This is a genomic window from Antrihabitans stalactiti, from assembly GCF_012932915.1.
Classification (GTDB): domain Bacteria; phylum Actinomycetota; class Actinomycetes; order Mycobacteriales; family Mycobacteriaceae; genus Antrihabitans; species Antrihabitans stalactiti.
The window spans coordinates 966,249-1,023,583 of record NZ_VCQU01000001.1 but is presented as its reverse complement, the minus strand read 5'-3'; the positions used below and the strand labels follow the sequence as shown (position 1 = coordinate 1,023,583).

Annotated in this window: 57 protein-coding genes (2 of these 57 cut by a window edge); 43 read left to right on the top strand and 14 right to left on the bottom strand. The window is 64.1% G+C overall.

The features are described from left to right. The 3 genes from recG to rsmD form a co-directional block, all read left to right on the top strand. Positions 1–1,328 carry the 3' portion of an ATP-dependent DNA helicase RecG gene (recG, locus tag FGL95_RS04920; RefSeq protein ID WP_169585028.1) on the top strand. It extends 904 nt beyond the left edge of the window, so 1,328 of the gene's 2,232 nt are visible here — the last part of the coding sequence; the start codon falls outside the window, past its left edge; it ends in the stop codon at positions 1,326–1,328. A gap of 88 nt (positions 1,329–1,416) precedes the next feature. Next, on the top strand, positions 1,417–4,824 hold the full coding sequence (locus tag FGL95_RS04915) for a pyruvate carboxylase (RefSeq protein WP_169585027.1): 3,408 nt from the start codon (positions 1,417–1,419) through the stop codon (positions 4,822–4,824). Between the two features lie 24 nt (positions 4,825–4,848). Further along, positions 4,849–5,421: a 16S rRNA (guanine(966)-N(2))-methyltransferase RsmD gene (gene rsmD, locus FGL95_RS04910; RefSeq protein WP_169585026.1), complete on the top strand. Its 573-nt coding sequence runs from the start codon at positions 4,849–4,851 to the stop codon at positions 5,419–5,421. On the opposite strand, the gene FGL95_RS04905 is transcribed toward rsmD, so the two are convergent. Next, positions 5,422–6,438 (bottom strand): DUF6670 family protein, encoded by a 1,017-nt coding sequence (locus tag FGL95_RS04905; RefSeq protein WP_169585025.1) that lies wholly within the window; start codon positions 6,436–6,438, stop codon positions 5,422–5,424. 100 nt (positions 6,439–6,538) lie between these two features. Here FGL95_RS04905 and FGL95_RS04900 point away from each other — a divergent pair, with 100 nt between their 5' ends. The 10 genes from FGL95_RS04900 (at position 6,539) to FGL95_RS04855 (ending at position 14,148) form a co-directional block, all read left to right on the top strand. Next, positions 6,539–7,144 carry a TetR/AcrR family transcriptional regulator gene (locus FGL95_RS04900; protein WP_338079710.1) on the top strand — a complete coding sequence of 202 codons (606 nt, stop codon included), beginning with the start codon at positions 6,539–6,541 and terminating at the stop codon, positions 7,142–7,144. Positions 7,145–7,189: 45 nt separating this feature from the next. Then, positions 7,190–7,678 (top strand): pantetheine-phosphate adenylyltransferase, encoded by a 489-nt coding sequence (coaD, locus tag FGL95_RS04895; RefSeq protein WP_169585024.1) that lies wholly within the window; start codon positions 7,190–7,192, stop codon positions 7,676–7,678. A 105-nt stretch (positions 7,679–7,783) separates the two neighbouring features. Beyond that, positions 7,784–8,554, top strand: a complete 771-nt coding sequence (locus FGL95_RS04890) for a DivIVA domain-containing protein (protein ID WP_169585252.1) — start codon at positions 7,784–7,786, stop codon at positions 8,552–8,554. 140 nt (positions 8,555–8,694) lie between these two features. Then, positions 8,695–9,303 (top strand): YceD family protein, encoded by a 609-nt coding sequence (locus FGL95_RS04885; RefSeq protein WP_206071433.1) that lies wholly within the window; start codon positions 8,695–8,697, stop codon positions 9,301–9,303. Positions 9,304–9,305: 2 nt separating this feature from the next. Then, positions 9,306–9,488 carry a 50S ribosomal protein L32 gene (gene rpmF, locus FGL95_RS04880; RefSeq protein ID WP_169585023.1) on the top strand — a complete coding sequence of 61 codons (183 nt, stop codon included), beginning with the start codon at positions 9,306–9,308 and terminating at the stop codon, positions 9,486–9,488. Positions 9,489–9,508: 20 nt separating this feature from the next. Further along, positions 9,509–10,237 carry a ribonuclease III gene (gene rnc, locus FGL95_RS04875; protein ID WP_169585022.1) on the top strand — a complete coding sequence of 243 codons (729 nt, stop codon included), beginning with the start codon at positions 9,509–9,511 and terminating at the stop codon, positions 10,235–10,237. A 21-nt stretch (positions 10,238–10,258) separates the two neighbouring features. Further along, positions 10,259–11,122 (top strand): bifunctional DNA-formamidopyrimidine glycosylase/DNA-(apurinic or apyrimidinic site) lyase, encoded by an 864-nt coding sequence (gene mutM, locus FGL95_RS04870; protein ID WP_169585021.1) that lies wholly within the window; start codon positions 10,259–10,261, stop codon positions 11,120–11,122. 34 nt (positions 11,123–11,156) lie between these two features. Beyond that, positions 11,157–11,741 carry a dihydrofolate reductase family protein gene (locus FGL95_RS04865; protein ID WP_169585020.1) on the top strand — a complete coding sequence of 195 codons (585 nt, stop codon included), beginning with the start codon at positions 11,157–11,159 and terminating at the stop codon, positions 11,739–11,741. Between the two features lie 68 nt (positions 11,742–11,809). Beyond that, a complete protein-coding gene (locus tag FGL95_RS04860; protein WP_169585019.1) occupies positions 11,810–12,817 on the top strand; it encodes an alpha/beta hydrolase in 1,008 nt (335 codons plus the stop codon). A gap of 32 nt (positions 12,818–12,849) precedes the next feature. Then, positions 12,850–14,148 carry a glycosyltransferase gene (locus FGL95_RS04855; RefSeq protein WP_169585018.1) on the top strand — a complete coding sequence of 433 codons (1,299 nt, stop codon included), beginning with the start codon at positions 12,850–12,852 and terminating at the stop codon, positions 14,146–14,148. 32 nt (positions 14,149–14,180) lie between these two features. On the opposite strand, the gene FGL95_RS04850 is transcribed toward FGL95_RS04855, so the two are convergent. Genes FGL95_RS04850 through kdpF form a run of 4 tightly spaced genes read right to left on the bottom strand, consistent with a single transcriptional unit; the run spans position 14,181 to position 18,820 of the window. Then, positions 14,181–14,999: a potassium-transporting ATPase subunit C gene (locus FGL95_RS04850; RefSeq protein ID WP_169585017.1), complete on the bottom strand. Its 819-nt coding sequence runs from the start codon at positions 14,997–14,999 to the stop codon at positions 14,181–14,183. Position 15,000: 1 nt separating this feature from the next. Next, entirely contained in the window at positions 15,001–17,061 is a 2,061-nt protein-coding gene (kdpB, locus tag FGL95_RS04845; protein WP_169585016.1) for a potassium-transporting ATPase subunit KdpB, read from the bottom strand. Continuing rightward, complete coding sequence (kdpA, locus tag FGL95_RS04840) at positions 17,061–18,731, bottom strand: potassium-transporting ATPase subunit KdpA (protein WP_169585015.1); 1,671 nt, start codon at positions 18,729–18,731, stop codon at positions 17,061–17,063. Before kdpA ends, kdpB begins: the two co-directional genes overlap by 1 nt. Further along, positions 18,731–18,820 carry a K(+)-transporting ATPase subunit F gene (gene kdpF, locus FGL95_RS32855; protein ID WP_169585014.1) on the bottom strand — a complete coding sequence of 30 codons (90 nt, stop codon included), beginning with the start codon at positions 18,818–18,820 and terminating at the stop codon, positions 18,731–18,733. The genes kdpA and kdpF overlap by 1 nt, the downstream gene beginning before the upstream one ends. A 233-nt stretch (positions 18,821–19,053) precedes the next feature. Between kdpF and FGL95_RS04825 the strand changes: the two genes are divergently transcribed. From FGL95_RS04825 to idi, 3 genes are all read left to right on the top strand, one after another. Continuing rightward, a complete protein-coding gene (locus tag FGL95_RS04825; protein WP_169585013.1) occupies positions 19,054–21,576 on the top strand; it encodes a sensor histidine kinase in 2,523 nt (840 codons plus the stop codon). Continuing rightward, positions 21,573–22,253 (top strand): response regulator, encoded by a 681-nt coding sequence (locus tag FGL95_RS04820; RefSeq protein ID WP_169585012.1) that lies wholly within the window; start codon positions 21,573–21,575, stop codon positions 22,251–22,253. Before FGL95_RS04825 ends, FGL95_RS04820 begins: the two co-directional genes overlap by 4 nt. 70 nt (positions 22,254–22,323) lie before the next feature. Beyond that, entirely contained in the window at positions 22,324–22,872 is a 549-nt protein-coding gene (gene idi / locus FGL95_RS04815) for an isopentenyl-diphosphate Delta-isomerase (RefSeq protein ID WP_169585011.1), read from the top strand. On the opposite strand, the gene FGL95_RS04810 is transcribed toward idi, so the two are convergent. Then, positions 22,861–23,583 (bottom strand): dienelactone hydrolase family protein, encoded by a 723-nt coding sequence (locus FGL95_RS04810; RefSeq protein ID WP_169585010.1) that lies wholly within the window; start codon positions 23,581–23,583, stop codon positions 22,861–22,863. The genes idi and FGL95_RS04810 overlap by 12 nt on opposite strands. Before the next feature lie 50 nt (positions 23,584–23,633). Between FGL95_RS04810 and FGL95_RS04805 the strand changes: the two genes are divergently transcribed. The 5 genes from FGL95_RS04805 to FGL95_RS04785 are packed head-to-tail and all read left to right on the top strand — an operon-like array spanning position 23,634 to position 26,871. Next, a complete protein-coding gene (locus tag FGL95_RS04805) occupies positions 23,634–24,080 on the top strand; it encodes an OsmC family protein (protein WP_169585009.1) in 447 nt (148 codons plus the stop codon). A 7-nt stretch (positions 24,081–24,087) separates the two neighbouring features. Continuing rightward, a complete protein-coding gene (locus FGL95_RS04800; RefSeq protein WP_169585008.1) occupies positions 24,088–24,378 on the top strand; it encodes an acylphosphatase in 291 nt (96 codons plus the stop codon). Position 24,379: 1 nt separating this feature from the next. Further along, positions 24,380–25,228 (top strand): hypothetical protein, encoded by an 849-nt coding sequence (locus FGL95_RS33115; protein ID WP_240962656.1) that lies wholly within the window; start codon positions 24,380–24,382, stop codon positions 25,226–25,228. Continuing rightward, on the top strand, positions 25,229–26,395 hold the full coding sequence (locus tag FGL95_RS04790; protein WP_169585007.1) for a glutathionylspermidine synthase family protein: 1,167 nt from the start codon (positions 25,229–25,231) through the stop codon (positions 26,393–26,395). It abuts the gene before it with no gap. Positions 26,396–26,415: 20 nt separating this feature from the next. Continuing rightward, positions 26,416–26,871: a DUF350 domain-containing protein gene (locus FGL95_RS04785; protein ID WP_169585006.1), complete on the top strand. Its 456-nt coding sequence runs from the start codon at positions 26,416–26,418 to the stop codon at positions 26,869–26,871. A 3-nt stretch (positions 26,872–26,874) separates the two neighbouring features. Here the strand turns inward: FGL95_RS04785 and FGL95_RS04780 are convergent, their stop codons facing one another. The 3 genes from FGL95_RS04780 to FGL95_RS04770 form a co-directional block, all read right to left on the bottom strand. Beyond that, positions 26,875–27,345, bottom strand: coding sequence for a DUF4440 domain-containing protein (locus FGL95_RS04780; protein ID WP_169585005.1), 471 nt, complete (start codon positions 27,343–27,345; stop codon positions 26,875–26,877). A 106-nt stretch (positions 27,346–27,451) separates the two neighbouring features. After that, entirely contained in the window at positions 27,452–27,967 is a 516-nt protein-coding gene (locus FGL95_RS04775) for a DUF3558 domain-containing protein (protein ID WP_169585004.1), read from the bottom strand. Further along, positions 27,964–28,497 (bottom strand): DUF3558 family protein, encoded by a 534-nt coding sequence (locus tag FGL95_RS04770; RefSeq protein ID WP_169585003.1) that lies wholly within the window; start codon positions 28,495–28,497, stop codon positions 27,964–27,966. The genes FGL95_RS04775 and FGL95_RS04770 overlap by 4 nt, the downstream gene beginning before the upstream one ends. A gap of 81 nt (positions 28,498–28,578) precedes the next feature. Between FGL95_RS04770 and FGL95_RS04765 the strand changes: the two genes are divergently transcribed. Both FGL95_RS04765 and FGL95_RS04760 read left to right on the top strand, forming a co-directional pair. After that, the gene (locus tag FGL95_RS04765; protein WP_169585002.1) at positions 28,579–28,803 is read left to right on the top strand and encodes a hypothetical protein; all 225 of its coding nucleotides are present in this window, start codon (positions 28,579–28,581) and stop codon (positions 28,801–28,803) included. 36 nt (positions 28,804–28,839) lie between these two features. Then, complete coding sequence (locus tag FGL95_RS04760) at positions 28,840–29,967, top strand: SPFH domain-containing protein (protein ID WP_169585001.1); 1,128 nt, start codon at positions 28,840–28,842, stop codon at positions 29,965–29,967. Between the two features lie 4 nt (positions 29,968–29,971). On the opposite strand, the gene FGL95_RS04755 is transcribed toward FGL95_RS04760, so the two are convergent. Next, complete coding sequence (locus FGL95_RS04755; RefSeq protein ID WP_169585000.1) at positions 29,972–31,000, bottom strand: polyprenyl synthetase family protein; 1,029 nt, start codon at positions 30,998–31,000, stop codon at positions 29,972–29,974. Positions 31,001–31,373: 373 nt separating this feature from the next. Between FGL95_RS04755 and smc the strand changes: the two genes are divergently transcribed. Then, positions 31,374–34,991, top strand: coding sequence for a chromosome segregation protein SMC (smc, locus tag FGL95_RS04750; RefSeq protein ID WP_169584999.1), 3,618 nt, complete (start codon positions 31,374–31,376; stop codon positions 34,989–34,991). A gap of 78 nt (positions 34,992–35,069) precedes the next feature. After that, positions 35,070–35,750 carry a hypothetical protein gene (locus tag FGL95_RS31970; protein WP_206071431.1) on the top strand — a complete coding sequence of 227 codons (681 nt, stop codon included), beginning with the start codon at positions 35,070–35,072 and terminating at the stop codon, positions 35,748–35,750. Positions 35,751–35,753: 3 nt separating this feature from the next. Here FGL95_RS31970 and FGL95_RS04740 read toward each other — a convergent pair whose 3' ends face one another. Then, entirely contained in the window at positions 35,754–36,140 is a 387-nt protein-coding gene (locus tag FGL95_RS04740) for a DUF2237 family protein (protein WP_169585248.1), read from the bottom strand. A gap of 75 nt (positions 36,141–36,215) precedes the next feature. Between FGL95_RS04740 and ftsY the strand changes: the two genes are divergently transcribed. From ftsY to FGL95_RS04690, 10 genes are all read left to right on the top strand, one after another. Further along, positions 36,216–37,547, top strand: a complete 1,332-nt coding sequence (gene ftsY / locus FGL95_RS04735; RefSeq protein WP_169584998.1) for a signal recognition particle-docking protein FtsY — start codon at positions 36,216–36,218, stop codon at positions 37,545–37,547. Positions 37,548–37,618: 71 nt separating this feature from the next. Further along, on the top strand, positions 37,619–38,236 hold the full coding sequence (locus FGL95_RS04730; RefSeq protein ID WP_169584997.1) for a hypothetical protein: 618 nt from the start codon (positions 37,619–37,621) through the stop codon (positions 38,234–38,236). A gap of 247 nt (positions 38,237–38,483) precedes the next feature. Beyond that, on the top strand, positions 38,484–39,683 hold the full coding sequence (locus FGL95_RS04725) for a CoA transferase (RefSeq protein WP_169584996.1): 1,200 nt from the start codon (positions 38,484–38,486) through the stop codon (positions 39,681–39,683). Next, entirely contained in the window at positions 39,680–40,588 is a 909-nt protein-coding gene (locus FGL95_RS04720) for a hydroxymethylglutaryl-CoA lyase (protein WP_206071430.1), read from the top strand. Before FGL95_RS04725 ends, FGL95_RS04720 begins: the two co-directional genes overlap by 4 nt. Positions 40,589–40,791: 203 nt before the next feature. Beyond that, entirely contained in the window at positions 40,792–42,141 is a 1,350-nt protein-coding gene (locus FGL95_RS04715) for an ammonium transporter (RefSeq protein ID WP_338079708.1), read from the top strand. Positions 42,142–42,146: 5 nt separating this feature from the next. Further along, the gene (locus FGL95_RS04710) at positions 42,147–42,485 is read left to right on the top strand and encodes a P-II family nitrogen regulator (RefSeq protein ID WP_169585245.1); all 339 of its coding nucleotides are present in this window, start codon (positions 42,147–42,149) and stop codon (positions 42,483–42,485) included. A gap of 85 nt (positions 42,486–42,570) precedes the next feature. Further along, complete coding sequence (locus FGL95_RS04705; protein ID WP_169584995.1) at positions 42,571–45,060, top strand: [protein-PII] uridylyltransferase; 2,490 nt, start codon at positions 42,571–42,573, stop codon at positions 45,058–45,060. Between the two features lie 59 nt (positions 45,061–45,119). After that, positions 45,120–46,673, top strand: coding sequence for a signal recognition particle protein (gene ffh, locus FGL95_RS04700; protein ID WP_169584994.1), 1,554 nt, complete (start codon positions 45,120–45,122; stop codon positions 46,671–46,673). 7 nt (positions 46,674–46,680) lie between these two features. Next, positions 46,681–47,766: an amidohydrolase family protein gene (locus FGL95_RS04695; RefSeq protein WP_169584993.1), complete on the top strand. Its 1,086-nt coding sequence runs from the start codon at positions 46,681–46,683 to the stop codon at positions 47,764–47,766. 37 nt (positions 47,767–47,803) lie between these two features. Then, a complete protein-coding gene (locus FGL95_RS04690; protein WP_338079707.1) occupies positions 47,804–48,784 on the top strand; it encodes an LLM class F420-dependent oxidoreductase in 981 nt (326 codons plus the stop codon). A gap of 56 nt (positions 48,785–48,840) precedes the next feature. Here FGL95_RS04690 and FGL95_RS04685 read toward each other — a convergent pair whose 3' ends face one another. Further along, positions 48,841–49,509 carry a response regulator gene (locus FGL95_RS04685; protein ID WP_169584991.1) on the bottom strand — a complete coding sequence of 223 codons (669 nt, stop codon included), beginning with the start codon at positions 49,507–49,509 and terminating at the stop codon, positions 48,841–48,843. Beyond that, positions 49,502–51,130 carry a sensor histidine kinase gene (locus tag FGL95_RS04680; protein ID WP_169584990.1) on the bottom strand — a complete coding sequence of 543 codons (1,629 nt, stop codon included), beginning with the start codon at positions 51,128–51,130 and terminating at the stop codon, positions 49,502–49,504. The genes FGL95_RS04685 and FGL95_RS04680 overlap by 8 nt, the downstream gene beginning before the upstream one ends. Before the next feature lie 67 nt (positions 51,131–51,197). Between FGL95_RS04680 and FGL95_RS04675 the strand changes: the two genes are divergently transcribed. The 8 genes from FGL95_RS04675 (at position 51,198) to trmD (ending at position 56,673) form a co-directional block, all read left to right on the top strand. After that, positions 51,198–52,187 (top strand): Bug family tripartite tricarboxylate transporter substrate binding protein, encoded by a 990-nt coding sequence (locus tag FGL95_RS04675; protein ID WP_206071429.1) that lies wholly within the window; start codon positions 51,198–51,200, stop codon positions 52,185–52,187. Next, positions 52,184–52,690: a tripartite tricarboxylate transporter TctB family protein gene (locus tag FGL95_RS04670; protein WP_169584989.1), complete on the top strand. Its 507-nt coding sequence runs from the start codon at positions 52,184–52,186 to the stop codon at positions 52,688–52,690. Before FGL95_RS04675 ends, FGL95_RS04670 begins: the two co-directional genes overlap by 4 nt. A gap of 1 nt (position 52,691) precedes the next feature. After that, entirely contained in the window at positions 52,692–54,221 is a 1,530-nt protein-coding gene (locus tag FGL95_RS04665; protein WP_169584988.1) for a tripartite tricarboxylate transporter permease, read from the top strand. Continuing rightward, positions 54,218–54,607: a universal stress protein gene (locus FGL95_RS04660; RefSeq protein ID WP_169584987.1), complete on the top strand. Its 390-nt coding sequence runs from the start codon at positions 54,218–54,220 to the stop codon at positions 54,605–54,607. The genes FGL95_RS04665 and FGL95_RS04660 overlap by 4 nt, the downstream gene beginning before the upstream one ends. 168 nt (positions 54,608–54,775) lie before the next feature. Further along, the gene (gene rpsP, locus FGL95_RS04655) at positions 54,776–55,228 is read left to right on the top strand and encodes a 30S ribosomal protein S16 (RefSeq protein WP_169584986.1); all 453 of its coding nucleotides are present in this window, start codon (positions 54,776–54,778) and stop codon (positions 55,226–55,228) included. Next, complete coding sequence (locus FGL95_RS04650) at positions 55,225–55,467, top strand: RNA-binding protein (protein ID WP_169584985.1); 243 nt, start codon at positions 55,225–55,227, stop codon at positions 55,465–55,467. The genes rpsP and FGL95_RS04650 overlap by 4 nt, the downstream gene beginning before the upstream one ends. A gap of 7 nt (positions 55,468–55,474) precedes the next feature. Continuing rightward, positions 55,475–56,002: a ribosome maturation factor RimM gene (rimM, locus tag FGL95_RS04645; RefSeq protein ID WP_169584984.1), complete on the top strand. Its 528-nt coding sequence runs from the start codon at positions 55,475–55,477 to the stop codon at positions 56,000–56,002. Beyond that, positions 55,999–56,673, top strand: a complete 675-nt coding sequence (trmD, locus tag FGL95_RS04640) for a tRNA (guanosine(37)-N1)-methyltransferase TrmD (protein WP_169584983.1) — start codon at positions 55,999–56,001, stop codon at positions 56,671–56,673. Before rimM ends, trmD begins: the two co-directional genes overlap by 4 nt. A gap of 47 nt (positions 56,674–56,720) precedes the next feature. Here trmD and FGL95_RS04635 read toward each other — a convergent pair whose 3' ends face one another. Continuing rightward, a protein-coding gene (locus FGL95_RS04635) for a TetR/AcrR family transcriptional regulator (protein WP_169584982.1) crosses the window boundary here: on the bottom strand, positions 56,721–57,335 show its 3' portion. Its footprint extends 9 nt past the window's final position; the window shows 615 of its 624 coding nt (coding positions 10–624); its start codon lies beyond the right edge, outside the window; its stop codon occupies positions 56,721–56,723.

Here is a 57,335-nt window from a genome sequence, read left to right as displayed (position 1 = left end):
AGATCTCGGCGGATCTGTCGCAGCCGCACCCGATGAGCCGGCTGCTGCAAGGTGAGGTCGGGTCCGGAAAGACTGTAGTCGCACTGCGTGCGATGCTGCAGGTCGTCGATGCCGGGCAACAGTGCGCCCTGCTCGCGCCTACGGAAGTTCTTGCTGCGCAGCACTATCGGTCGCTACGCGCCATGCTAGGTCCGCTCGGAGCCGGCGGGGAACTCGGCGCCGCCGACGAGTCGACGCGCATCGTGTTGCTGACCGGATCGATGCCGACCGCCGCGAAACGTGCCGCATTGCTCGCCGCCGTCACGGGTGATGCGGGCATCGTCATCGGCACGCATGCGCTCATTCAGGACAACGTGGAGTTCTTCGATCTCGGCATGGTGGTGGTCGACGAGCAACACCGCTTCGGTGTCGAGCAGCGCGACGCCCTTCGCTCCAAGGCGAAGAGCGGCTTCAGTCCGCACCTGCTGGTGATGACCGCGACGCCGATCCCGCGGACCATCGCAATGACGACCCTCGGCGATCTGGAGACGTCGACGCTGCGCGAACTGCCGCGGGGGCGATCGCCGATCGTCACCTCGGTGGTTCCTGCGAAAGACAAGCCCGCCTGGGTGGACCGGGCATGGGCGCGCATCAACGAAGAGGTCGCCGCAGGGCGACAGGCATACGTGGTCTGTTCCCGGATCGGGGACGAAAAGACCGGAGACAAAGAACCGCCGACGACGCACAGCGCGCTCGACATGTACGAGGAACTGAAGCACGGCGCGTTGCGCGGCGTCCGGGTCGGTCTGCTGCACGGTCGGTTGCCGACCGACGAGAAGGACGCCGTGATGCGCGGCTTCAACGACGGCGCCCTGGACGTCATCGTCTGCACGACGGTCGTCGAAGTGGGTGTCGATGTGCCGAATGCGACGGTCATGGTGATCGTCGATGCCGACCGGTTCGGCGTGAGTCAGCTACATCAGCTACGGGGTCGGATCGGGCGTGGCGGGCACAAAGGTCTGTGCATCTTGCTGAGTGAGGCGAATCCGGTGGGTCCGGCGTTCGAGCGGCTGCGCGCAGTCGCGGCGACCAACGACGGCTTCGAACTCGCGGTGCTCGATCTGCGGCAGCGCCGAGAAGGCGACATCTTGGGTGCGGCACAGTCCGGCACCGTGACCACCTTGCGATTGTTGTCATTGCTGGACGACCTCGAAGTCATCTCGGCAGCGCAAGAATTCGCACGCGAGGTGGTCGCCGACGACCCGGGGTTGGAACGTCATCCCGGACTGGCGGCGATGATGCGGTCCGCGCTGGATGAGCAGCGCTTGGAGTACTTGGAGAAGTCGTGAACCCCACTGGTCGGCCTCACTGCGATTGCTGTCGATTTGTGAGCGGACAGGTCGCAAGCAGAGATTTCTGAGCCGGTAGGTTAAGGCGATGTTCTCCAAAGTTTTGGTAGCCAATCGCGGCGAAATTGCTATCCGTGCGTTTCGCGCCTCGTACGAACTCGGTGCGGGTACGGTCGCTGTCTTTCCGTACGAGGATCGAAACTCGCTGCACAGGCTGAAGGCCGACGAGAGCTACCAGATCGGCGAGACGGGTCACCCGGTGCGGGCGTACCTGTCGATCTCGGAGATCGTCTCTGCGGCAAAGAGTTCCGGGGCAGACGCGGTGTACCCCGGATACGGTTTTCTTTCCGAGAACCCGGACCTCGCCGCAGCATGTGCGGCCGAAGGCATCACCTTCGTCGGGCCGTCGGCGGAGATTCTCGAGCTGACCGGCAACAAGGCGCGCGCCATTGCCGCAGCGAAGGCAGCCGGCCTTCCGGTGCTCGCGTCGTCGGAGCCGTCTGCAGATGTCGACGAGCTGCTTGCCGCTGCCGAGGACATGACGTTCCCGTTGTTCGTCAAAGCGGTCGCCGGTGGTGGCGGTCGCGGCATGCGGCGCGTGGCCGAACGTGAACAACTGAAGGAGTCGATCGAGGCTGCGGCGCGCGAAGCCGAATCGGCTTTCGGTGATCCCACCGTCTTCCTCGAGCAGGCGGTCATCGATCCGCGCCACATCGAAGTGCAGATCCTGGCAGACCAGCAGGGCAACGTGATTCACCTCTACGAGCGCGACTGCTCGGTGCAGCGCCGCCACCAGAAGGTCATCGAGTTGGCGCCTGCTCCGAATCTGCCGTCCGAGGTGCGGGCAAAGATCTGCGCCGATGCGGTCGCTTTCGCTAAGCAGATCGGCTACACCTGCGCAGGGACTGTCGAGTTCCTGCTCGACAAGCGCGGCAACCACGTCTTCATCGAGATGAATCCACGAATCCAGGTGGAGCACACAGTGACCGAGGAGGTCACCGATGTCGATCTCGTTCAGTCGCAGCTTCGCATCGCGTCGGGGGAGTCGCTCGCCGACCTGGGGCTGACCCAGGACGCGATCGTTTTGCGCGGCGCGGCTTTGCAGTGCCGCATCACGACCGAGGATCCCGCGAACGGGTTCCGGCCCGACACCGGCCGCATCACCGCGTACCGGTCGCCCGGTGGTGCCGGAATCCGGCTCGACGGCGGCGCGAACTTGGGCGCCGATGTCGCGGCGTACTTCGACTCGATGCTGGTCAAACTGACCTGTCGTGGCCGGGACTTCCCGACAGCTGTTGCCAGGGCGCGGCGCGCGTTGGCGGAGTTCCGCATCCGCGGAGTATCGACGAACATCCCGTTCCTACAGGCGGTTCTCGACGACGAGGACTTCGGGGCCGGAAACGTCACCACGTCGTTCATCGAGGAGCGGCCACAGCTGCTGACCCAACGTGGTTCGGCAGACCGTGGCACGAAGATTCTGAACTACCTTGCAGACGTCACGGTCAACAAGCCGCACGGCACTCGGCCGTCGAAGGTCTATCCGAAAGACAAGCTGCCCGCCATCGACCTCACGGTCGCCCCGCCGAACGGTTCGCGGCAGCGGTTGCTCGAGTTGGGCCCGGAAGGCTTCGCGAAGGCACTGCGCGAGCAGAAGGCTCTCGGTGTCACCGACACGACGTTCCGTGACGCACACCAGTCGTTGCTGGCGACCCGGGTCCGGACGACAGGCCTGCTCGGCGTCGCCGGGCACGTCGCGCATCTGACGCCGGAGTTGCTGTCCATCGAGGCATGGGGCGGCGCGACCTACGATGTGGCCCTTCGGTTCCTGCACGAAGACCCATGGGAGCGTCTCGCAGCCCTGCGTGAAGCGGTGCCGAACATCTGCCTGCAGATGTTGCTCCGCGGCCGCAACACGGTCGGCTACACGCCGTATCCAGAAAAGGTCACGCGCGCATTCGTTTCCGAGGCGACCGATACCGGTATCGACATCTTCAGGATCTTCGACGCGCTGAACAACGTCGACCAGATGCGCCCGGCGATCGACGCGGTTCGCGAAACCGGTACTGCCATAGCCGAAGTGGCGATGAGCTACACCGGTGACCTTGCCAATCCGGCGGAGAATCTGTACACGCTGGACTACTACCTGAAGCTGGCCGAGCAGATCGTCGACGCGGGCGCGCACGTGCTCGCGATCAAGGACATGGCCGGACTACTGCGGGCGCCTGCGGCAACCACGCTGGTCACGGCGTTGCGTAGTAACTTCGACCTCCCGGTGCACGTGCACACGCACGACACTCCGGGTGGTCAGCTCGCCACGTACTTCGCTGCGTGGCAGGCGGGAGCGGACGCGGTCGACGGTGCGAGCGCGGCGATGGCGGGCACGACGAGCCAGCCCGCGCTGTCGGCGATCGTGGCCGCCGCTGCGCATACCGAACGCGACACCGGGCTGAATCTGCAAGCCGTCTGCGACTTGGAGCCGTACTGGGAGGCGCTGCGGAAGGTGTACGCGCCCTTCGAATCCGGGCTTCCCGCGCCGACCGGTCGGGTGTACACCCACGAGATTCCGGGTGGTCAGCTGTCCAACCTTCGCCAGCAGGCGATCGCGCTCGGGCTCGGCGACCGGTTCGAGGAGGTCGAGGCGAAGTACGCCGCAGCTGACCGGCTGCTGGGTCGGTTGGTGAAGGTGACGCCGTCGTCGAAGGTCGTCGGTGATCTTGCGCTCGCGCTCGTGGGAACCGGTGTCGACGTCGACGATTTCGCGGCCAACCCCGGCGCCTACGACATCCCGGATTCGGTGATCGGCTTCTTGCGCGGCGAGCTGGGCACGCCTGCGGGCGGCTGGCCGGAACCGTTCCGCACGCGGGCACTGGAAGGGCGCTCGGAGGCAAAGCCGGTGACACCGTTGACCGCTGCGGACGACGCAGGGTTGGCCGGTACGTCGAAGGAGCGGCAGGCCACGCTCAATCGTCTTCTGTTCCCGGGTCCCACAAAGGAATTCGAGGCGCACCGCGAGAAGTACGGCGACACGTCGGGACTCTCGGCCAATCAGTTCTTCTACGGACTGCGTCGTGGCGAGGAACACCGGGTCGAGCTCTCGCAGGGTGTCGAGCTGCTGATCGGGCTGGAGGCGATCTCCGAGCCCGACGAGCGGGGCATGCGGACCGTCATGTGCATCATCAACGGCCAGTTGCGTCCGGTGTCGGTGCGCGACCGGTCGATCGAGTCCGAGGTTCCTGCTGCGGAGAAGGCGGACAAGACCAACCCGGCGCATATTCCTGCGCCGTTCGCCGGCGTCGTCACGCTTTCGATTGCGGTGGGTGACAAGATCAAGGCGGGCGATGCGGTCGCAACCATCGAAGCTATGAAGATGGAGGCTGCGATCACTGCGCCGCGCAGTGGAACGGTCAGTCGGGTCGCGATTTCCAAGGTCCAGCAGGTCGAGGGTGGCGATCTCCTCGCGGTGGTGACTGTCGGTGAGGAAACCAGCCCAGAATAATTCAGCCCGGAGTAGGCGCCCGTCTTGACTCGCATCATCGCCGGCAGTGCGGGAGGCAGAAAGTTGCGTGTGCCTCCCGCTGGTACCCGGCCTACATCGGACCGAGTGCGAGAGGCGCTGTTCAACACCCTGGCCAGCCGCATCGATTTCGCGGGGACACGGGTCCTCGATCTGTACGCGGGTTCGGGAGCGGTCGGGCTCGAGGCACTCTCACGCGGCGCGGTCCATGCGTTGCTCGTCGAATCCGACGGTCGTGCGGCGGCGATCATCAAGAGCAACATCGCCGATATCGGGGTCGAGGGCGCGCGAGTCGTGACCGCAACGGTTGCGTCGGTCCTGCGTCACCCGCCCGAGCAGCCGTACGATCTGGTGTTCGCCGACCCGCCTTACGACGTGCCGGCTGATGTAGTCGAGAACGATCTGTCCGCACTGGACGCGAACGGCTGGCTCGCCGACGAAGGGATCGCCGTCATCGAACGCTCGATCCGATCGCCCGAAACGCGCTGGCCTGAAGGGTTTCTCGCGTTGCCGGCCCGAAAGTACGGCGAAACGAGAATCGACCTCGCCTACCGGGAGGGCGTCGAACCGGTCGGCTGATCAGTGGTTGCCGATGTATTCGATGTAGCCGGTGCCTGCGACGGGTTCGCCACGGAATCTGCCGGTGTACTGGTAGCTGCCGACGTAGCCGCCGGCCATGCCATAGACGTAATCGTCATTGGTGGTTCCGTGAATCTCGATGAGTTCGTTGCCGTCCTCGTCGTCGACGCTCCAACTGAATTGCGTCGCCAGGTGCATGGACAGACCGTTCGGCGTGCGGCGAACCGTGGGTTCGAGGCGGTGCACGTCGAACTGGAAATCGTTCTCGTATGTGCTGCCGTGATCGGTGAGCGAGCGCACGTAAACGGCTTGCTGCACGGGAAGGCCGAGCGGGCCGCGCACCTCGACCAGCAGAACCTGAGTCGAGTCGTCGATGTTGATGATCTGGTAGGTGAAGAACGTGAAGGGTAGCGGGATGTCGACGCCACGGGCGTATTCGAGGGTATTGAGACCGGATATGTCCGAGCGTTCGCCGCGGTAGGTGACCGTGCCTTCGTACTGGCACAGCAGTGACCAGTGGTCGTAGAGTCCGCCGCGCAGTTTGGCGAAGTGGGCGACTTTGTCGGTGGCGCGTACGGCGAGGTCGAGATCGAACTCGGGGTTTCGGTACGTGACGGTGAAGTCCGGGTAGATACCTTCGAGTCGGAAGTCGTCGCCGAACCGGACCACGCTCGAGTCCGGAGCCAACTCAAGATCGCGGTCGACCTGATAGCCGCGGAACTGACCGGGAAACTGCACCCCGGCACCGATGAGCAGGTTTGCGGTGTCGGACGCGGTCGTTTCCACGAGGTGGTCGTTGCGCCACAGCTTGATGCTCGGTTGGCCGACGACGGCGATCACGTCGATGAAGTTCAGCGGCGCAGGCAGGTTCGGAAGCATCAGCCCGTAGTGCACGGTGACGTAGCGCCCGCGCGGGGGATGGAACGGGGTTGCGGGATCGAACGGGGTGCCGCGTAGCGCGTATGAACCGGACGCTCCGCGTTGGGCGGTCCGGAGAACGACATTCTTCACATTCATTGTGCTTTTCCTTCCGCACACGCCGATGTATACGTAACGCAGGGTATCAGGAAGAATTGACTTTGGAGTCATATCCTCGATCTAGCTAGGAGGTGCTTTGGTGGCACGCAGGTCAGGCAGTCGGGGTATGCCGCGCAGCGAGCGAGAAGCGCAGATCCTGGACGCCGCTGCCGTCGAATTCGGCACGCTGGGCTACGCCGCAGTTCTTGTCGCAGACGTGGCAGCTCGCGCCGGTGTTTCGAAACCGCTTGTATACCAGTATTTTTCATCAAAAGAGGGTCTGTACGGCGCTTGCGTGGAACGCGCAGGGGCGGCGTTGTCCGCCGGAATCCGCGAAGCGATGAGATCGGCAGGACCTGACTTCCGTACCGCTGCGGCGGCAGTCCTCGATGCGATCTTCGTCGCACTGGAATCGCGTCCACACGATTGGAACGTGCTCTACGACCGCAGCGCGCCACCGGACACCGAGGCCGCCCGGATCGCCCGCCGGTACCGAAGTTTCGTCGCGGAGCAGGCCGCAGCCGGCGTCGGTTCGGCATTCGCCGGTGGCGATTTGTCCGACCCTCGAGATCTGTCCGTGTTGACGCGCGTCTGGATGAACAGTGTTTCCGCAATCGTGTCGTGGTGGCTCGACAACCCAGACCAGACGGCCGCAGACATGAGCACTCGTGCGCAACGCATTCTCGGCGTCCTTACGCGCGGCTGAGCGCGACGAATCGGGGGAGTGTTCACCCTGATAGCGTCTGAAGCCATGACAGGCGCCGTGTGCCCAGGATCGTTCGACCCCGTGACCAACGGTCACTTGGATGTCATCTCCCGGGCTTCCGCGCAGTTCGACGACATCCTCGTCACGGTCATGATCAACAAGTCGAAAAAGGGCTTGTTCAGCATCGACGAGCGCATCGAGATGCTTCGGGATTCGACGAAGCAGCTCGGAAACGTCCGCGTCGAGTCGTGGCACGGCCTGCTGGTCGATTTCGCCAAGGCGCAGGGCATGACGGCCATCGTCAAGGGTCTGCGCGGAGCGAACGACTTCGACTACGAGCTCCAGATGGCACAGATGAACCAGAAGCTGTCGGGCATCGACACCTTGTTCCTCGCCACGAATCCCACCTACAGCTACCTGTCGAGTTCGCTTGTCAAAGAGGTGGCTACGTTCGGGGGAGACGTGTCGGGCATGCTGCCGGATGCAGTTCACGAGCGATTGATGGCGCGCATTGCGGAACGCGCACAAGGCTGAGCGGATAACACTTGCCTAACCACGGCGTGTACAACGGCGTGGTGAACCGCGCGGCGGGCAAACTGGATTCCGATCGTGTGTGCAATCGAGGAATTGGGGTCTGCTGTGTACCGGGTATTCGAGGCACTCGACGAGTTGGTTGCGATCGTCGAAGAGGCGCGCGGTATTCCACCGACTCGTAGTTGTGTGGTCCCGCGAGGCGATGTCCTAGACCTGCTCGACGACGTTCGTGAGGCGCTGCCTGGCGAGCTCGACGACGCGCAGGACGTGCTGGATCATCGCGACAAGCTGGTCACCGATGCGCGAAACGCGGCGGACAAGACGGTCAACGGCGCAAATGCCGAGGCCCTCCACACCGTCGAATCGGCACGAGACGACGCCGACCGCATTTTGGCCGACGCAAAAGCGCAGGCAGACCGCATGGTTGCCGAGGCGCGCTCGCACGCCGAGCAGTTGGTCGCGGATGCGCACGCGCAGGCGGACCAGACGGTCATGAGCGGCAAGCGTGAGTACGAGTCGCTCACCTCGCGGGCTCGCGGCGAGGCGGATCGCATGATCGAAGCAGGCAAGGCGTCCTACGATCTCGCCGTCGCCGAGGGTAAGGCCGAGCAGGACCGCCTCATCTCACAGGCAGAGGTCGTGCAGGCGGCCCACGCCGAATCGGCTCGCGTCATCGATTCGGCACATGCCGAGTCGGACCGCCTTCGTGCCGAGAGCGATCTGTACGTCGACACGAAGCTCGCCGAGTTCGAAGAGTTCCTGAGCGGGACGATTCGTTCCGTCGGTCGTGGCCGTCAGCAGCTGCGCACCGGCACCGGCGTCCCCGACTACGCGTCCGAATACAAGCCGGGCCGTCGCTCGGCGGAACGCCGCTAACAGCCCCCTCGTGAGTCTTTTTGGAGTCCAGGGACTCCAAAAAGACTCACGACGGTTGGTCGTCGTTTTGGCGCCTCACCGGCCTTCGCGTATCGTGGAGTGGTTGTCCAAACCGCCCGAGCGTCGAAAGTATGTGTGTCATGCCAGCCCATGTCAGCCGATCGAACCGTCGAATGACGGATGCGGGGTTTGTGCTCGATACCCGCACGCTCGGTCGTCGGGCCGGTTCGATGCGCGAGATTTCCCGCACGATCGTTGCCGAGTCGCGGATCGGGCTCGACCTGATCGCCATTGAGCAGGGGACCGACGTCGAGTTGGATCTTCGGCTCGAAGCGGTTTCCGAAGGCGTTCTCGTTACTGGATCGGTCCGGGCGGACGTCGTCGGCGAGTGCTCGCGTTGTCTCGAGCCGTTCGACGACAGGATCGACCTGCGGCTGACGGAGCTGTTCGCTTACCCGGACAGCACGACCGAACAGACGACCGAGGAAGACGAGATCTACCGGGTTGTCGACGATCACATCGATCTGGAACCTGTCGTGATCGACGTCGTCGGACTCGAGTTGCCGTTGCAGCCGTTGTGCAGTCCCGATTGCCTGGGGTTGTGCGCCGAATGTGGTGTTCGCCTGGCGATTGCCGGTTCCGGCCACAGCCATGAGATACTGGACCCTCGCTGGGCTGGGCTCGCCGAGAAGATCAGTGCAGAACCCGCCGATACCGAACTTGTTGATCAAGAAGTCAAGGAGAATTAGTCGTGGCCGTTCCGAAGCGGAGAATGTCGCGTTCCAACACGAGGTCGCGGCGTAGCCAGTGGAAGACCACTGCTCCCACGCTCATCACGTGCCCGAACCGTGGTTGTGGTGAGAAGACGCTGCCCCACACCGCGTGCCCGAATTGCGGCACCTACAAGGGCCGACAGGTTACGTCGGTCGTCTAGTTCTTCGACGCGGGCAGCTTGTGACGAGCAACAACGACGGATACCAGGCAGGCGAGGACGACCTTGAAGGTCTCCTCGCCGCTTTGGGCGTACACCTCGACGACGACCTTCTTCGTCTGGCATTGACGCACCGTTCGTATGCGTACGAAAACGGCGGTCTGCCGACGAACGAGCGACTCGAGTTTCTCGGCGACTCCGTCCTAGGGCTGAGCGTGACCGAGCGGCTGTACCTCGCTCATCCGGAGAAGTCCGAGGGTGAGCTGGCGAAGCTACGCGCCAGCGTCGTCAACATGAACGCGCTGGCCGAAGTCGCGCGCAACCTCGGCCCCGGTGGTCTCGGTGTGCACCTGTTGCTCGGCAAGGGCGAAGAGCAAACGGGTGGTCGCGACAAGGCGAGCATCCTTGCCGACGGCATGGAATCGTTGCTCGGCGCGGTCCACCTGCAGCACGGCATCGACATCGCACGCAAGGTCGTACTCGACCTCTTCAACGAACTGCTCGAGCGCGCTCCCAAGATGGGCGCCGGTCTCGACTGGAAAACCAGCCTGCAGGAACTCACCGCAGAGCTGGGCAGTGGCGCACCGTCGTACGAAATCACGTCGACGGGTCCCGATCACGACAAAGAGTTCACCGCGACGGTCGTCGTCGCCGGGAAGTCGCTCGGCGTCGGAGTCGGTCGCTCGAAGAAGGAAGCCGAACAGAAGGCAGCCAGTTCCGCGTGGGCGGCACTGTCGCCGGACGCGCAGTAGCGCTGATCCGACCGCTTCGACATGCCTGAACTACCTGAGGTCGAAGTCGTTCGACGCGGCCTGGACGCGCACGTCGTCGGTGCCACATTCGAATCGATCGAGGTCCTGCATCCGCGGGCAATCCGGCGGCACGTGCCCGGACCCTCCGATCTGATCGCCCGCCTGGCTGGCCGCCGAATCGACAGCGCCAATCGTCGCGGCAAGTTTCTCTGGCTGACCCTCGGGGGATCCGACGATTCGCTCGTCGTGCACCTGGGGATGAGCGGTCAGATGCTTGTGCAGTCGCCCGATGTCGAGCGCGAAAAGCACGCTCGCGTGGTTGCGGTGCTGGACAACGGCTTTCAGCTTCGATTCGTCGACCAACGGACCTTCGGCGGCTGGGCGGTCGCCCCACTTGTGGAGGTCGACGGTTCGATCGTTCCGGAGCCGGTCAGCCATATCGCGCGCGATCCGCTCGACCCGCTGTTCGACGTCGAGTCACGTGTCGACGTGCTGCGCGCCAAGCGAACCGAGATCAAACGGGCGCTGCTCGATCAGACTGTCGTGTCCGGCGTCGGCAACATATACGCCGACGAAGCCTTGTGGCGGGCCAAGATTCACGGCGCTCGCACAACCGACGCGCTCACGCGACCCCGGCTGCGCGGCTTGCTCGGCGACGTCGGGAACGTCATGCGCGAAGCCCTTGCCCAAGGCGGAACATCGTTCGACTCGTTGTACGTCAACGTCAACGGCCAGTCGGGCTACTTCTCCCGCTCACTCGCGGCGTACGGTCGTCAAGACGAGCCGTGTCTGCGGTGCGGAGCGCCGATGCGGCGCGAGAAATTCATGAATCGCTCGTCGTTCTCATGCCCGCGATGCCAACCTCGCCCGCGTGGGGCCGGTTAGCGGCTAACGTCGTGTTCGGTTGAAGGAGGTTTCGATGCGCAAGCTCACGTATTACGTTGCATCCACGATCGACGGGTTCATCGCAGCCGAAGACGGCTCTGTCGATTTCTTTCCAGTCGGCGGCGATCACGGTCCCGCTATCACTGCGCAGTACCCGGAGACCTTGCCTTCGAAAGTGCGTGAGGCACTGGGCATAGACAACGAGAACAACACGTTCGACACCGTCCTGATGGGACGCAAGACGCACGATTTCGGCGTCCGTACCGGTACGACGAGCCCGTACTCGCACCTGCGCCAGTACGTCGTGTCGACGACGATGACCGAAAGCCCTGACCCAGGCTTGGAACTGATCGGTTCCGATGTGTTGGGGAAGGTCCGTGCGCTCAAGGCTGAAACGCGCGGGCTCGGCATCTGGCTGTGCGGCGGCGGCGAACTTGCGAGCCACCTGTTGCCTGAGATCGATCAAATCATGCTCAAGCTCTACCCGATCGTGTTGGGCGCGGGCCGGCCGTTGTTCGGGCACGGTCCGGCGTTTCCCGACCCGCTGCGGTTCCGCGTGACGTCCAGTCGCGTATTCACCGACGGAGTCGCCTTCATCAAGTACAGCAAGCACTACTGATTCCTGCGGAGTCAGCGGAGCGTCGATCGGTTTGCGAACCGTCAGACGTTGTGGGAATGTTGCGCGCAATGAGACCGGATAACCTTGTGCGCCTTACCGTGCTCATCGCAGCCGTCATCCTGGCTTTCTCCGTTTCGCCGATCGCGAGTGGCGACCCCGAATCCGCGTCTGCGACCGGGCGATTGGATCACATCGACAAGGTCAGCGACACGCGATGGGAAGTCGACGTCTACTCGCCGTCGATGGACAAGGTCATTCCGCTCCAGGTGCTGCGCCCCGCCGATACTTCCCAGCCGCGTCCGACGCTGTATTTGCTGAACGGAGCAGGCGCCGGCGAGGACGGGGCGAACTGGCTGCGCCAGACCGACATTGCGAGCTTCTTTGCAGACAAGAATGTCAACGTTGTCATACCGACCGGCGGTTACCTGAGCTATTACACCGACTGGCGACACGACGATCCCGTGCTCGGTCGTAACAAATGGCAGACGTTCATGACCAAAGAACTTCCCTCCGTCGTCGATTCGGCGTTGGGTACGAACGGCGTAAGCGCGATCGGTGGTCTATCGATGTCGGGGGGCTCGGTACTCGATTTCGCGGTCCAGGCACCCGGTCTCTACACGGCGGTCGCGTCCTTCAGCGGCTGTGCGAAGACGAGCGATCCCATCGGCCAGAACGTCGTCCGTGCCATCGTCGAAGGGGTCGGGCGCGGCAACACCGTGAACATGTGGGGGCCGGTCGGCGATCCCGAATGGATCCGTCATGATCCGTACATCAACGCCGACCGACTGCGCGGAGTCGCGATATTTGTGTACAGCGGGAGCGGCGTGCCTGGTCCCTACGAGGCGCTCGATGCGAAGAAGCCACCCGACGCGCCACCGCTGCCCGACCAGATCGTTGTGGGCGGGGGCATCGAAGCTGCCTCCAACTTCTGCAGCCACCTTTTCGCCGACCGTCTCGCCGCACTCGGGATTCCAGCGACCTTCGATTTCCGCCCCGCAGGCACGCATTCCTGGCTGTACTGGCAGGACGCTTTGCGTTCGTCGTGGACGGTTCTCGGGCCCGCACTCGGCGAGTGAACCGGATCGGTCGTCCGCACGTACCCTTTGCCATGGCCAATTTCGTCCTGTGCAGCTCGCCCGTGTACGGGCACGTTGCTCCGATGATCACGATCGGCGCCGAACTCGTTCGTCGTGGCCATCGGGTCCGTCTGCTCACCGGCTCGCGTTTCTACGACGCGATCGCCGGGGCGGGTATCGAGCCCGTTGCCTTGCCTGAAGAAAGCGATTACGACGACCGCGACGTGGACGGCGCTTTTCCAGGACGTGCAAAGAAGAAGGGCATCGCGAAGCTGAAATTCGATGTCGACAACATCTTTGCCGGCGGATTGACCGGGCAGGCACACGTTTTGCTCGAACTCCTGGCGGACGGCGATGTCGACGCGGTTCTCGCCGAGACCGCGTTCGGCGGGGCATTCGCGATGCTGCGCGACCCGGCCGCGGCACGTCCACCGGTGATCTTCTGCGGTGTGCTGCCGTTGATTTTGTCGAGTGACGATGTGCCGCCGTTCGGTCCGGGGTTGCTGCCGTCCACCACGGTCCTCGGCCGAGTCCGCGACCGCGCGTTGCGTTTCCTGGTCCAGAAGGTCGTCTTCGGTTCGAGTCAGAAGATCTTCGAACGAAAGCTGCGCGACCTCGGCGTCGACCTCCCCGTGTTCTTCATGGACGGTCCGAAGCTGGGTGACGGCTTCCTGCAACTCACCGCGCCCAGTTTCGAGTACCCGCGGACCGATCTGCCCGAGGGCTTCGAATTCGTCGGGCCGATTCTGCCCACTGCCGATTCCGCCGAGTTCACCCCGCCGGAGTGGTGGCACGAACTCGATTCAGGCAAGCCAGTCGTTCATGTCACGCAAGGAACGATCGACAATTTCGACCTCAACCGCGTCGTCGTACCGACGATTCGAGCGCTTGCCGACGAAGACGTCCTGGTTGTCGTGGCGACGGGCGGCAGGCCTATTACGGACCTACCCGGCGACCTCCCGGCGAATGCCCTTGTCACGGAATTCGTTCCGTACTCGCTGCTGCTGCCGAAGGTCGATGTCATGGTAACCAATGGCGGCTATGGCGGCGCGCAGTTCGCGCTCGCCCACGGCGTCCCGTTGATCGTCGCGGGCGACAGCGAAGACAAGCCGGAGGTTGCGCAGCGGGTGGCATGGTCGGGAACCGGCATCAACATGAAGACCGGTCGGCCGAAGCCCGCTGCCATCAGAGCGGCAGTCCAGGAGATCCTGGGAACGCCTGCCTATCGCGAGCGGGCCCGCGAGATCCAAGCCGAGATTGCCGGCCTGTCGGCAGTGCAGACCATCGCTGATCGGATGGAAGCAGCGAGAGTCATAGCCCCACCCTCGTGAGTCTTTTTGGAGTCCAGGGACTCCAAAAAGACTCACGAGGGGGTGTAGGGGTAGTCCCGGTCGAGCTCGATGTTCAACAGCAGCACATTGACGGTCGGCTCGCCGATGAAGCCAAAGGCGCGACCTTGCGTGTTGTGGCGGATAGCGTCGCGGACCTGGTCGACCGAGATCCCGCGCGCAGCGGCGACGCGCTTGGCCTGCAGCTCGGCGTATGCGGGCGAAATGTGTGGGTCGAGCCCGCTGCCGCTCGCCGTGACCGCGTCTGCCGGGACCATCGGGTCCGCCGGAGCGTTGCCACGGATCGGCACGATCCGACCGGCGGAGTAGTCCTCGCCGTCGACTGCGCATTCCACCTTCACACCGTCGTAGGTATCGATGAACGGCGTGGCGGGGCACGGCTCGTTCACGCTGACCACCTTCGTCGGAGTTACCGACAGCACCGCCCCGACCCCATCAGCGGTGCAGAACGGACGGGAACCGTCGACGCTCTCTAGCTTTCCGATGGCGAGACCGCGCGCACACACCGTGTTCAGCAGGCTCAGGTTCTCCGGTCCGAGGTTGCTGGCGCTGGTCGACGTCGGGTCGTAGCCGTCGCCAGCGGCGGACGGACGGCTCTGAAAGTACTGCTTGCGCGGCGTGCCCGAACTGTCGGTGAACGACTGCCCGATCAGCGTGCTGCCGACGGTCTTCCCGTTCACCTCCACTATCGATCCTTCGGCCTTGTCGTGCAGGCCGGGCAGCTGCGCGACCGCGAAAACTGCGAGCGGGTAGGCGATTCCGGTGATGACGGTCAGCACGAGCAGAGCGCGAAATGCAGCCAAGTGCTGGCGAATCCAGATAGAGGTACGCATGTCAGGACATCCCAGGTAGGAATTGAATGATCAAGTCGACGAGCTTGATTCCGACGAACGGTGCGATGATGCCGCCGAGTCCGTAGACCGACAGATTGCGACTGAGCAATTTCGACGCGCTGGCGGGCCGGTATTTCACACCACGTAGCGACAACGGAATCAGCGCGACGATGATGATCGCGTTGAAGATCACCGCCGACAGAATTGCCGATTGCGGACTGTGCAGCCGCATGATGTTGAGCAGGTCGAGGCCGGGGAACAACGCCACGAACATCGCGGGAATGATCGCGAAGTACTTGGCGATGTCGTTGGCGATCGAAAACGTCGTCAGCGCACCCCGGGTGATGAGCAGTTGCTTGCCGATCTCGACGATCTCGATCAGCTTGGTCGGGTCGGAATCGAGGTCGACCATGTTGCCGGCCTCCTTCGCTGCCGACGTCCCGGTGTTCATGGCGACGCCGACGTCGGCCTGCGCGAGCGCGGGTGCGTCGTTGGTGCCGTCACCAGTCATCGCGACGAGCTTGCCGCCTGCCTGCTCCTTCTTGATCAATGCCAGTTTGTCCTCCGGCGTCGCCTCGGCGAGGAAGTCGTCGACCCCTGCTTCATCGGCAATTGCTTTGGCAGTCAAGGGGTTGTCGCCGGTGATCATGACCGTGCGAATGCCCATGCGACGCATCTCGTCGAAGCGTTCGCGCATGCCTGCCTTGACGACGTCCTTGAGGTGGATGACGCCGAGGACCGACGCCTTCCCGCCGAGCACCTGACCGACGACGAGCGGGGTACCGCCGGACGCAGAGACGCCGTCGACTATCTGGCCGAGCTGCGGGGGAACGATGCCACCCTCGGCACGGACCCAATCTGCGACCGCGGTGGCAGCGCCTTTCCGGAGTCGGTGCCCGCTGCCGAGGTCGACGCCTGACATCCTCGTTTGCGCGCTGAATTCGACCCACTTCGCGTGGGACAGCTCGCCTGGCGTGCGCTCGCGGAGGCCGAACTCGCGCTTGGCGAACACGACGATCGAGCGGCCTTCCGGCGTCTCGTCGGCCAGGCTCGACATTTGTGCTGCATCAGCGAGTTCGTCGCCTGAAATACTTTCCACAGGAATGAAATCCGACGCCTGTCGATTGCCGAGCGTGATCGTTCCGGTCTTGTCGAGCAGCAGTGTGTTCACATCGCCTGCCGCTTCGACCGCGCGCCCCGACATGGCAAGCACATTGCGTTGCACGAGCCGGTCCATGCCGGCGATGCCGATCGCGGACAGCAGGGCGCCGATGGTGGTCGGGATCAAGCACACCAGCAGTGACACCATGACGATTCCGGTCACTCCGTTACCGTCGAGAGCTGCGGTGTCTGGAACGCCGGGGTTGTTCGCCTTGGCGAAGATGGCCAGCGGCTGCAGCGTCGCGACTGCAAAGACGAAAATGATCGTCAGCGCGGCAAGCAGGATGTTCAGCGCGATCTCGTTGGGCGTCTTCTGCCGGTTTGCACCCTCGACCAACGCGATCATGCGGTCGATGAAGCTTTGGCCCGGCTTCTGGGTGATCTTGACGACGATGCGGTCCGAGAGCACTTGCGTGCCGCCTGTGACGGCCGAGCGGTCACCGCCGGATTCGCGGATGACCGGAGCCGATTCGCCGGTGATTGCCGATTCGTCAACCGACGCAATGCCTTCCACGACATCGCCGTCGCCCGGGATGATCTGGCCTGCCTCGACGACGACGTAGTCGCCCTGCTGCAGCTGCGGCGCTGGAACGGCCTCTTCGATGCCGGTGCCGCCAGGCTGCCACCCGTTGAGCAGGCGGGCGACCGTGTCGGTTTTGGCCTTACGCAATGTGTCAGCCTGAGCCTTGCCGCGCCCCTCGGCGACGGCTTCTGCCATGTTGGCGAAGATCACGGTCAGCCAGAGCCAGAACACGATCATCCACGCGAACCAGGAAGGATCCTTGATTGCGAGGACGCTCGCCCAAACGGCACCGATCTCGACGATGAACATGACCGGGTTGCGCCACAAGGTGCGCGGGTCGAGCTTGCGAATTGCGTCCGGAAACGCCGCCACGAACATCAGTGAATACCTTCTGCCAACGGCCCGAGCGCGAGCGCGGGGAGGAATGTCAAAGCGACCAAGATGACCGTCACGCCGACGACCATGCCGATGAATTGCGGCCGGTAAGTCGGGAGCGTGCCGATCGAATCGGGAGTGGATCCTTGTTTGGCCAACGAGCCGGCCAGCGCGAGCACGAAGATCATCGGTAGGAAGCGTCCGAAGACCATCGCGAGGCCGAGTGCGGTGTTGTACCACTCGGTGTTCACAGTGATGCCGGCGAAAGCCGAACCGTTGTTGTTCGCCGCCGAGGTGAACGCGTACAGGACCTCGGACAGTCCGTGCGGACCGCTGTTGAGCATCCCCGCGCGTTGCCCCGGCAGCGCCATCGCGACGGCCGTGCCGAGCAGGACGATCAGCGGCGAGATCAGGAAATACGAAGCGGCGAGCTTGATTTCGCGTGGCGTGATCTTCTTCCCGAGGTACTCCGGCGTGCGGCCGACCATGAGGCCGGCGACGAAGACCGTGATGATCGCGAGGATGAGCATGCCGTAGAGACCCGAGCCAGTGCCACCGGGCGCGACCTCGCCCAACTGCATGTTGAACATCGTGACCAGGCCACCGAGGCTGGTATAGGAGTCGTGGAACGAGTCGACGGCTCCAGTCGAGGTCAGGGTGGTCGACGCTGCGAAGACGGCCGAGTTGGCGACGCCGAATCGCTGTTCGACGCCTTCCATCGAGGCGCCTATCGCCGTCGGAACGGTTCCGTGATGCTGGAGTTGCACGAGGCTCATGACCGTCACGCTGAGGAAAGCAATGATGCCCATCACGGCTGCGATCGCGAACCCCTGCTTGGTGCTGCCCACCATGCGCCCGAACGTGCGCGGCAACGAGAAGCTGATGACCAGCAGCAGGAAGATCTCGAGCCAGTTCGTCCACGTCGTCGGGTTCTCGAACGGATGCGCCGAGTTCACGTTGTAGAACCCGCCGCCGTTGGTACCGAGTTCCTTGATAGCTTCCTGGCTGGCAACCGGACCGCCTGTGATGGTCTGCTGCCCGCCCGACAACGTGTCCGCCACCTGGGTGTGCAGGTGAAAGTTCTGGATCACACCGCCGGCGAGGAGAATGATCGCGCCGATGAAGGCGATCGGCAGCAGGATCCGGATCGTCCCGCGGACGAGGTCGACCCAGAAGTTGCCGAGGTCGCCGGTGTGCCGACGAGCGAAGCCACGCACCAGCGTTATCGCAACGGACATGCCGACTGCCGCCGACACGAAGTTCTGGACCGACAGGCCTGCCATCTGCACGAGGTGGCCCATCGTCGATTCACCGGAGTAGGCCTGCCAGTTCGTGTTCGTCACGAAGCTGACAGCCGTGTTCCAGGCGAGGTGAGGCGTGACCTCGGTACCGGGGTCGTTCAGGTGCAGCGGCAAATGCGGTTGCAGCAGTTGGAAGCCGAACAGAAACAGGATGCTGACCGCGGAGAACGCGAGCATGCTCCGGGCGTACACCGGCCAGGTCTGCTCGGTCCGGGGGTCGGCGCCGATCAGCCGATAGATCGTAATCTCGAAACGCGAATGCTTGTCGCCGTCGTAGACGCGATACATATAGTCGCCGAGCGGCACATGCACGGCTGCGAGGGCGAGAACGAGGGACCCGATGAAGATGATCCCCGCAGTGGTCGTACTCACTAGAACCTCTCGGGAAATAGCAGGGCCGCAACAAGAAACACCGCAAGGAGCACGGACAGCGCCAGACCGACGATGTTGTCGAGGTTCACAGCCGCTCCACCGCACGCGCGACCAGGCCGAGCAGGCCGAATATCGCGACCGTCAGCGCGATGTACACAAGCACAGACATCTTGTTCCTTCGCTCGATTCATGGCACCGCTCATCGGCACCGTGTGTGGCACGAAATGAGTCAAGCTCGCTCGGAGCCGTCAGCAGCCGACGTTGACGGGTCCTTAGCGCTTCGGTGGTCCGTCTTGACGGTTCGTTTACGGCCTATTGAGCGATGCTTGTTCGATGGCGGATGGATGATGGGGGAGTGAGTGCAGGCCACGAACACACAAAGCGGGGTGAGCTGCGGATATACCTTGGAGCAGCGCCCGGCGTAGGCAAGACCTACGCGATGCTCGGCGAGGCGCATCGACGCCTCGGCCGTGGCACGGATGTGGTTGCGGCAGTGGTGGAAACACACGGCCGCCGGCACACTGCCGAGCTGCTCGACGGCATCGAGGCGATCCCGCCGCGGACGGTCGAGTATCGAGGGTCGCAGTTTGCCGAGCTGGACGTCGAGGCGGTCCTGCGGCGACATCCGGCTGTGGTGTTGGTCGACGAACTCGCACATACGAATACGCCTGGCAGCAAGAATCACAAGCGCTGGGAGGATGTCGAGGAGATCCTCGATGCCGGGATCACGGTGATCTCGACCGTCAACGTGCAGCACCTCGAAAGCCTCAACGACGTCGTCGAGCAGATCACCGGAATCGTGCAGCGCGAGACGGTGCCCGACGCAATCGTCCGTGGTGCAGCGCAAGTCGAGCTCGTCGACATCACGCCAGAAGCATTGCGGCGTAGACTTTCCCACGGAAACGTGTACGGACCGGAGAAGGTCGACGCCGCGCTGAGCAACTACTTCCGGCGTGGAAATCTCACGGCCTTGCGTGAGATTGCGCTGCTGTGGCTCGCCGATCAGGTCGACGCCGCGCTGGCGAAATATCGTGCAGAGAACCACATTACGGACACCTGGGAGGCGCGCGAGCGCGTCGTCGTCGCGGTAACCGGCGGACCCGAATCGGAAACGCTGGTCCGAAGGGCCTGCAGGATTGCTTCGAAATCCAGCGCTGAACTGGTCGTCGTGCATGTGGTCCGTGGCGACGGACTTTCGGGCGTCTCAGCGCCGCAGATGGGGAAGGTCCGCGAACTGGCGACGAGCCTCGGGGCGAGCTTGCACAGCATCGTCGGCGATGACGTTCCGACCACCTTGCTCGAGTTCGCGCGTGAAATGAATGCCACGCAACTGGTTCTCGGGACGTCGCGACGATCGCGCTGGGCACGGATCTTCGACGAAGGGATTGGCGCGACTACGGTCCAGCAGTCGGAAAAGATCGACGTCCACATGGTCACCCACGAAGAGGCGACGCGGGGGTTTCGCTTCGGTGCAACAACGCCGAACCGCCGCCGGGCGCTGTCTTGGATTGCTGCCGTTGCGGTTCCGTCCATCGCTTGCGCGGTGGCGTATCTGCTTCTCGACCGGTATCTCGACCTTGGCGGCGAGAGCGCCATCTTTTTCGTCGGCGTCTTGTTCGTCGCACTGCTGGGCGGCATTGCGCCAGCGGCGGTCTCGGCGCTCATCTCGGGTCTGTTGCTGAATTACTTCTTCGCTGATCCTCGCTTCAGCCTGACCATTGCCGAGCCGGACAGTTTCGTCACCGTCGTGGTCATGCTGATGGTGGCGGTCGCCGTCGCCGCACTCGTCGACCGGGCTGCGCGACGAACACGCGAGGCGCAGCAGGCGTCCCGGGACGCGGAACTGCTTGCGCTGTTTGCCGGTTCGGTGCTGCGTGGTGCCGACCTGCCAGCGCTGCTGGAACGAGTACGCGAAACGTATTCGCAGCGAGCAGTCAGTCTGGTCCAAGGGTCGACAGGCGTCGTCGCCGCGGTCGGTACCGAACCGCCCGAGTCTGCCGAATCAGCGGACACCGCACTGGAAGTCGAAGACGGCGACTACTGGTTACTCCTGGCGGGGGAGATGCCGCAGGGCCGGGACCGGCGAGTGCTCGCGGTGGTCGCCAATCAAGCAGTGGGGTTGATTCGTCAGCGGCAACTCGCGGAGGAGGCAAGCAAGGCAACGGCTTTGGCCGAAGCGGACCGCCTGCGTCGATCGCTGCTCGCCGCCGTGAGTCACGACCTACGGACACCGCTGGCGGCAGCGAAGGCCGCAGTGTCGAGCCTACGGTCCGACGACGTCGAGTTCTCGCCGTCCGATACCGCGGAACTGCTCGCGACGGTCGAAGAATCGGTCGATCAGCTGACCGCGCTCGTCGGAAATCTGCTCGACTCCTCACGATTGGCGGCAGGCGTTGTTCGACCGCGGTTGCGCCGTGTCTACCTCGACGAAGTGGTGCACCGCGCACTCGTCGGAGCGAGCAACGCCGTCGAGGTCGACGTCGGCGACGCCGTCGCCATGGCCGATGCCGGACTGTTGGAGCGAGTCGTCGCCAACGTCGTGGACAACGCGTTGCGGTACGCGCCGAACAGCATTGTTCGAGTCAAGGCCGCGCAAGTGGGGGACCGGGTGGTGATCACGGTTGCCGACGAGGGGCCGGGAATTGCGCGCGGCTCCGAGGATCAATTGTTCGACGCGTTCCAGCGGCTCGGCGATCGCGACAACACCAGCGGGGTCGGGCTGGGTCTCTCGGTCGCGCGTGGTTTCGTCGAAGCGATGGGCGGGACGATCTCGGCAACCGACACGCCGGGCGGTGGGCTTACGATCGTGGTCGAACTTGCCGCGCCGAAGGAGATTTCGCTATGACACGGGTGCTCGTCATCGACGACGAGCCACAGATCCTGCGCGCGCTGCGAATCAACCTGTCGGTCCGTGGATACGACGTCACGACAGCGGCCACGGGTGCAGCGGCACTGCGAGCCGCAGCCGATACTCACCCCGACGTGATCGTGCTCGATCTGGGTTTGCCCGACATCGACGGCATCGAAGTGCTCGCGGGTCTGCGCGGCTGGTCGACGGCGCCCGTCATCGTTCTTTCTGCGAGAACCGATTCCGCTGACAAGGTCGAGGCGCTCGACGCGGGAGCCGACGATTACGTCATCAAGCCGTTCGGCATGGACGAGTTCCTCGCGCGACTTCGCGCCGCGGTCCGACGCGGGGCAGCGGCAGCGGAAACCGATGAGCCAGTGGTCGTTACGGCATCCTTCACCGTCGACCTCGCCGCGAAGCGCGTGCTCAAGGACGGCGCGGAGGTGCACCTCACCCCGACCGAATGGGGCATGCTCGAGATGTTGGTCCGCAACCGCGGCAAGCTTGTCGGGCGCAAAGAGCTGCTGCGCGAGGTGTGGGGTCCGGCGTATGCGACCGAGACCCACTATCTCCGTGTGTATCTCGCGCAATTGCGCCGCAAGCTCGAGGACGACCCCGCGCACCCGAAGCATCTGCTGACCGAAGCCGGAATGGGCTACCGATTTCAGGAGTAACCGTGCGCGCGTTTCACCCCTCCAGGGGTGAAACGCGCGCACGGTTGGGGGGACGCTTTACGATCGAACGATGACCGGTGAGATCCTGCTCGAGCTCGTCGACACCGACGGCACGACCATCGGTGTCGCCGAGAAGCTCGCCGCCCACGAGGCGCCGGGGAAGCTCCATCGCGCGTTCTCGGTGTTTTTGTTCGACGACGACGGCCGAATGTTGTTACAGCGCAGGGCTCTCGGCAAGTATCACTGGCCAGGAGTGTGGTCCAACGCCTGCTGCGGGCATCCGTATCCCGGCGAGCCGCCGCTCTCGGCGGCGACCCGTCGCGTCGTCGAGGAACTCGGAGTTGCGCCGACGAGCCTGCTCAGCGCAGGAACGGTGACCTACCGGCACGTCGACGAGGTGTCGGGTTTGGTCGAGCACGAGTACAACCACCTGTTCGTCGGGCGCGTGACGAAAAAGCTGGCGGCCAACCCCGACGAGGTGGACGAGACTGCGTTCGTCGATGCCGCGGACCTGGCGAGTCGACGAGCGACCGCTGAGTTTTCCGGCTGGTTCGGAACGGTCCTCGGGGCGGCGACTCCTGCGATCACCGCGCTTGTCGGCGAGTGGTCAGTGCGCTGACTTCACATGTTCGTCGAAGAAGGCGAACGTCCGCTTCCAGCCGTCGTCGGCGTTGTGCCTGCCGACGCCGTACCTGATGGGCGTGATCTTCAACGCGATGTCCAGCGGCGCCAGGGCATTGAGGTCGGTCATGAAGCCGTGTCCGGCGTCGGGATATTCCTTGACGTCGTGGGGGATGCCCAACTCGGTCAGCGCGCGCTCCAGCTTGTCCGCCGTGCCGCGCAGGTACAGGTCCTTCTTGCCATAGTTGGCGATGATGGGGCACGCGCCCGTCAGGTCGTCCGGCAGCGTCCGCGGTAGGTCGCCGTAATTCACGGCGGCAGCGGCGAAGTCGAACTTCGCTGCAGCAACCACCGCAAACCCGCCGCCTTGGCAGAATCCGGCGACGCCGACGCGCCCCGTCGCGTCCGGACGGGCCGCGAGTTCTGCTCGAGCAGCTTCGATGTAGGTCCAGGACTTGCCGCGGCGGCTGAACATATCCCGCGTGGCGCGCTGGATGCACATGATCCGGGGACCCGTCGAATACAGATCGGGTGCCAGCGCGACGTAGCCGTGCTCGGCGAACCGGTCGGCCTGCCTTGCGATGTCGCCGTTGAGGCCGAGACCGCCTTCGTGCAGGACGACAACGCCGGGCCACGGTCCGTCACCCTCCGGCAGTGCCAGGTACGCCCGTAGTTCTTCGTTGCCAACGCGGAAGGTGGTATTCGGCATGCTCGCCATCCTGCCGCAAATCTGACGGCGTCGAATGGCAGGATCGTCGTATGGCGGAAACGAGCTCAGCTGCTCCTGATCAGACACCGACGACTCTGTGGGTCGAGCGCACCGGCACACGCCGCTACACCGGCCGAAGTTCGCGCGGCGCAGAAGTCTTCGTGGGTTCGGACACCGTCGAAGGGGTCTTCACGCCTGGAGAGTTGATGAAGATTGCGCTCGCCGCGTGCTCGGGCCTGAGTTCGGACTTCCCGCTGTCCCGTCGGCTCGGCGACAACTACGACGTCACGATCAGGGTTTCCGGTCCGGCGGATCGCACAACGGAGACCTACCCACAGCTCGACGAGGTGCTCGAACTCGATCTCAGCGAACTCGACGAGGAAGCTCGAACGCGCCTGTTGACGACGGTCGAGCGCGCGATCGACAAGGCCTGCACGGTCGGTCGCACATTGAAGGCAGGCACGAAGGTGACCCTGTCGTTCGACATCGAGGGCTAGCCCTCCCATGGCAGCCTCCGACACAATGAGAATCAGGCTCATAGCGTGGGTGCACGGCCACGTACAAGGGGTGGGGTTCCGATGGTGGACCCGCTCGCGTGCGCTTGAATTGGGACTAACCGGACGGGCGACGAATACGCGAGACGGGCGTGTCCACGTTGTCGCGGAGGGCTCGCGCGAACAGTGTGGGAGGCTACTCGCGCTGCTCCGATCAGGCGATACGCCGGGCCGAGTGGACTTGGTTGTGGAAAGCTGGGGCAGCGCGAACGGCGAATATCAGGGATTCGAGGAGCGGTAGTTTGGCGGACAACGGCGATAGCGACGACAACGCGGGCACGCCGCCCCCACTGAGGCCGAATCAAGGTCCGACCCGGCCGCCGACACCGCCGCCGCTGCGGCCGAATCAAGGGCCGACGTCATCGGTGCCGCCGCCGTTACGGCCCAACCAGGGACCGACAACGCCACCCCCGCCGCCGCTTCGACCCAATCAAGGACCGACGACGCCTCCGCCGCCGCCACCTGAGCCGGAACCACCTGCGCCTGAGCCGGAACCGCCTGCAGAACCTGTGGTCCCCGAGTGGCAGCCCCCGCCTGGGGGCTGGCAGCCGCCGACCTTCGATGCCACCCCACCGCCACCACTCCCACCGCCGGGCGGCCGAATCCGCCGACAGGATCCGGGGACGACCCGTCCGCGTCCGCCGACCGTCGCGGAAGCGAGGGAGCGGGACAAGGCGGCTCGACGTGCCGCCGAGGCTGCACACCAAGCCGAATTGGATGCACAGAAACGCAAGAAGACGAAGCGCCGGCTGATCGGTGCCGGTGCCGTTGTCGGCGTAGTAGGCGTAGTGGCCCTTGGATATTGGGCATTCTCGTCAGACGATGTGACTGCTCGGTGCGTCGAGGTGGAGGACGGCAAGGAGATCGTCGTTCCTGATTCCAACTGCAGTGGTTCGCCGAACTCGAGCGGCATCTTCATCTACAGCGGGCGGCAGTATCGCTATTACTACGGTGGCAGCGGTGACATCGGCCAGAAGATCTCGAATGCCTCGACCGTGAAGCCGAAGGGTGCGACCATCACAACGAAATCTGGTACCACCGTGCAACGTGGCGGCCTGGGTTCGAAGATCGGCGGCAGCAGTGGTTCCTAGATGCGCAGAGTAAGAAGTACGCCACGGCCGGGGTGGCAGCAGATCGTCGAGTCGCAAGGATTGGTCTATGGCGCGCCTGCGCGCGATGCGCAGGGATCGGCACGACCGTACTGGGACGAGTCGGTGCGCTACGAGTTCGACATGGACGAAATCCTGGCGCTGGAAGCAGATGTCGAGTTGCTGCACTCGATGTGCCTGCATGCGGTGGAGAACATCGTCCTCACCGAGCGCTACCGCGATTTCGGTCTGCCCGAATGGAGTTGGCAGCCGATCGCGGACTCGTGGAAGCGGTCCGACCCACATGTCTACGGTCGTTTCGACCTCCGCTACGACGGTCGACGCCCGGCGAAGTTGTTGGAGTACAACGCCGATACGCCGACGACGCTGCTCGAGGCCGGAATACTGCAGTGGCACTGGCTGACCGATGTGTACGAGGGCGACGATCAGTGGAATTCGTTGCACGAGAAGCTCGTTGAACGCTGGACTGAGCTGCGTGATGTGCTGCCGAGTTCGGTGTTGCATTTCTCGTGGTCGTCCGCGGATGCGTCGGGTGAAGACAATGTGACGACGGCGTACATGCAGGAGACTGCGGCCGAAGCCGGTTTCGACACGATCGCGCTGGCGATCGAAGATATCGGATACGACTCGATGTTGCGGCGCTTCGTCGACCTCGAAGAGGCGCCTGTGGCGTCGATTTTCAAGCTCTACCCCTGGGAGTGGATACTCGACGACGAGTTCGGCAAGCAGGTCGTTGCGAGTCTTCCTGCGACGATGTGGATCGAACCCCTCTGGAAAACCTTGCTGAGCAACAAGGCGATCTTGGCGGTGTTGTGGGAGATGTACCCGGGGCATCCCAACCTGCTGCCCGCCTATCTCGATGAGCCGCACGAACTCACGGAGTTCGTTCGCAAGCCGAAGCTGGGTCGTGAAGGCGCGAACATCACGATCGTCGGTGCCGGCATGGAAACCGCGACCGGCGGGATCTACGGCGAAGAGGGCTTCGTCTACCAATTGCTCGACCCACTACCGGAGTTCGACGACATGCGGCCTGCCCTCGGTGCCTGGATCGTCGGCGACGACGCCGCCGGGCTCGGCATCCGCGAGACGTCCGGACTCGTCACCGACGACGGCGCGGCCTTCGTCCCACATCGCATCCCGCAACAGTAAGAACGAACGGAGACATGCACATGACCGTCACCACCCTGGCATTCGAGTCGGGCTACTGGAATTCACTCGGCAGGGGTGTCGGTGCGATCGTGCTGTACGCGATCGTCGGTCTCGTGCTGATGGTCGTCGGCTTCTACGCGATCGACTTGACCACCCCGGGCAAGCTTCGCGACATTGTCCGACAGGGCAATCCGAACGCGATCGTGATCCTCGCGTCGGGAACGCTGAGCATGGCTTTCATCGTTGTCCTGGCGATCTATGCATCCTCGGGCAAGTTGTCGGAGGGTCTGGTTGCGTCGCTGGTGTACGGGCTCGTCGGCATTGTCGCCCAGGTGATTTCGGTGCGCGCGGTCGAGCTTGTGTCGGGTGTGGACATCGGTGCCGTCGTCACGTCGCCGACCTACAAGCCCGAAGTGCTGGTCGTTGCCGCAGCACACTTCGGGCTCGGTTTGGTCGTGGCGGTCGCGATCCTGTAGCGCCTACGCCGGCGTCGGGTCTACAGACGAATGATGGTGGGCGATCGCCCAATTGCCGTCTTGGTAGTTGTAGACCCAGGTGACCCGCGCCTGCACGTCCGCGCCGTTCGCGTTGATGGTCCAGAGGCCGACGTTGTACGCGACGTTGCAGTAGGACTCCTTGTGGCTCTCCACCATTCGCGCGACCGGCTTCGCTTTGATGAGGTTGACGAAGTACTCGGTGATCTCGGCGGGGGTGTCGGCAATCGGCTGCGACAAAGTAGGCAGGAGGACCGCGTCGGGGCGATAGAGGGCAGCCACTTTGCTGGCGTCGCCTGCGACGAGAGCGTCGTTCCATTTGGTGAACAGCGCGTCCATCTCGCTGTCGGACGCGCGAACACAGTCGTCTGACTTCTTGTCGTCGCTCGAACATGCGACCACCGTGGTAGCTAGTGCGAGCGCGACAAGACCGGCGCCGAACGGCTTGCGATTCATGACTTACTCCTGCTCGATCAGCCCCGACGCTATTGGGTGAACTGCAGAATTCTATCGCCGGAGGTGTCTGATCCGGACAATTTTCCTCCCCTATTGAGGGACTTTTTTATGGCTCTTTATCGAACGTCTTCGTTGCCAGCGCGTGTGCCTGCGCGCAGGGGTCGGGGTGCGGTCCGGCGTTTCGGAATTCGACCCACCATTCGACCACCCCGGGATCGGACTCGGCGTCGACTCCGCACGCGTCCCGATTGTCCTTCTGCTGCACGGTAATTGCGTGATGATAGGCGACGGACGTATCGGTCACGGCATACCCGAGCATACTGTCGGTCGATCGTTCGCGTTCCAGCGTGCCGGTTTCGAACCAGGCGAAATCGACGTCGGTAGTGCCGTACGGCCCCTCGAGTTGCCACACACAGATCGCGCCATCCGCGGTTCGTTGTCCGGATGTCGCGCCGGTCAGCGCGGTGAGGTCCTCGACTCGTAGGAAGCCGCAGGGGTAGCTGATGCTTGTCGAGGCCGGCTCGGCGGTCGGTCGGCCGTTGCTGGTCGAATCGCAGGCCGCTATCACGCTGCCTGCTGCGACGCACGCGCACAGCAACGCGGCCAGCTTCCGCGCGGTCATTGTGCTCCTCGGTCGACGCTGAGCTGGGCGAGGCCGGTGGCGGCATCGCATGCGTCGGCGTGCGGTGGTCCGGCGAACTCGACCGACCAAGAAACGACGTCCGGCACGTCGGCGAGATAGACCTCGCATCGATCTGCGCCGACGCGCGCGGAAAAGCCGTTCAGTGACCCGACTTTCACATCGGCGACCTGCTGTCGGGCTGCTAGATCATGCGAACGCTCGACTTCGATCGAGGTGCCTCGATACCACCACGTCCGTACGACCGTCAGGTTGCTCGCCGGACCGGCTTCCCACTGGCAACCGATCGGGCTCGTGACCACACGGGTGAGGGTCGACACGCCGGTTGCCGTGACGACCTCGCTGTCGGCCGCGGAGTTGCAGGGGCCGAGAGTCAAATGCGTCGCGGCTGCCGGCGCGGCCGAAACGGCAACGCTCGAATCGCCATTTCCGCCACACCCCGCGATGCCGATCGCGAGTAGTAGCAGCGACGCCCTGCGGCTGCGCGGAAAAGCGACACGCAAAATTCGCACGAGCCCTCCCGAGCGCAGTTACATTTCGTTTGCCGAGGTTACTCGCTTTGCGCGGACAAATATGTGGAGGAGCATTCGACTGTGAGCGATTCTGCGCCACTGGGCCGCACCGGTGCGCTGATAGTGGCAACCCGTGGCCGTGCGGGTGCCGGAGAAGTGCTGCTCACTGTTCGGGGGTCGAAGGAAACCTATCTTGCCTGGTCGGACGATCCGCTGCCCCGAGGCCAGGAGGTCCTTGTGATCGAGGTCACAGGACCGCGGACGGTACATGTCGAACCGTGGCCGCGATTGCTTGTACAGCAGTAAATGGTCGCCAGTAAACCCTTTCTCAAGGAGTCCACAATGTTTGGTTATCGAGTGCCTGCGCCAGACGAGGCTATGTTGATCTCCGGGGGTCGCAGAAATGACAATGCGCCATTCCGGGTGGTCACTGGCCATGGCGCCTTTATTATGCCGTTTTTCCGTAAAGTCCGATTTCTTACGTTGGCAATGTGTGAATCCGAAGTCGAAGAGAAATGCGTTACCCAGCAAGGAATCACGCTCAACGTCAGATCGGTCATTGCGTTCAAGGTCGGCAACGACACCGAGAGCATCGTCGCCGCGGGCCAGCGCTTCCTGTCGGACCAGAACCAGATGGGCGTCCTGACGGGGCGGATCTTCGCCGGCCACCTGCGTTCGATCATCGGGTCGATGACGGTCGAGCAGATCATCACCGAGCGCCAGAAGTTGGCGACCGAGGTGCTGGATGGTTCCAAAGAGGAGATGGCCAAGATCGGCTTGACCGTCGACGCCCTGCAGATCCAATCCATCGACGACGGCAACCTCGGCTACATCTTGGCGATGTCGGCGCCGCACAACGCGGCGATTCAGCAGCAGGCGCAGATCGCCCACTCGCGGGCAGCGCAGGCAGCCGCAGAGGCCGAACAGGAGTCGCAGCGCAATCAAGCGGAATTCGCACGAAAGACCGCGATCGTGCAGGCGCAGTACAAGGCCGAGGTCGACAAGGCACAGGCGGAAGCGTCCCAGGCCGGACCGCTCGCCCAGGCGCAGGCCCAGCGCGAGGTCCTGGCGATGCAGACCGAGCTGGCTGAACGCGCCGCTGAACTTCGACAGCAACAGTTGGTGTCGGAGGTGGTCAAGCCCGCTGAAGCAGAGGCTGAACGAGTGCGGATCTTGGCGCAGGCCGATGCCGAGAAGATGAAGATTCAGGCCGAGGCAGCGGCGTCGCACAACCGGGTTGCGCTGGACCGGATGCTGATCGACCAGCTACCCGAGATCGTGAAGCAGGCCGCGCAGGGACTGTCGGGCGCGAACCTCACGGTCCTCAATGGTGCGGACGGTCTCGGTGAGATCGCGACGGGACTGGTCGGGCAGGGTCTCGCCATCTTCGACTCGTTGCGCAGCGGTCTAGGGCAGCAGGCTGCAGGCTCTCCGGACGGGGAGCGGAGGGTGCCCGAGCTCAAAGGCTGACGGGTCAGTCGTCGTCTTCGCCGTCGTGCATGAAGTCGCGGACCACCGAGTCCAGCTTTTTCGTGTGCAACGCGTCCGATACCCGCTTCGACCAGGCGTCCACGCGTTGCACGACGAGCGGAGTCTCGGCCTTCTTGCGCGCGCGGTCGACCTCGGCTTCTGCCGTTTCAAGATGCCGGAACGCGACTTTGAACGTGGTCTCGATCGCGTCGAGCCACGTCTGCTTGTCGACGTCGTCGAGCGAGCGCTCCGTTTTGTCGCCGGACGCGGCGTCGAGCGCGACGATCACTGGAAGTGTGTAGTTCCCGAGTTCGATGTCGAACTGCGCTCGCTTCGAGCGGTCGATTTCGGCGCCCTCCAACCAGGCGACGAGGTCTTCGACATCGTCGATGACCTGGAAGGCGATCCCGACTTCGCGGATCGCGAGCAGCAGATGTTCGTGGCCGTCGTCGGGGCCGTTTTCCGCAGCACCGATCAGGAAAGCGAGTTCGAGCATCGCGGACGTCTTGCCGCGGCAAATCTGGTAGTACTGCTCTTCGGTTTTATCAAGGACACCGCGGTAGCGCAGCTCTCGCTCCTGCGCGGTATTCACACGGTCGTATGCATCGAGAAAATCCGTTGTCATCGGTTCGCTTGCCGACGCGACAATTGTGATTGCTCGGGTAGCAATCATATTTCCGATCAACAGCGCCTCGTCCGGACCCTGCAGATGCGCAATGGTCGGAAGGTTCCTACGAAGGACCGCTTTGTCGATGACGTCGTCGTGAACGAGCGTCGCGGTGTGCATCATTTCGAGTGCTTTGCACCGGTCGAGAAGTGTTTGGCTATCGCCGCCTGCTACTTGATGGGCGAGGCGAGAGCGGAAGTAGCGCCCCGAATAGAGGCTGGGGGCGTGATCTTGCAGGCCGAAACGGCCGAGGATCTGTTCGTACTCGACCGTGAGGGCATCAGCGAGCGTATGCCGAAATTCTGCAAATCCGTGCGCTTCGGTATCTGCCGCAGGGTCGACGACTGTCACGGCATTGACCACCATGCATGGTCCACGCGAGTGGCGCCTGTATCGATTGCATCGAATCGATTCATCTCGGTTCCCCTCGGCAGATTCGGTTTAGGTCGAGCAACTGTGATCTGTCGCGAGCGAACCGATCTTGATCGGTAACAATCTCAGGCGACCGATGTTTCAGTCAAGGACAGGTCCGATCGTACTTTGTGGCCAGGACTGCCCAGTTTACTGCCATACCTTTCGTGTCCCTTGTCACAAGCGAGTAGAGCGCTTGTTCCCGTCGCTCGAGACCAGCAGTGTGGCACCGAGCACGGCGACTCGCAAGACACACCTGTCGCATATACCGACGACCGAATCGGCTCGTGTAAGGCGAAAGTCTGCGACCCGGTAATCTGGCACGACTATGCATCTCAAGAGTCTGACGCTCAAGGGCTTCAAGTCCTTCGCTTCGGCGACGACTCTTCGCTTCGAACCGGGAATCACCTGCGTCGTCGGCCCGAATGGATCCGGGAAGAGCAACGTCGTGGATGCCCTCTCCTGGGTAATGGGGGAGCAGGGTGCAAAAGCGCTTCGCGGCGGAAAAATGGAAGACGTGATCTTCGCTGGTACGTCTGGTCGTGCACCACTCGGTCGAGCGGAAGTGACGCTCACCATAGATAACTCAGACGGTGCCTTACCTATCGAATATGCCGAAGTTTCCATTACCCGACGAATGTTTCGCGACGGTGCGGGCGAATACGAAATCAATGGCAGCTCCTGCCGTTTGATGGATGTGCAAGAACTGCTGAGCGATTCCGGTATCGGGCGCGAAATGCACGTAATCGTCGGCCAAGGTCAACTTGCTGCAATTCTGGAATCGCGCCCGGAAGATCGGCGCGCTTTCATCGAAGAAGCGGCAGGAGTTCTCAAGCATCGCAAAAGAAAAGAAAAAGCGGTCCGCAAACTCGACGCGATGCAGGCCAACCTTGCGCGCCTTAACGATTTGACTGCTGAATTGCGGCGTCAGTTGAAACCGCTGGGCAGGCAGGCCGAAGTCGCGCGGCGCGCGCAGACCGTCCAGGCGGATCTGCGTGACGCGCGATTGCGCCTTGCTGCCGACGACCTCGTAACTCGCCGGAACGAGTTTGCAAGCCAACAAACTCACGAAGCAATGATTCGTGAGGAGCAGGAGACAGTGCTCGCGGAGCTCGAAGCGGCAACCGCGGAGTTGAGCGAGCAAGAACTCGCTGTCGCTCGGCTGACGCCGAGTGCTGAGGCGGCTGGGCAGACCTGGTTCCAACTGTCTGCGCTCGCCGAACGGGTCAACGCGACGGTCCGGATCGCGAAGGAACGCGCACGTCACCTCGTCGCCGAACCCACGTCGAGTCAGGGACGCGATCCCGATCAGTTGGAGGCGGAGGCCGACCGAGTCGCTGCTGACGAAGCCGAGTTGATCGAGGCGCTGGAAGTGGCGCGCGCGGCCTTGGATGCGGCAAAGGACCTGCTCGTCGAGCGCGAGGGCGCCGCAGCAGCGGCCGAACACGCGCACATCGCGGCGGTGCGGGCAGTCGCCGATCGTCGTGAGGGGCTTGCCAGGCTCTCCGGTCAGGTCGACACGCTGCGCGCCAGAGCGCAGTCGGTCGACGCCGAGGTTGCCCGGTTGTCGGTGGCAATCGAGGAGGCGCGCCGCCGGGGCGACGCCGCGCAAGCCGAGTTCGACGGCGTCCAATCCCAGTTGGGCGATCTCGACGCCGGTGAATTGGGCCTCGACAGCCAGCATGAGCACGCGGTCGAAGCGCTGGCGCTCGCCGATCAGCGCGTCAACGAACTGCGCGAACAAGAACGAGCGGCAGGTAAAGAGGTTGCCTCGCTCGGCGCGCGGATCGAAGCCCTGTCGATGAATTTGCGGCGCAAGGACGGCGCGGCGTGGTTGGTCGAGCACCAAGCCGGCTCGATGCTCGGTCCGTTGGCCTCGTTGATCGAGGTCGAGGCAGGGTGCGAGGTTGCCGTTGCCGCCGCCATGGGACCAGCCGCCGATGCCATTGCCGTCGAGTCAGCGCGGTCTGCGGCCGATGCGGTCGCCGCGTTGAAAGCGGCCGACGGCGGCCGTGCGGCACTCGTCTTCGGGCACTCGACGGCGGTCGCCATGCCGACCATCGCGTTGCCTGCGGGCGCGCGCTGGGTTGTGGATGTCGTGTCCTGCGCGGATCCGCTGCGCAGCGCGCTCGGTGCCATGTTGTCCGGCGTCGTGCTGGTGCCGACCGTTGCAGACGCTGTCGACCTGGTCGGCAAGCATTCGGGCGTGCGCGCGGTGACCACCGAAGGCGATCTGGTCGGTCCGGGCTGGATCACGGGTGGGTCGGACCGGCCGCCGAGCATGCTCGAAGTGCAGGCGGCAATCGACGCGGCTACGAAAGCCTTGCGTTCGGCCGAGCGGCGGTCGGAGGAACTCGGAGCCGCGCTGTCAGGGGCGCTCGACGAACAGCGTCATCGTCGCGATGCCGCCGAGACGGCGCTATCGGCACTGCACGAATCCGACCGAGCGTTGGCTGCTGTCTATGAACAGCTCGGGCGGCTCGGTCAAGCGGCACGGCTGTCGCATGCCGAATCTGCCCGACTCGTCGACCAACGAGCCGAAGCGGAGGCCGGTCGTGAAGAGACGATGGTTGCCCTTGCCGAGTTGGAAGAGCGGTTGGGGCTGGCGGAGCAGGAACACTCCGGAATCGACGCCGACGGCGCTGGACTCGCGGGCGCAGACGAGGCCAGCCGCGAACGCGAGCAGGCTGCCGTCGCGCTGGCCGAGGTCCGGGCGGTAGAGGTCGAGGCGAGGCTCGCGGTCCGTACAGCGGAGGAGCGGGCGGAATCGCTTCGCGGCAAGGCGGATTCGCTACGACGGTCGGCGCGCGCCGAACGGGAGGCCCGGGTCCGTGCCGAGCGCGCTCAACGTGCGCGCAGACATGCTGCGGAAGTAGCTGCGGCAGTCGCTGATTCTGGTCAGAAAGTCGCATCGCATCTGGAAGAAGTTGTTGCCGAGGCAATTTCGCATCGAGATGAACTCGTCAAACAGCGGGGAGAGCGCAACGCGCAGCTCAACCTGGTCAAGGAGCGGGTTCGCGTTCTGAACAGCCGACTGACCGCGCTGACCGACGCCGTCCATCGCGACGAAGTGGCTCGCGCGCAGGTTGCGCTCCGCATCGAACAGCTGGAGGAGTCGATCGCCGAACAGTTCGGCATCGGACTCGACGATCTGGTCGCCGAGTACGGACCGCACGTCACGCTGCCTCCGTCGGCATTGGAGATGGCGGAATACGAGCAGGCGAAGGAACGGGGAGAGCAGGTCGTCGCGCCCGCGCCCCTGCGCTACGACCGCGCAACGCAGGAACGGCGTGCGAAGGCCGCGCAGAAAGACCTCACGACGCTAGGCAAGGTCAACCCGCTCGCCTTGGAAGAGTTCGCGGCGCTCGAGGAGCGCTACACCTTCCTGTCGACACAGCTCGAAGATGTCAAGAACGCCCGCAAGGACCTGCTCGACGTGGTCGCGGAGGTGGACTCGCGCATCCTGCAGGTGTTCACCGACGCCTACGCCGACGTCGAACGCGAATTCGTCCAGGTCTTCGAGACGCTGTTCCCCGGCGGCGAAGGCCGGCTCCTGCTGACCGATCCGTCGGACATGCTGACCACCGGTATCGAGGTGGAAGCGCGTCCGCCAGGCAAGAAGGTCAAGCGCCTGTCGCTGCTGTCCGGTGGCGAGAAGTCGCTGACCGCTGTCGCGCTGCTCGTCGCGATCTTCCGCGCCCGGCCGTCACCGTTCTACGTGATGGACGAAGTCGAGGCCGCGTTGGACGACACGAATCTGCGTCGGCTGATCAAGCTTTTCGAACAGCTGCGGGAGCGGTCGCAGCTGATCGTCATCACCCACCAGAAGCCGACGATGGAGGTCGCAGACGCGCTGTATGGCGTCAGTATGCGGGGCGACGGAATCACCACTGTGATCTCGCAACGGCTGCGTGGACAGAACCTCGGTGTGGCCGCGACCGGGTGAAATCGCCAGAGCGGCAGTGGTGCTCGGCCTGAGCTACAGTGCATCGAACGCAGCGGACCGGCGATTGGACGAGCATTAATGAGTAATCCGAACTGGCCCCCAGGGCAGGGGCAGCAGCAGCCCGGCTACCCGCCGCAGCAGGGGTATCCGCAGCAGGGGTACCCGCCTCAGCAGGGATATCCGCAACAACCCGGTTTTCCGCAACCCGGACAAACGCCGGGCTATCCGGCGCCTGGCTACCCGCAGCAGCCGCAGCATTTCGCTCCGCAGCAGCAGGGCTATCCGCAGCAGCCCGGACCGTACGGCCAGCAGGCGCAGCCGAACCAGTACGCACCGCCACAGCCGCAGCCCGGTGGTGGACCCATCCCGCAGGGCGCGGGTCGACTCGCTATCGAGACGAAGTTCTTCGTCCTGAACTGGATCTTCTTCCTGACCGGTCCGGCGATTCTGGTCGACGGCGTCGAGCGCGGCCGCACGTGGGGCCCGACCTTCGTCGATGTCGCACCGGGCCGCCACCTCGTCGAGGTCTACACGCGGTGGCTGTGGCGTCACGGTCCGTCGGCGCTGCCGGTCGAGGTCCAGGCCGGACAGACTATTCCGGTGTACTACGCCTCACCCGTGATGATGTTCTTCAGGGGCGCGGTCGGTCACGTACCGCAGAAGTTCCCGGGCATGGTGGCGTTCGTGTGCATTATCGGCGTCGTGATTCTGTTGTTCTTGCTCAACATCGTGCTGCTCGCGTCACTCAGCAGCGTTTAGACGTCAGACGATGCCGGTCAAGTCGTCGGGAACGTCGACGGCTTGACCGCGCAACAGTTCCAGCGGAATGACCTCGAGCGCGCGTTCGTGCGTCGCGGCCAGGACGACGGGGGTCGCCATTCCGTCTTTGTGCGCTTGCAGCCACCGGCTGGCCACGACGCACCACCGATCGCCCGGAACGAGTCCCGGGAACCGGTACTCGGGTCGTGGTGTGGTCAAGTCGTTGCCCACTGATTTCTGATGCCGAAGAAATTCAGCGGTCACGACGACGCAGACCGTATGGCTACCGATATCTTCCGGCCCGGTGCTGCAGCAGCCGTCGCGGAAGAAGCCGGTCACAGGATCGGTCCCACACTCGACGAGCTCGGATCCGAGGACATTGAGTTCTATGTCGGCCACCGGTCCATCGTCGCACTTCAAATGCCGCCCGAGAAGATTCGAATCGATCTCTGAAAGGATGGGGCTGTGACTGCCCAAGCCTGGATTCTGATTGCGGTACTCGCCGCAGTACTTCTGATCGCCCTGACGGCCGGGTTGATGTTGTACCGCAAGCGCCGCATTTCGCTGGCGCCGAACAAGCCGCCTGCTCTCGAGGACCGCTCAGGTGGCTACAAGGCGGGCGGTGGCTTCACGTTCAGCCAAGGTGGCACCGCGACCGCGCCCCGCCCACCGCTCGGTGAGCGGACCGAGACCGAGGGCCAGCCGATGGTCGGCGACGACGCGGCGGTGCCGCGCGACGCACCGCGGCGGGGGATTTCCGAGGTCCGGCTACCCGAGCCCGACGTCGAGGCCGAAACCGTCGTCGAAGAGATCGAACTGCCTGCGATCCCGGAGACGCCGGCAGGCGCCGAGTCCGTTCCGGCGATCGACCAGATTGCGCCGACCGAAGGCAGGCTGGAGAAGCTGCGCGGTCGCCTCGCCCGTTCGCAATCCGCGGTCGGAAAGAGTCTGCTCGGCCTGCTCGGTGGCGGCGACCTCGACGAGGACTCCTGGGAAGAAGTCGAAGACACCCTCCTGATCGCCGACCTGGGTACCGCGGTCACGACGTCGGTGGTCGAGCAGTTGCGGGTCGAGATGGCGGCACGCAGCGTGCGGACCGAGGGGCAAGCGCGCGCGCTGCTGCGTGAGGTCCTCATCGAGCACCTGCACCCGGAGCTGGACCGCTCGGTCCGTGCATTGCCGCACGACGATCACCCGTCGATTCTGCTGGTCGTCGGTGTCAACGGCACAGGCAAGACGACCACGACTGGCAAGCTCGCCCGGGTACTGGTTGCCGACGGTCGGCGCGTGCTGCTCGGGGCTGCGGACACCTTCCGTGCGGCCGCGGCAGATCAGCTGCAGACCTGGGGTGAGCGCGTCGGCGCAGACACGGTCCGAGGCAAGGAGCACGCCGACCCCGCCTCCGTGGCATTCGACGCGGTGTCCAAGGGCATCGAAATGGGTGTCGACGTCGTCCTGATCGACACAGCCGGACGGTTGCACACGAAGACCGGCCTGATGGACGAGCTCGGCAAGGTCAAGCGCGTCATCGAAAAGCGCGCGACGGTCGACGAGGTGCTGCTGGTCCTCGATGCGACGATCGGGCAGAACGGTCTGATGCAGGCGCGGGTGTTCGCCGATGTTGTCAAGATCAGCGGCGTCGTGCTTACCAAGCTGGACGGAACAGCCAAGGGTGGCATCGTCTTCCAGGTGCAGCACGAGCTCGGTGTGCCTGTGAAGCTGGTCGGACTGGGTGAAGGTGCCGACGATCTGGCGCCGTTCGAGCCGGCGGCGTTCGTCGACGCACTGGTTGGTTAGAAGTTCCTGGACTATCGATCAGTTCGCTGTATCGTTGCGCTGTCACCACAACGACGTGGGAAGTGATAGCGATGGCTCAGCTCTCGCATGCAGATTTCGCAAGGCAAGTCCTCGCGGCTGCGGCACCACCCGATCGGGTTGCGGCCGTCATCGCCCAGGTGCTCGGCGACAAGTTCGAAATCGGTCCAATCCATGTAGGCCCCGCGGGTATCGCGACTGCAACGGTCGTCGGTACGGCGGGATTCGTCGACGCGACAACGTGTCTGGACGACGAGTGGGACGTCAACGTCTCGGTTCCGGTGAGCCTGAGTGTGTGGGTACACCTGGCAGGCAAGCCGGCGCGATACCGGATTGCGCTGCGCGTGCGCACCCGATTCCGTTTGATTCTCGAAGAGCCGTGCACGGTCGTCGTCGATTTCGAAGACGTCCGGCGCGAACACATCGACGCGACTGTCAACCCGCACGGCATGCCCTCACGCCTGCTCGGTTGGGTCGGCAAGATCAACACGCAGGTCGGCGACCAGGTCGTCGCCTACTTCAACCACTTGATCGCAAGTCCTGAGGTTTTCGAACTCTGTCATATCGATGTGCAGGAACTGCTGAAGCGAGCCTGGGCATCGGGGTTGGTCATTCCTGTCACGGGTGACGATCCCTACCGGCCGCTGGAGTTCACCGACCGAGCCGGCTGAACCGCTGGCCCCCACCAACCGCATGAATGTCACATTCATTCAGTCTGACTGAGTGAATGCGACATTCATGCAGTTGATGTGCACTACTTCTGCCACTTCGAACCCAAACGCCCGTCGCGTCACGTCAGTCACTAACCTCTGCCGCCGCTGGAGTTCACCGACCGAGCCGGCTGAACCCTCGTGAGTCTTTTCGGAGTCTATGGACTCCGAAAAGACTCACGAGGGTAGTGGCAGCTAGCGTTGATGCGTGAGCACAGGACCACTGCATGGGGTGCGGGTCATCGAGATGGGCCAGCTGATCGCCGGACCGTTCGTAGGCAGCCGGTTGGCTGACTTCGGGGCAGAGTTGATCAAGGTCGAGCCGCCCGGCAAGGGTGACCCGATGCGCAACTGGGGCAAGACGTTCGAGGGCAAGAGCCTGTGGTGGTCGGTCATCGCGCGCAACAAGAAATCCATCAGCATCGACCTTGCGCAGGAGGACGGTCGCGACCTCGTGCGAGCGCTCGTCGCAGAGGCCGATGCCGTCGTCGAGAACTTCCGACCGGGCACTTTGGAGAAGTGGGGTCTTGGGCCCGAGGAGCTGCACAAGATCAACCCCAAGTTGATCATCGTGCGCATCTCCGGCTTCGGTCAGACTGGTCCGTACTCGAAGCGGCCCGGCTTCGCGAGTGTCGGTGAAGCGATGGGCGGACTGCGCTACATCAACGGGTTTCCCGGCCAGGTACCGCCACGAAGCGGGATCTCATTGGGGGACACGCTCGCGGCGCTGTTCGCGTTGGAGGGACTGTTGATGGCGCTGTACTGGCGTGACGCGAAAGGCGGCACCGGTCAAGTAGTCGATGCGTCGATTCTCGAGAGCTGTTTTGCGATGCTCGAGTCGACGCTGCCCGAATACGACAAGCTCGGCATCGTCCGCGAACCGATGGGCACGGGCCTGAAAAGCCTTGCGCCGTCGAACGTCTACCCGACGAAAGAGGGGCGCAACCTCATCATCGCGGCGAACGCCGACCCCTTGTTCCGGCGGCTGACCCAGGCAATGGGCCAACCCGAACTTGCCGACGATCCGCGTTTCGCGACGCACATCGCACGTGGTGAGAACTCCGACGTGCTCGACGCGATCATCGCAGAGTGGTCCGCCACCTTGGGGTTCGGCGACTTGACCGCCGCGCTCGACGAACACGCCGTCGTCTGGGGGCCGATCAATTCGATCGCCGACGTCGTCGCAGACCCACACGTTCAGGAGCGTGGAATGGTTGTGCGGCAGGATGATCCGCATTTCGGCTCCATCGCGGTCCCGGGTGTGGTGCCGAAACTGTCCGAGACGCCGGGCGCAATTTCCTGGCTCGGACCCGAGTCGCCGGGCCAGGACAACGAGCAGGTGTACGGCGAGGTGCTGGGAATTTCCAACGAGCGCCAGCGTGACCTCGCGGAGCGACACGTCATATGAGCGAGCTGCGGATCTGCGAGGTCGGCCCGCGTGACGGGCTGCAGAACCAGGACCGGCATTTCTCTATCGACGAGCGCGTCGACCTCATCGATCGTTTGATCGCGACCCGGCCCGCCGCAGTCGAGGCGGTTAGCTTCGTCAACGACCGCAGGGTTCCGCGGATGGCGGGCGCCGAAGAGATTCTCGGGCGCATTGCGCGGTCCGACGGTGTCGACATCGCCGCGCTGGTGATGAACGGCCGGGGCGTGCAGCGCGCCCTGAACTGCGACCTCGATGAGATCCGGTTCGCTGTGTCGGCGACGGACGAATTCAATCTGCGCAATGTGAACGCGCCCGTGAGCGCGACCGTCGAAGACTTTGCAGCCAACGCGGCCGCCATCATCGGCGCAGGCGTGCGATTGACCGCGATCATCGCGGTGTCGTTCGGCTGCCCGTTCTCGGGTGTCGTCGAACCCGCCGCCGTCATCGAACTGGTGGGGCAGTTGGCCGAAGCGGGAGCGCAGGAAATCCTGCTCGCCGACACGATCGGATGCGGCGTGCCGAACCAGGTCCGAGAACTGCTGGACGGCGTAGCCGCCGTCGCTCCTGGTATTCCCCGTGGCGTGCACCTCCACAACACGCGAAACACGGGCTACGCGAATGCCGTGGCAGCGATCGAGTCCGGCGCAACCACGCTCGACTCCTCGGTCGGCGGTCTCGGTGGGTGCCCCTTCGCGCCGAATGCGACGGGAAATATCGCGACCGAGGATCTGTGCTACCTCTTGCGCAATTCCGGTTACGCCACCGGCGTGCAGCTACCTGAGTTGCTGGGCGTCGTGGACTGGCTGCGATCTCTCGTTCCCGACGAGATATCCGGACAACTCGGCCAGGCCGGATTGTTTCCTGAGGTGGCTCGGTCGCACTGAAATGGGGACTACGGCCCCGCAAACGCGTGGTTCACACCAGGCAGTTCACACGTTTGTGCAGCACGAAACCTCGATGCAACACAGCACCACAATGCGTTCACATGCGCGAAACCTCCCAGCGCCATGGATGAAACACCAACTGAGCACTCTTCTCTCCAGGTCGTCAGTCGAAACCGGCTGGGCTACGAAGGAGGAGACAAAAGGTGGATGGATTCCCCATAATCGGCGCGCCCGACGCCGGCGACACAGCATGGATGCTGGCTAGCTCAGCGCTCGTGCTGCTCATGACTCCAGGGCTTGCGTTCTTCTACGGTGGCATGGTCCGCGCCAAGAACGTCCTCAACATGATCATGATGAGCGTCAGTGCGATGGGCGTGGTGACCGTTCTCTGGGTCCTCTATGGATTCTCGATGGCGTTCGGCAACGACAAGGGCAACCTGGTCGGTGACCCTGGCCAATACTTCGGGCTGAAGACGCTGTTCGGCGGCTCCTACCTCGCCGCGACCGATCCCGCTTCGCCCGCCGCGATTCCGCTGGCCGGCACGTTGCCGGCGACCGTGTTCGTCGCGTTCCAGCTCATGTTCGCGATCATCACGGTCGCGCTGATCTCGGGTGCGGTCGCCGACCGACTCAAGTTCACGTCATGGCTGGTGTTCTCGGCGCTGTGGATCACGATCGTCTACTTCCCGATCGCCCACTGGGTCTTCGCGTTCGACGGCATCACCGGTGAGCACGGCGGCTGGATCGCCAACCGACTGAAGGCCATCGACTTCGCGGGTGGTACTGCGGTCCACATCAACGCGGGTGCTGCAGGCCTGGTCCTCGCATTGGTCCTCGGCAAGCGTGCAGGTTGGCCGAAGACCGCATTCCGTCCGCACAACCTGCCGTTCGTCATGCTCGGCGCCGCCCTCCTGTGGTTCGGCTGGTACGGCTTCAACGCCGGTTCGGCGACTGCGTCCAACGGCATCGCCGGTGCAACGTTCCTCACGACGACCATCGCGACCGGTACCGCAATGCTCGCGTGGCTGCTCGTCGAGCAGTTCCGCGACGGCAAGCCGACCTCCCTCGGTGCCGCATCGGGCATCGTTGCTGGTCTGGTCGCCATCACCCCGTCTTGTTCTTCGGTCAACGTCGTTGGCGCGCTTGCCATCGGCGCGGCTGCAGGCGCCCTCTGCGCACTTGCTGTCGGCCTCAAGTTCAAGCTCGGATTCGACGACTCGCTCGACGTCGTCGGTGTTCACCTCGTCGGCGGTATCGTCGGTACGCTGATGGTCGGGCTCGTGGCCGCACCTGAAGCACCCGCCGCGGTCAAGGGTCTCTTCTACGGTGGTGGCCTCGAACAGCTGAAGTTGCAGGCTGTCGGAGCGGGCGCGGTGCTGCTGTGGTCGTTGATCGGAACCGCGATCATCGCCTACGCCATCAAGTTCACCATCGGCCTCCGCGCAAGCGAGGAAGACGAATCGATGGGCCTCGATGAATCGGATCATGCTGAGACGGCATACGATTTCGCTTCATTGGGTGCAAGCTCCGTACTGGGCCGCAAGGAGGCATGACCGAAATGAAGCTGATCACTGCGATTGTCAAACCGTTCACTCTCGAAGATGTCAAGACCGGACTCGAGCAGGCGGGCGTGCTTGGCATGACCGTCAGCGAGGTTCAGGGGTACGGACGTCAGAAGGGCCACACCGAGGTCTACCGCGGCGCGGAGTACTCGGTGGACTTCGTCCCCAAGGTTCGGGTGGAGGTCGTCATCGACGACGCCGCCGTGGACAAGGTGGTCGAAGTTATCGTCGAGGCGTCCCGCACCGGCAAGATCGGTGACGGAAAGGTGTGGGTCACACCTGTCGAATCGGTTATCCGAGTACGAACCGGAGAGCGTGGATCCGACGCCCTCTGACCCAACCGGGTCGCAATCCAGCGGCTCCGTCCCCATCGACCTCGGTGGGGACGGAGCCGCTCGCATATACGAAGGGGCCGGATAAGTGGCTGGAGCGGGAAAGACAGGGTCGGACGCTGCAGCGGATCTAGTCCGTGCGAGACAACAGCTTTTGGCAGGCGGAACTGGGCGGGGGCACGGTCGCACCGCGAGCTCGGGCGGGCGATTGGACGCGCAGTCGTTGCGGCAGGCGCTCGTCGACCTGCACGAGTTCTGGTTGAACACGAAGGCCGCCGAGCTGGGGATCAAGGCGGACAGCGGATTTGCGATAGTTGCAGTCGGCGGGCTCGGCAGACGGGAAATGCTGCCCTACTCCGATCTCGACTTGATTCTGTTGTACGACAAGGTCGACAAGGCGCAAGTTTCCGACGTAGCGGACCAGATCTGGTATCCGCTGTGGGACGCGCACATCAAGCTGGACCACAGTGTTCGGACTGTGCCGCAGGCGATTCAAGTCGCGGGAAGCGACCTGACCGCTGCGTTGGGCATGCTCGAGGCACGTCACATCGTCGGCAATCAGGACCTGTCGAACCAGTTGATCAGTGGTGTGCGCCGCGACTGGCGCAACGGAATCCGCTCGCGCTTCGACGAATTGGTCGCTCAGACGCAATCACGCTGGTCGCGTAGCGGGGAGATCGCACACCGCGCGGAGCCGGATCTGAAGAACGGTCGTGGCGGATTGCGTGACGTCCAGTTACTGGACGCGCTGGCAATCGCTCAGCTGACCGATGCGATGCCTGGCCTCGGCCCCGACGTTCCCGGTGGTGGGCTCGAGCAGGCGCACCGCAGGTTGCTCGACGTCAGGACAGAGTTGCACCGCGTCGCCGGACGGGCCAGAGATCAACTGCGCGCGCAGGACGCCGACGAGATCGGTTCTGCGCTGCGCATCGGCGACCGGTTCGATCTTGCGCGGACGCTGAGTGATTCGGCCCGGACCGTGAGTTACTCCGTCGAGGTCGGGTTACGGACCGCGCACAACGCTCTTCCTCGGCGCGGACTGTCTCGGCTGCGTCGGGTGCCGGTCCGTCGGCCGCTGGACGAAGGGGTGGTCGAGCATGGCGGCGAGGTCGTGCTTGCCCGGGATGCGCGTCCGAAGAAGGATCCGGGGCTGATCCTGCGCGTCGCCGCTGCCAGTGCGCAGACCGAAATGCCGATGTCGGCAACGACATTGAATCGGCTGTCGGACGGCTCGCCCGAGCTGCGCGAGCCGTGGCCGAAGGAAGCGCTCAACGATCTACTCGTGCTGCTCGATTCCGGCCGCAAGGCGATCGGTGTGATCGAGGCGCTGGACCGGACGGGGCTCTGGGGTCGGCTGCTGCCGGAGTGGGGCGCCATCCGCGACCTGCCGCCGCGAGATGCCGTGCACACCTGGACAGTTGACCGACACCTCGTCGAAACCGCGGCGTATGCAAGTGGTTTCACGACGCGGGTGTCGCGACCAGACCTCCTCGTCCTTGGTGCGTTGCTGCACGACATCGGCAAGGGACGCGGTGGTGATCACAGCGTGGTCGGCGCCGGACTAGCGACGCAGATCGGCAAGCGGTTGGGCCTGTGGCCGTCCGATGTCGCGTTGCTGACTGCGATGGTCCGGCACCACTTGCTGTTGCCGGAAACGGCGACCCGGCGCGATCTCGAAGACCCGGCGACGGTGCAGGCTGTCGTCGATGCAGTAGACGGCGATCCGTTGCTGCTCGAGCTGTTGCACGCCCTGGCCGAAGCCGACTCGCTGGCAACCGGTCCGGGCGTGTGGGGCGATTGGAAGGCGTCATTGATCCGCGACTTGGTCCGTCGGTGCCGGGTCCTGATGTCGGGGGAGCAGCTGCCCGAGCCCGACCCGATCGACCTCGCCCACATCGAGCGCGCTGCGGCCGGCGGGGTCCATGTCGATCTTGTTCCCGGCGGGGGCATGCACACCTTCGTCGTCACGATCATCGCGCCGGACCACCCTGGGCTGCTGTCGGACGCCGCAGGCGTGCTTGCTTTGCATTCGTTGCGTGTGCTGTCCGCATCGTGCGGCAGTCACGGCGGGTCGGCGATCAACACCTTCGTCGTATCGCCGAAGTTCGGTGCGCCGCCGGCGGCTGGGCTGCTCAGGCAGGAGCTCATTCGCGCGAGTGCCGGCGAGCTGAACCTGATCAAGCTGCTGGACAAGAAGGAACGTGACGCCGCCGACTCGAAGCCGGTCGTCACCGGTGAGCAGGGCGTGCCGACGACGTACGCGATCGCGCCGCCGCGGGTGATCTGGTTCGAAGGGCGGGGCGAGCGAAGCGACGGGGGATCGAACACCAACCCCATTCTCGAGCTTCGCGCCGAAGATCGCCTGGGCTTGCTGTGCCGACTCGCCGCCGTGCTGGAGCAATGTGGTGCCGACGTTCGGTGGGCGAAGGTGTCGACCATGGGATCTGCTGTGGTCGACTCGTTCTGTCTCGACCTCGCCGGTGCGGACAACGCGACAACCCGGCGGCGGATCGAGGAGGCGGTCCTCGGTGTCGTCCCAGGTACACGGCCGAAGCCGCCTGCAGTGGAGGGGCAGTAGGGCGCACAGCCTAAGCTTGAGCGAAGTCTGTAACCCCGCCATCATCAGGAGCGCGCTAGGTGTTCGAATCCCTATCCGACAGGTTGACCGGAGCACTCAAGGACCTGCGCGGCAAAGGCCGCCTGTCGCCTGCCGATATCGACGCGACCTGCCGCGAGATCCGACTGGCGCTGCTAGAGGCCGACGTCGCGCTGCCCGTCGTGCGTTCTTTCATCGCGAAGATCAAGGAACGCGCCAAAGGCGCTGAGGTCTCGGGCGCGCTGAATCCTGCCCAGCAGGTCGTCAAGATCGTCAACGAGGAACTCATCGGCATCCTCGGCGGCGAGACCCGGCGCTTCCAGTTCGCCAAGAACCCGCCAACCGTCGTGATGCTGGCCGGCCTGCAGGGTTCCGGAAAGACGACGCTGGCAGGCAAGCTCGCGAAGTGGCTCAAGGACCAGGGCCACACACCGTTGCTCGTGGCGTGTGACCTCCAGCGTCCTGGCGCGGTCAGCCAGCTGCAGATCGTCGGTCAGCGCGCTGGTGCAGCCGTCTTCGCGCCGCATCCCGGTACGTCGATCGGTGGCGGTGAAAACGCGCTCGGTGTCTCTGCTGCAGACCCGGTCGAGGTTGCCCGCGCCGGCGTGGCCGAAGCGCGGAGCAAGCAATACGACGTCGTCATCGTCGACACCGCAGGCCGCTTGGGCATCGACGCCGAATTGATGGGTCAAGCGTCGGGCATTCGCGACGCGGTCCAGCCAGACGAGACGCTGTTCGTCCTCGACGCCATGATCGGTCAGGACGCGGTCAGCACGGCGGAAGCCTTCCGTGACGGCGTCGGATTCACCGGCGTCGTGCTCACGAAGCTCGACGGCGATGCTCGCGGTGGTGCGGCGCTGTCCGTCCGCGAGGTCACGGGCATGCCGATCATGTTCGCGTCCACCGGTGAGAAGCTCGAAGACTTCGACGTCTTCCACCCGGACCGTATGGCCAGCCGCATCCTCGGCATGGGCGACGTGCTCACCCTCATCGAACAGGCCGAGCAGGTCTACGACGAGCAGTCCGCGCTGGCGGCTGCCGAGAAGATGAGTTCGGGCCAGCTGACGCTCGAGGACTTCCTCGAACAGATGATGGCAATCCGCAAGATGGGCCCGATCGGCAACTTGCTCGGCATGTTGCCCGGGGCCGGGCAGATGAAGGAAGCGCTCGCGCAGGTCGACGACAAGCAGCTCGACCGTGTGCAGGCAATCATTCGCGGCATGACGCCCGCGGAGCGCGACAATCCGAAGATCATCAACGCCTCCCGTCGGCTGCGCATCGCGAACGGTTCGGGCGTCAAGGTGTCGGAGGTCAACCAACTGGTCGACCGGTTCTTCGAAGCCCGCAAGATGATGGCGTCGATGGGTCGGCAGATGGGCTTCCCCGGGGGCGCGCGCAAGGCGAATCAGCGCAACAGCAAGAAGGGCAAGAAGGGCAAGGGCCGCGGCCCGACCCAGCCGAGGAACCGCGGCGGCATGCCTGGCATGCTCCCGCCGGGTATGCCCGACCTGTCCGGTATGCCGAAGGGCCTCGACGAACTGCCACCAGGTCTGGAAGGTTTCGACCTGTCGAAGTTCAAGTTCCCGAACAAGTAGTCCGCACATGGGCGAGGCGCTGCACCTGCAAGGACGCGGGCTGCCAGGCGAGGATTCCGTCGAACTCTGGGTCCGCGACGGGCTGATCTCGCTGGAGCCGATTGCGGGTGCCGACACGGTCGCACGGTCCGGCTGGATTTTGCCGGGGCTCGTCGATGCGCATTGCCATGTGGGGATCAAGTACAAGGGCGGTCACGAGGACGAGGCCGGCGCGATCGCTCAGGCGGAGACGGAGCGAACCGTCGGTGCCCTGTTGTTGCGCGACGCCGGTTCGCCGATCGATACCCGCTTCATCGATGAGCGCGAGGACCTGCCGAAGATCATCCGCGCGGGCCGCCACATCGCGATGCCCAAGCGATACATCCCCGGTCTGGCCGTCGACCTGGAAAACGAGTCGCAGCTGCCGGAAGCCGTGGCCCAGCAAGCGATTCTGGGTGACGGTTGGGTGAAGTTGGTCGGGGACTGGATCGACAGGTCCGTGGGCGATCTCCGGCCGCTGTGGAGCGACGACATCCTTCGCGACGCCATTGACGCCGCACATCGCCATGGCGCGCGCGTCACCGCCCACGTTTTCAGCGAGGACGCGTTGCCAGGGTTGATCAACGCAGGTATCGACTGCATCGAGCACGGCACCGGCCTGACCGACGAGACGATCGAGATGATGGTCGAGCACGGGACCGCGTTGGTCCCGACGCTGATCAACATCGCCACGTTCCCCGACATCGTCTCGACGGCGGCGCAGAAGTTTCCGATCTACGCCCGGCACATGGCGGACCTCCACGCCAGAGTCGCGCGGACGATCGGCGACGCGCACGACGCAGGAGTCACGATCTACGCAGGCACCGATGCAGGCGGTTCGATCGTGCACGGTCGGATCGCGGACGAAGTCGCCGCGTTGACCGGCATCGGCATGTCACCCACCGAAGCACTCGGCGCCGCCTGCTGGGACGCACGGTCGTGGCTGGGACGACCAGGGCTGGAGCACGGCGCGCCTGCGGATCTGCTCGTCTACGACACGGACCCGCGGACCAGCGCAGAAACCCTCGCCGCCCCGGACTTGGTGATCTTGCGGGGGCAGATTTTTCGAGGCTGAGCCACCAACGATCTGAATGGGCGTACCTTCGGATTACGTGAGCATTCGACTCGGCTATCAGATGCCAAACTTCAGCTACCAGGGGTCGGTTGCCGACCTGTTCCCGACTGTCATTGCGCAAGCGCGCGAAGCGGAGTCGGCAGGATTCGACACCGCCTTCGTCATGGATCACTTCTATCAATTGCCCGGAATCGGTAAACCGGACGAGCCGATGCTCGAGGCGTATACCGCGCTCGCGGGCATCGCAACCGCGACCGAGAAGATCCAGCTGTCCGCGCTGGTCACGGGTAACACGTATCGAAATCCGCCGATGCTGGCAAAGACCGTGACGACGTTGGATGTCGTCAGCGGCGGCCGCGCGATTCTCGGCATCGGTGCGGGTTGGTTCGAATTCGAGCACAAGTCGTTCGGCTATGAATTCGGCACGTTCACCGACCGGTTCGAGCGGCTGGGGGAGGCGTTGGAGATCATCGCGCCGATGCTGCGCGGTGAGCGCCCGACGTTCGACGGCAAGTGGTATCACGTCGACGAGGCCATCAACGAGCCGCGTATTCGCGACGACCTGCCGATCATGTTGGGCGGTGGCGGCGAAAAGAAGACCTTCGGCTTGGCGGCGAAGTTCGGCGCGCACTTGAACGTCATCTGTAATGCGTCGGAGCTGCCACGAAAGGTCGAGGCGATTGCGGCGCGATGCGAAGAGGTGGACCGCGATCCGGCGACTCTGGAGACCAGTTACCTGGCGTTCGTCATTGTCGACGAGGACGGCGATCGTGCGCGCTCGCTGCAACGCGACCACTTCCGCAAGATGGGTGTCGATCTGGATTCGCTGCCGGACGACAAGCGCGCCGCCGCGACGGACCGCCAGTTCGTCGGCGCCCCCGACGACGTCGCCGAGCAGATCCAGAAGCGGGTCCTCGATCAGGGCATCGACGGCGTCATCATCAACCAGGTCGCCAACGGTCACGAGCCCGGCATCGTCGAGCTCGCCGGCCGCACACTCGGCCCGCTGGTGCACTGAACCAACCGTGCGTGAGTTTGGCCCCCAGAGGGGCCAAACTCACGCACAGGCGTAGCTCACGTCGCGCGGTAACGCCGCTCGGGTCGACCAGCGCCGCCGTATTGCAGCCGGATTTCGAGCGCGCCGGTTTCGAGGTAGTGCTCGAGATAGCGCCGTGCACTCACGCGGGAAATGCCGACCAGCTCAGCGCATTCCGCTGCAGACAGTTCGGCCTTGGACCGCACGGCATCGAGCACGAGGGTGCCGGTCTCGGGACTCAGCCCTTTGGGCAGTCGCTGCTGGGCTTGGCGTTGGCCTGCGCTACCGAACAGTGAGTCGACGAGGGACTGATCGACGCCAGCATGCGACTGCAGGGTCAGGGACCGTTCCTTGAACGCGGTGAGTTTCGCTTGCAACTGCGGGAATTCGAACGGCTTGATCAGGTAGTCGGCCGCTCCGCCATGCAACGCCTCGGTGACCGTGTCCAGTTCGCGAGCGGCGGTGATCATGATGATCTCGACCGGATTTCGGTCCGCACGGAGCCGACGCATGACGTCGAGGCCGGACATGTCAGGGAGATGGACGTCGAGAAGCACCAGATCCGGGGACAGCGTCGCGACGGCTTCCAAAGCCTGTGCACCGGTGCGCGCCACGCCAACGGTCGCGAAATCCGGTGTCCTGTCGACGAATCGGCGATGAATCTCGGCCACCATGAAGTCGTCGTCGACGACCAGCACGTCAAACATCGACTGCTCCGATCCGCGGCAGGCGAACGGTGAACACTGCGCCGCCGGTCGTCGTGTCCGACACGGCTGCGTCGCCGCCGTGTTGTGCGCTCACCAGCCGGACCAGGGCCAGGCCGATTCCGCGACCGCCCGGCACGTCCGTCTTCGACGTGACCCCGCGCGAGAAGATCGACTCTCGCATAGCCTCTGGCACACCGGTTCCCGAGTCTTCGACGGTGATGACGAGATCGTCGTCGTCGCTGATGGCGACCGAAACCTGTGCCGCAGCAGACCCTTCCGAGACGTCGACCGCATTGTCGATCAAGTTGCCGAGCACGGTGATCACGTCGGTGGCCATCGCGGGTTCCAGCGCGCTCAGGTGCGATTCGGGCGCAAGGTATAGCGCGACACCCGATTCGGCTGCCAGCGATGTCTTCGCGATCAAGAGCGAGGCAACCGCGGGATCGGAGATGCTCTGCGTCACAGCATCACTGATCGCCGCACGCCGCCGGGTGAGTGTTCCGACGAACTCGGTGACGGCCTCGAATTCGCCGAGCTGGGCCAGGCCGGAGATTGTGTGCAACTGGTTGGCGAACTCGTGAGTTTGCGCACGGAGTGTGTCGGTGACGCTCTTGTGCGATGAGAGCTGGCTCTGCATCGACGCGAGTTCGGTGCTGTCGCGCATTGTCGTAACTGTGCCGATCTGTTGTCCTTTGCTGGTGGCGGCGCGCCGGTTCAGGGCGAGAACGCGAGTGGGCGTGGCGATGACGACATCGCGAACGTCTTCGCCGGACAGCAAGAACTCGCGGACCGCGGAGTCGATCGCAACGTCGTCGACATGGCGTCCGACGGCATCGGGCGCCAGACCGAGCAGATCTTGCGCGCTGTCGTTCAAGACCGTGATCTCACCTTCGTTGTTCACCGCGACGACGCCCTCTTGGATGCTGTGCAGCAGCGCTTCTCGATGATCGGCGAGGCTCGCGATCTCCGCGATCTCCAGGCCTCGGGTCTGCCGTTTGATTCGACGCGACAGCAGCCAAGATCCGATCATGCCGAGCGCGGCACCCAAACCCAGGTAGAGGATCAGTCGCTCACCGGCGCCGCTGAGCAGTTCCCACACCGACGGATAGTCCTCGCTGACCGCAATGATCGCGAGCACGTCACCGTTCGTCGACAGCAGCGGCACATGACCGACCAGCGAATGCATTCCGTCGATGTCCACGTCGCCGAACCAAGCCCGACCTGCAGTGACGTTGCTGTCGCCGAGCTGAGCAGTCGCGCCGATCCGCAACGGATCCGACGACGCGCGCACGGTGCCTGCCGGGTCGATGATCTCGGCGAGCGATGCTCCCGACAGATTGACCGCGCGGTCTACGTCGGGGGCAAGCAGCTGGGCTGCGAACGGGTCGGCGTACCGGTCACGGACCAAGGGAGTCGATGCGACGTTCTCCGCAACGGCGATCATCCGCTGACCGCGTACGTCGCGGAACTCTTTCGTCGACTGCGTGACCGAGACCGCCGCGACAGTCGTCAACACGACGGCGACCACCACCAGCTGAAACAGCAGGAACTGGCCGGCGAGACTGCGCCAGCTACGGACGACTGATGACCACAATGAACAATACTTTCGTTGCGTTCTCAAGAGTGACGTGGATCACGGTGTCGGCCCAGTATTGCTGAGGATCACTTTCCAAGCGAAATGGGGAACGATGTCGAGACGAAGCACTCCCCGCGCGATGCGCGGGCTGCTGGTCGCATTGTTGGCGGCGTTGCTCGTCGCCGGCTGCGGCGTGACGCGCGGCGACGACAGCGGGCTGCACCGGCTCCGCATGATGGTGCCGAACAGTCCAGGTGGCGGCTACGACCTCACCGCGCGGACCGCCGTGAAGATCATGCAAGACAACGACATCACCGGCCGCGTCGAGGTTTTCAACGTTCTCGGTGCCGGCGGCACCGTCGCGATGGCCCGGCTGATGAACGAAAAGGGCAACGACGACCTCATGATGATGATGGGTCTGGGTGTCGTCGGTGCTGTGTACACGAACGGATCCTCGGCGCGCGTGTCGAATGCGACCGCGTTGGCGAAGGTCGTCGAGGAGCAGGAAGGCATTCTGGTCCCGGCGGATTCGCCGTTGAAGACGATCGACGACTTCGTTGCCGCGTGGAAAGCGGATCCGTCCAAGGTGACCATCGGCGGTGGCTCGTCACCCGGCGGTCCCGATCACCTCTTCCCGATGGAAACCGCGCGGGCTGTCGGCGTCGATCCCAAATCGGTGAACTTCGTGTCCTACGACGGCGGTGGCGACCTCCTGACTGCGTTGCTGGGCAAGAAAATCACCGCGGGTACGTCTGGACTCGGTGAGTACGTCGACCAGATCGAGGCGGGGACGGTCCGCGTGCTGGCGGTCTCCGGCAAGGAGCGAGTAGCAGGCATCGATGCACCGACCCTGACCGAGGCCGGCGTCGACCTCGTCTTCACCAACTGGCGCGGAGTGCTTGCACCGCCAGGGATTTCGGGTGATGCGCGGGACGCGATGGTCAAGATTCTCGAAGAATTGCACAACACACCGGAGTGGAAGGAGGCCCTGGTGAAGAACGGCTGGTCCGACGCATTCCTGACCGGGACGGATTTCGAACAATTTCTCAAGGCCCAAGACGAGCGGGTGTCGTCGACGCTGACCGAATTGGGGCTGGTATGACCGCCCCCGCCGAGGTCCAGTCGAAAGACTGGGGCCAGCTCATCGTCTGCGCCGTGCTGGTGGTCGTCGGAGTCTTTCTGATCTACGACGCACTCACTCTCGCAGGCGGCTATGCAAAAGTGGATCCCGTTGGGCCCAAGCTCTTTCCGCTCGTCGTGGGTGCCGGCCTCCTCGTCTGCGCGGTGCTGCTCGCTGTCGCGATCACGCGAGGATCGAAAGGCGAGGCCGACGGCGGTGAGGACATCGACCTCGATACACCGGGCGACTGGAAGACCGTCGGTCTGCTGATCGGGCTGTTCGTCGCGACCATCGTCCTCGTCGATCCGCTCGGTTGGGCGATCACCGGTGGACTCCTGTTTGCCGGGGCTGCAACGATTTTGGGCAGCAGACACTATGTTCGCAACCTCGTGATCGGCGGCTTGTTGTCCGTCGGCAGCTTCTACGCGTTCTACTCAGGGCTCGGAATCCCGCTGCCCGCAGGCATTCTGGACGGGATTCTCTGACATGGAAAATCTAGATTGGCTCTTACAAGGCTTCGAGCAGGCCGCGACGCCGATGAATCTGCTGTACGCGTGCGTCGGTGTTCTGCTCGGGACCGCGGTCGGCGTGCTGCCAGGAATCGGTCCGGCGATGACCGTGGCACTCCTGCTTCCCATCACCTACAACGTCAGTCCCAGTGCGGCATTCATCATGTTCGCCGGCATCTACTACGGCGGCATGTACGGCGGTTCGACAACGTCGATCCTGCTGAACACGCCGGGGGAGTCGTCGTCGGTGATCACCGCCATCGAAGGCAACAAGATGGCCAAGGCGGGTCGAGCGGCGCAAGCCTTGGCGACCGCCGCGATCGGATCGTTCGTCGCAGGGTCGATCGGCACGATGTTGATCGTGCTCTTCGCGCCTGCGGTGTCGAAGTTCGCAGTCACGCTCGGTGCACCGTCGTACCTCGCGATCATGTTGCTCGCCTTGGTAGCCGTGACCGCAGTGCTCGGCACCTCGAAACTGCGTGGCTGCATCTCGCTGTTCCTCGGCCTGGCCATCGGCCTGATCGGCATCGACTTCCTCACCGGTCAGCCGCGCGCGACGTTCGGTATTCCGCAACTGTCCGACGGCATCGACATCGTCGTTGTCGCTGTCGCCGTCTTCGCTGTCGGTGAAGCGCTCTGGGTTGCTGCACACCTGAGGCATCGTCCCGCCGAGGTCATACCCGTCGGACGGCCGTGGATGGGCAAGGAAGATTGGAAACGGTCGTGGAAACCATGGCTGCGCGGCACCGCGTACGGCTTCCCCTTCGGTGCGTTGCCCGCCGGTGGCGCTGAACTGCCGACCTTCCTGTCCTACATCACCGAGAAGAAGCTGGCGAAGAACAAGGACGAGTTCGGCAAGGGTGCAATCGAAGGCGTCGCAGGTCCGGAAGCTGCGAACAACGCATCGGCCGCGGGCACCCTCGTCCCGATGCTCTCGCTCGGCCTGCCGACCAACGCGACCGCAGCGGTCATGCTGACGGCATTCGTCTCCTACGGCATCCAGCCCGGACCGACGCTGTTCGAGAAAGAACCGCTCCTGATCTGGACGTTGATCGCAAGTCTGTTCATCGGCAACTTCCTCCTGCTCGCGCTCAATCTGCCGCTCGCGCCGTTGTGGGCGAAGCTGCTCCGCACGCCGCGGCCGTACCTGTATGCGGGGATCCTCTTCTTCGCGACCTTGGGCGCCTTCGCGGTGAACCTGCAGTGGCTGGACCTGGCCTTGCTGCTCGTCTTCGGACTGGTCGGCCTGATGATGCGCCGGTTCGGGCTTCCGGCGTTGCCGCTGATCATCGGCGTGATCCTCGGACCGCGCATCGAGCGCCAGTTGCGGCAGAGCCTGCAGTTGGGCGGTGGCGAGTGGAGCAGCTTGTTCAACGAGCCGGTCGCGATCGTGGTGTACGTCCTGATCGTCTTGCTGCTCGCAGTTCCGCTGGTCATGAAGCTCATGCACCGACCGGAAATAGATCCCGTACACGCCATCGACGAGCGAGAGAAGGAACCAGCATGATCGTCATCGGATACTCGGCAGACGAATACGGCGACGCCGCAGTGCAGCACGGAATTGCCGAGGCGAAGGTCCGTGGCGCGGCGCTCCTGGTGATCAACGCGTCCCGCGGCGACGCCCTTGCAGACCCACGCTTCGCCGCCGAGGGGCAGGTCCTGGACCTGCAGGAAGTGCTCAACGCCTCGGGCCTCGAATACGTTCTGGAGCAGCCCGTCGGAGTCGACATCGTGGATGCGCTGCTGGCAGCTATGGACCGTGACGACACAGAATTGCTCGTGATCGGCATCCGGCACCGCACACCGGTCGGCAAGCTGCTGCTGGGGAGCAACTCGCAGAAGTTGCTCCTACGCTGCGCGAAGCCGGTTCTGGCTGTGAAACCGCCGGAATGAGCGCGCTCGGGTGTGTGGCATAATGGGCGGTCGTCCTCCAAGGGCGACCGTTAGCCCGTCTCCGGTTCCGTACCGCGCGGCGGTCACAACACCCCCGTAACGCAAAACCGGGCCCGCATGCCGTGCAGGCCGCTGAATTGCGCCGTGACCATTCGAAAGGCTCTACACATGGCTGTCAAGATCAAGCTCACGCGGCTCGGCAAGATCCGCAACCCGCAGTACCGCATCGTTGTCGCGGACTCTCGCACCCGTCGTGACGGTCGTGCGATCGAGACCATCGGCAAGTACCACCCCAAGGAAGAGCCGTCGCTCATCGAGGTCGATTCCGAGCGTGCGCAGTACTGGCTCAGCGTCGGCGCACAGCCGACCGAGCCCGTCGAGGCCATCCTGAAGATCACCGGTGACTGGCAGAAGTACAAGGGTCTGCCCGGCACCGAGGGCACCCTCAAGGTCAAGGAAGTCGGCCCCACCAAGCTGGAGCGCTTCCAGGCAGCTCTCGCGGCGGTCGACAACGAGCCGACCGGTGCCGCCACCACGCCCAAGAAGAAGGCGCCCAAGAAGGCTCCTGCCGACGACGCGGCCGAGGCCACCGAAGCCCCCGCCGAGGCTGCTGACAAGTGAGTGCGGTTGTCGCAGATGTCGTAGAGCATCTTGTTCGCGGCATCGTCTCCAAGCCTGACGAGGTTCGCGTCGAAATGATCACCGGTCGTCGTGGCCGGACCGTCGAGGTCCACGTCCACCCAGACGATCTCGGCAAGGTCATCGGTAGGGGCGGTCGCACTGCGACTGCCTTGCGCACCTTGGTCTCCGGCATCGGTGGACGCGGAATTCGCGTCGACGTCGTAGACACCGATCAGTAACACGCGCGTGGAGCTCGTCGTCGGTCGTGTCGCCAAGTCGCACGGCGTCAAAGGCGAGGTCGTCGTCGATGTGCGTACCGACGACCCCGACCTGCGCTTTGCCGTCGACGCGGTGCTGCACGGCCGCAAGCCACGCGACAAAGGTCTCACCGACTACACAGTCGAAGCCGCCCGGGAACACTCCGGGCGGCTTTTGCTGCGTCTGAAAGGAATCGGCGACCGCGAGGCTGCCGACGCACTGCGGGGGACGCTGTTCGTCATCGACTCTGCCGAGATCGAACCGTCCGACGATCCGGACGAGTTCTACGATCACGAGTTGGAAGGCCTGGCGGTTCGGTTGGCCGACGGGACGCCGGTCGGTACGGTCAGCGAGGTGCTGCATACCGCTGCGGGAGAACTGCTTTCGGTGAAGGCGGCCGACGACCGCGAAATTCTGGTGCCCTTCGTCGCCGCGATCGTCACGGCCGTGTCGATCGCCGACGGCACGGTCGAGATCGATCCGCCGGAAGGCTTGTTGAACCTGGAAGCGTTGTGAGACTCGACGTCGTCACGATCTTTCCCGAATATCTCGAACCCATGCGAACGGCCTTGTTGGGCAAGGCGATCGACAATGGCATCGTCTCCCTCGGCGTCCACGACCTGCGCGACTGGACCCACGACGTTCACAAGTCCGTAGACGATTCCCCCTACGGTGGCGGTCCGGGGATGGTGATGAAGCCGACGGTCTGGGGCGATGCGCTCGACGCCGTCTGCCCCGACGATGCGTTGCTCGTCGTACCCACCCCGGCCGGCGTGCCGTTCACCCAGCAGATCGCCCAAAGATGGTCCGGCGAAAGCCATCTCGTCTTCGCCTGCGGCAGATACGAGGGGATCGACCAACGCGTGTTCGACGACGCCGCCCGGCGGGTTCGCGTCGAAGAAGTGAGCATCGGCGATTACGTGCTGATCGGGGGAGAGGCCGCCGTCCTGGTGATGGTCGAGGCCGTCGTGCGGCTGCTCCCGGGTGTGCTCGGGAATCAGCAATCCCACCAAGAGGATTCGTTCTCCGATGGCATCTTGGAAGGTCCGAGCTACACGCGTCCCGTGAGCTGGCGTGGGCTGGACGTGCCTCCGGTCCTGCTGTCGGGCGACCACGCGAAGGTGGCGGCGTGGCGGCGCGAACAGGGCCTGGAACGCACCCGCGAACGGCGTCCCGACCTCCTCTAACCGTGCGCGCGTCTCACCCGCCCAAGGGTGAAAATCGCGCACAGTTGTCAGGGCAGGTAGTTCTCCAGCATTTCGACGCTGTAGTCGACGAGTTCCTCGCGAGTGACGGGGAGCGCACCCGATAGCCACGCGAACATCAGCGAGCCGATCGATCCGGCAACCGAGACACCGATCATTGCGCGGCGGTTCCTGCTGATGCTGGGGTCGACGACGTGGCGAATCAAGCGGGTGAATGTCGGAACCACCGCGAACGTCGCCTCGGAAAGGGCGGCGTTGGCGAAGGGTTCGATAGTGATCAGTCGACCTTTTCGCGGATCGTCGAGCATGGCCGACACGAGGGTTTCGACCACCGCACGCAGATTCTCCCGGCGGTCGGCTCCGGCGGGGAGTGCGTTGGCGACCGCGGAGTACATTTCCTCGGCGACCTCTCGGTACAGCGTCCCGAGCAACTCGTCGCGGCTGGCGAAGCTCTCGTAGAAATAGCGGTCCGTCAGTCCCGCCTGCCTGCAGAGCGAACGGACCGTGACGCCCGATTCACCCTCCTTGCCGATCAGGTCCAGCGCGGCCTCCAGAAAGGCAGTCCGTCGGCTGGCACGTCGCTCAGCCAACGTGGTGCCGCCCCAAACCCGCTGTTCGGCGGGCTGAGCGTCGGCCTGATCTGG

Bases quoted from the DNA above. Each gene is read 5' to 3' on its own strand.
- FGL95_RS04915 (WP_169585027.1), top strand. From the start codon at position 1,417: ATGTTCTCCAAAGTTTTGGTAGCCAATCGCGGCGAAATTGCTATCCGT.
- FGL95_RS04905 (WP_169585025.1), bottom strand. From the start codon at position 6,438: ATGAATGTGAAGAATGTCGTTCTCCGGACCGCCCAACGCGGAGCGTCC.
- coaD (WP_169585024.1), top strand. From the start codon at position 7,190: ATGACAGGCGCCGTGTGCCCAGGATCGTTCGACCCCGTGACCAACGGT.
- FGL95_RS04885 (WP_206071433.1), top strand. From the start codon at position 8,695: ATGCCAGCCCATGTCAGCCGATCGAACCGTCGAATGACGGATGCGGGG.
- mutM (WP_169585021.1), top strand. From the start codon at position 10,259: ATGCCTGAACTACCTGAGGTCGAAGTCGTTCGACGCGGCCTGGACGCG.
- FGL95_RS04865 (WP_169585020.1), top strand. From the start codon at position 11,157: ATGCGCAAGCTCACGTATTACGTTGCATCCACGATCGACGGGTTCATC.
- FGL95_RS04860 (WP_169585019.1), top strand. From the start codon at position 11,810: ATGAGACCGGATAACCTTGTGCGCCTTACCGTGCTCATCGCAGCCGTC.
- FGL95_RS04855 (WP_169585018.1), top strand. From the start codon at position 12,850: ATGGCCAATTTCGTCCTGTGCAGCTCGCCCGTGTACGGGCACGTTGCT.
- FGL95_RS04850 (WP_169585017.1), bottom strand. From the start codon at position 14,999: ATGCGTACCTCTATCTGGATTCGCCAGCACTTGGCTGCATTTCGCGCT.
- kdpB (WP_169585016.1), bottom strand. From the start codon at position 17,061: ATGTTCGTGGCGGCGTTTCCGGACGCAATTCGCAAGCTCGACCCGCGC.
- FGL95_RS04825 (WP_169585013.1), top strand. From the start codon at position 19,054: ATGCTTGTTCGATGGCGGATGGATGATGGGGGAGTGAGTGCAGGCCAC.
- FGL95_RS04820 (WP_169585012.1), top strand. From the start codon at position 21,573: ATGACACGGGTGCTCGTCATCGACGACGAGCCACAGATCCTGCGCGCG.
- idi (WP_169585011.1), top strand. From the start codon at position 22,324: ATGACCGGTGAGATCCTGCTCGAGCTCGTCGACACCGACGGCACGACC.
- FGL95_RS04810 (WP_169585010.1), bottom strand. From the start codon at position 23,583: ATGCCGAATACCACCTTCCGCGTTGGCAACGAAGAACTACGGGCGTAC.
- FGL95_RS04805 (WP_169585009.1), top strand. From the start codon at position 23,634: ATGGCGGAAACGAGCTCAGCTGCTCCTGATCAGACACCGACGACTCTG.
- FGL95_RS04800 (WP_169585008.1), top strand. From the start codon at position 24,088: ATGGCAGCCTCCGACACAATGAGAATCAGGCTCATAGCGTGGGTGCAC.
- FGL95_RS04790 (WP_169585007.1), top strand. From the start codon at position 25,229: ATGCGCAGAGTAAGAAGTACGCCACGGCCGGGGTGGCAGCAGATCGTC.
- FGL95_RS04785 (WP_169585006.1), top strand. From the start codon at position 26,416: ATGACCGTCACCACCCTGGCATTCGAGTCGGGCTACTGGAATTCACTC.
- FGL95_RS04780 (WP_169585005.1), bottom strand. From the start codon at position 27,345: ATGAATCGCAAGCCGTTCGGCGCCGGTCTTGTCGCGCTCGCACTAGCT.
- FGL95_RS04775 (WP_169585004.1), bottom strand. From the start codon at position 27,967: ATGACCGCGCGGAAGCTGGCCGCGTTGCTGTGCGCGTGCGTCGCAGCA.
- FGL95_RS04760 (WP_169585001.1), top strand. From the start codon at position 28,840: ATGTTTGGTTATCGAGTGCCTGCGCCAGACGAGGCTATGTTGATCTCC.
- FGL95_RS04755 (WP_169585000.1), bottom strand. From the start codon at position 31,000: ATGGTGGTCAATGCCGTGACAGTCGTCGACCCTGCGGCAGATACCGAA.
- smc (WP_169584999.1), top strand. From the start codon at position 31,374: ATGCATCTCAAGAGTCTGACGCTCAAGGGCTTCAAGTCCTTCGCTTCG.
- FGL95_RS31970 (WP_206071431.1), top strand. From the start codon at position 35,070: ATGAGTAATCCGAACTGGCCCCCAGGGCAGGGGCAGCAGCAGCCCGGC.
- FGL95_RS04730 (WP_169584997.1), top strand. From the start codon at position 37,619: ATGGCTCAGCTCTCGCATGCAGATTTCGCAAGGCAAGTCCTCGCGGCT.
- FGL95_RS04720 (WP_206071430.1), top strand. From the start codon at position 39,680: ATGAGCGAGCTGCGGATCTGCGAGGTCGGCCCGCGTGACGGGCTGCAG.
- FGL95_RS04710 (WP_169585245.1), top strand. From the start codon at position 42,147: ATGAAGCTGATCACTGCGATTGTCAAACCGTTCACTCTCGAAGATGTC.
- FGL95_RS04695 (WP_169584993.1), top strand. From the start codon at position 46,681: ATGGGCGAGGCGCTGCACCTGCAAGGACGCGGGCTGCCAGGCGAGGAT.
- FGL95_RS04685 (WP_169584991.1), bottom strand. From the start codon at position 49,509: ATGTTTGACGTGCTGGTCGTCGACGACGACTTCATGGTGGCCGAGATT.
- FGL95_RS04675 (WP_206071429.1), top strand. From the start codon at position 51,198: ATGTCGAGACGAAGCACTCCCCGCGCGATGCGCGGGCTGCTGGTCGCA.
- FGL95_RS04670 (WP_169584989.1), top strand. From the start codon at position 52,184: ATGACCGCCCCCGCCGAGGTCCAGTCGAAAGACTGGGGCCAGCTCATC.
- FGL95_RS04665 (WP_169584988.1), top strand. From the start codon at position 52,692: ATGGAAAATCTAGATTGGCTCTTACAAGGCTTCGAGCAGGCCGCGACG.
- FGL95_RS04660 (WP_169584987.1), top strand. From the start codon at position 54,218: ATGATCGTCATCGGATACTCGGCAGACGAATACGGCGACGCCGCAGTG.
- rpsP (WP_169584986.1), top strand. From the start codon at position 54,776: ATGGCTGTCAAGATCAAGCTCACGCGGCTCGGCAAGATCCGCAACCCG.